The organism is Sinobaca sp. H24 (assembly GCF_023845525.1).
On sequence record NZ_JALBWT010000009.1, the window covers coordinates 1 to 56540 of the forward strand.

A 56540-nucleotide genomic window follows, 5' to 3' on the forward strand; every position below is an offset into this window, starting at 1 on the left:
CCGGACCATGGTGGATATAGCCGAGTCCGATCTGTTTGTATACACGGGAGCAGGGATGGAAGGCTTTGCAGGAGCGATTAATGATTCTATTGAAAACGAAGAAGTAACAAGCCTGGAAGTAACGAGTGGAATGGACCTGGCGTCTTATGAACACGACCATAGTCATGCAGAAGAAGAAAGCCACAGCGAAGATGAACATGACCATGAGGAAGAACACGGGCACGATGAAGAAGAGCATGCTCACGAAGAAGAAGATCATGAAGATCACGGAGACCAGGATCCTCACGTATGGCTCGATCCTGCTCTTACGAAAGAAGCAGCGGAAGCTATAAAAAACGAACTGGCTGCGAAAAATCCGGAACAGGAAGCTGTTTTTCAGGAAAACTTTGAAGCTTTATCCGAAGAGCTGGACAGTCTGGACAGCGATTTTGCTGAAATGGCATCCAGTTCTGAAAAAGACTCTTTTCTGGTCTCTCACGCAGGCTATGGATACTGGGAGGAAAGATATGATATCCACCAGATAGGTATAACCGGTCTTTCCCCTTCCAATGAGCCATCTCAACGGCAGATTCAGGATATTATAGCTCTCGCGGAAGAAAATAATTTAAATTACGTCATGGTGGAGCAGAATATTCCTTCTACTACAGCTGACGTCGTTCAGGAAGAAACGGGCGCGGAGGCTTTGGAACTGCATAACCTGGAATCTCTGTCTGAAGAGGAAGTGGAAAGCGGGGAAGACTACTTCAGTTTAATGGAGCAGAACGTAAGTAATCTAGAGCAGGCATTGAACAATTAGAAGATGAGTGCAGATCCTTGTTACTTTTTTCTTTATTTATGTACAATAGGAATGTACACTAGTTATAAAGAAGAAAGGGTGCTTACAAATGGATTTTAATTATTTTATAAATGATGTCGTACAAACGGCAAGAAAAGAAATGGAAGAAGCCGGATACGAGCCTTTAACAACCACTGATGATGTAGATACTACATTAACGGATAATGGAACAACGCTTGTAATGGTTAACTCTGTATGTGGATGTGCCGGAGGCATTGCCCGTCCCGCTGCAGCCTATATGAGAAACTACGAAAAGCAGCCTGATCGTTTTGTTACTGTATTTGCAGGACAGGATAAAGAGGCAACTGAAAAAGCAAGATCTTATTTCACGGGCTATGCGCCTTCTTCCCCGTCATTTGCACTATTAAAAGACGGAGAAATTGTACGTATGGTGGAACGCCACGAAAATTGAAGGTCATGAACCAATTGAAGTAGTACAGAGCTCGAGAAAGCATTCGACGAATACTGCTGATAATGCAGCCGGAGAGATTCTTATCTCTCCGGTTTTTTACTGCAGATATTTTTTATTGACTATAACAGACTTAATTATGGTATAATTTCACCTGTTATTCATACATAAAAGGCGGCGGGTAAACATGGAAGAAATGTACAATCAGGTACAGGAATATTTGAATATGGATGATGAAATTCCATTTAAAGAATTCCGGACATACTACCAAAACGTAATTTCACATTTTGATGAGAAGTCAGAACAGTTTTCTGAAGATGAACTATGGAAAGGTCTCTTGTAGCAGAGAGCATTATGTCCAACGCAGAAAATCGTGCTAAAGAAGAAAGAAACAGCTCACAGGCAAAGAAATACCGCAAAATGGCGGATCGTACGACGATGTACGCCCAGCACTTCACCAAACGTATTAACCAGCTTGGATATGGCGAAGAAGCATTCGTGAACGGTTTGAGGCTATGCTTGAAGAGGGTTCCAAAAAAGAAGACAGCTAATTATTCAAAAGGCGTTGACATCAGCCGTTTATTTTATTAAAATAATAAATGCTGCTTCTTCATGCGCCTATGGTGAAAGGGATATCACGCGAGATTCCGGTTCTCGTATTCCAGGTTCGAATCCTGGTAGGCGCGCCAATACATAGTAATAATCGAGCTCCTTTCAAAGGGAGCTCGTTTTTTTATTTCTACAGCGGAAAGAATGGAAAATGGGCTGAATGTTGGAAAGTATTTGCGTTATAATAAAACCGAGCGGTATAAATGAAGCTTGAAAGGGAACTGCATATGGCCAGATTCACGATAGGGTACAGAACCGTTAAGACAGCTCTAGGCGCAGCGGTGTCCATCTTTCTGGCACAGCTGCTGCAGCTGGACTTTTACGTTTCTGCCGGCATTATTACGATTTTATGTATATCGATTACAAAGCGGGATTCATTGAAAATATCCGGTGAGCGTATTGTAGCCTGCCTGATCGGACTTCTCTATGCTACGTTAATTTTTGAATTTATTGGCTATCACGCTGTTTCGATAGCTATTTTATTTTTATTGTTTATTCCTACTGCAGTGAGCGTAGGAGCAAAAAAAGGGATAGTTACGTCAGCAGTTCTGATACTTCACGTCTATACTGTAGGGGAAGCCAGTGCGGCTCTGTGGGTTAATGAACTTGCGCTGCTTGGAATAGGAATAGGCGTAGCTCTGATCATGAACCTGTATATGCCAAACGCGGAGCGGGATCTTCTTTGGGATCAGGTGAAGGTGGAAGACTGCTTTCGAACGATATGGAAAGAGTATGCAAAGTATTTAAAGGAAGGCGACTCGTCCTGGGATGGGAAAGAGATTACAACCGCCTCAACGCTGCTAAGCGATGGAAAAAGCAAAGCGCTCCGAAATATCGATAACCATTACCTGCGTTACGACGATTATTTTTATCATTATTTTGCAATGAGGGAAAAGCAGTTCGATGTACTTGAAAGCATTCTTCCTTTTATTTCAAGTCTTGGAGATACTGTTATACAAGGGGAAAAGATGGCTGAATTCATGGAGGAATTAAGTGAAGCAGTCAGTCCGGGAAATACGGCAGGATACTTTTAATACGCCTGGATGAACTGCGGGAGGAAATTAAGGAAATGCCGCTCCCGGAGACGAGAGAAGAATTTGAAGTACGTTCAAGCCTTTTTTACATTCTTCATGAACTGGATGAATATTTGACCATTAAAAAAATGTTCAAGCCGGACCCAAAGCGCACACATAATGTTTCCGGCAAGCGTCTGACAAGGGATTTAAACAAAAAAATAAAACCCGGATATATAATACCGGGTTTTATCTGGCATCCAAGTTTAAAAAAAGGCTGCGGCTCCTGTAAACAGGCTGCCGACTACTAATGTTATAATCATTATATAAATAATTATTTTTTGGAAGTTTTTAGGCACGTTTCACCCTCCTGACTCATATATACTTTCCCGACTTCAGGCACAATTCATATTTGCCATCATACCACAGAAAAGAGGTCGAATTCCAGTCCTCTTCAATAGGAAAGGGAGTCTGATTATGTTAAAGCAGCCGCCTCATAAATTAGATCATATCGGTATTGCCGTCCGCTCTATTGATAAGAGTCTGCCATTTTACACTGATGTACTGGGACTGGAATTACTGGGCACAGAAGTGGTGGAGTCGCAGCACGTTAAAGTAGCCTTTCTTTCTATCGGCGAATCGAAAATAGAGCTTTTGGAACCGCTTGGAACAAATGGACCTATTTATACCTTTCTTGAAAAAAAAGGAGAGGGCATTCATCATGTGGCCTTCGGTGTAAAGAACGTAGAAGAGAGGCTCAAAGAAATAAGAATGGAAGGCATCAGGACCCTGCAGGACCATGCATCCTCCGGAGCAGGAGGAGCGCTCGTTGCGTTTCTTCATCCCGGAGACAGCGGACGGGTGCTGGTGGAACTATGCGTAAATCAAATAAAGAGGATGGATAACAGTTATGGTAAATGAACAGCGGATCGTCGACGAATTTATAGAACTAGTAAAAGTAGACTCTGAAACAAAAAATGAAAAAGAAATATCTCTCGTACTGAAAGAAAAATTCACAGCGCTTGGCTGTGAGGTACAGGAAGACGATGCGGCTTCCACGACGGAACATGCCGCAGGAAACCTGATCGTTACGTTAAAAGGTTCAAAACAAACAGGCCCCGTTCTATACTTTACTTCTCATATGGATACCGTTTACCGGGAAAAGGCATCAAACCATTCATGGAAGAAGGCTACATTAAGACGGACGGAACGACTATTCTCGGGGCAGATGACAAAGCAGGTATTGCAGCTATGCTCGAAGCGATCCGCCAGTTAAAAGAGCAGAATATTAACCATGCGGATATTCAATTTATTATTACCGTAGGAGAAGAATCCGGACTTATAGGTGCCAAGGCGCTGGACACAAGCTTGTTAAAAGCAGATTACGGATACGCGCTCGACAGCGATGGAGATGTAGGTAACATTATCGTCGCTGCACCAACGCAGGCAAAAATCAAGGCAGTAATCAAAGGCAAAACAGCCCATGCCGGAGTGGCTCCGAAAAAGGGATTTCTGCTATTACGGTTGCCTCCAAGGCGGTTTCCAAGATGCCGCTGGGACGAATCGACAAAGAAACTACAGCAAATATCGGCCGGTTTGAAGGCGGCTCCCAGACCCATGTATGCGACGAAGTCCATATTCTGGCAGAAGCACGTTCGCTTGTAAGAGACAAGCTTGATAAGCAGGTAGCAGAATGAAAAAAGGCTTTGAAGAGGCAGCTTTAGAAATGGGAGCCGAAGCCGAAGTGGAAATCGATATTATGTATCCGGGATACAAGCTCTCTGAAGAAGATAAGGTTGTCCAAACGGCCCAGCAGGCCATTAAAAAGGCAGGCAGGACTCCAGAGCTTTTAACGAGCGGTGGAGGCAGTGATGGCAACATTATAAGCGGCTATGGTATTCCTACAGTCAATGCTGTTGGCTACGAAGAAATCCACACGACCAATGAAAAAATGCCTGTAAGCGAACTGGTAAAGATTACAGAAGTTGTGCTTGCCATTGTAGAACACAGCGCTTCTGAATAATTTTTCCTATCTAATCAGCAGTCCGGGTTAACGAAATAGAAATCAAGCCGATAGTAAAGTACAATAACCAAGGGAATGGTGTATATGGATATAACCGGACTTCAAAAGCAGAGTAAATGGGGGGCAGAAGGATTACGGCCCGCTGCCGATCCTTCGGCAAAACCAGCAAAAGCTTTTTCTGATATGCTGCAGACCTCTGCAAAAGGCTATCATACAGAAAAACTCGAAAACGTAAAACAGGCACTTCAAAAGCAGGGAGAATATTTGTCGGAGCATCGGACATTGGGCGCTCTTCAGAAATATAAAGATCTTGTCAGGCAGTTCTTGAAAGAAACAGTAGAAACCGGTTTTGAATTTACAGAGGAACATGAATTCTCCAATAGACGCTCATTAAAACTATGGAAACCGGCAGAAGAATTGGAAGAAAGCATGCTTGATCTGTCAAAAGCCGTTTTTGATAAAGAGAAAACACGTCTTGATGTGCTGGAACAGGCTGGCGTTGTTAAAGGGCTGCTTGTGCATCTATACGCCTGAATGCATGCGGTTGGAAACAAAAACAAAGACAATAATAACTATTCAAGCCGGATGCTCTCTGAAGCACCGGCTGTTATTGTATAAAAAATCTTGCTAAAATACTGTCAAGGAGGGACTTTCATGAAGACTCATGTGCTATTTGTCTGTCTTGGCAACATCTGCCGGTCTCCAATGGCTGAAGCCGTATTCCGTCATTATGCGGAAGAGGCAGGGCTTGAACATGCCCTCGATATAGAATCCTGTGGACTTGGAGACTGGCACATCGGCCGATCTCCTCATGAGAAAACGCTGCAAGTATTAAAGGATAACAATATCGATACGACAGGACTTCAGGCTTCTTTATTTAATAAAGAAAAAATAACGAAAGAAACATATATTATCGTTATGGATGAAGCCAATGAACAAAGCGTACGCTCTATTCTTTCAGCGGATTCTGCCAAAGCAGTCTCACGGCTGCTCGAATTCCACCCGGACGCCCCTGATAATATTAATGTACCGGATCCTTATTTCTCAGGTGATTTTTCAGGGGTCTATGATATGATAGAACAAAGCTGTAAGCCATTGCTAAACTGGGTGAGAAAGAGAGAGGGTCTATGAAGTCAAAAATAGAGCAGGCTGTCCAGACAATTGATAGCGGTCTTTCCATCATAGGTATAGAACCTGTAAGCGGAGGAAGTATCAGTACGGCTTATCGTGTACGGACGTCTGAGGGAGACTTTTTTGTTAAATGGCATGAAGAGGCACCGCAGGATTTTTTTAAGCAGGAAGCCGCCGGACTTGATTTTATAAGAGGCACGGAAGGCCTGTATATTCCTAAAGTGCATACGTGGAGCAAGAAATACATTGTGATGGAATTCGTATCAGGAGAAAAAAACAGAGAAGCTGAGGAGCTGCTTGGTGCGGGCATCGCAGCACTTCATTCACAGACCGGCAGTTTTTTACGGTCTGGAAGAAGATAACTTCATCGGTGAACTGCCTCAGGTGAACGGCTGGGAAGAGGACTGGCTCCTTTTCTTCAGGGAAAAACGTTTAAAGCCTCAGCTTGATCTGGCCAGATCAATGGGAAGGCTGACGCTCCAAAGAGAGCGCAACGCATATGATATTATGAGCCGGCTGTCGGAATGGATTCCTTCAAAAGGTGCACCGGTTAAAGTGCATGGCGACTTGTGGGGCGGCAATTGGATCGGCGGCCCCGGCGGTATACCGTGCGTCATGGATCCTGCCGTTTTTTATGGAGACAGGGAATTTGATATTGCTTTTACATATTTATTTGGCGGATTTTCCGACGCTTTTTACGATTCCTACGAATCCATCTACCCTTTTTCCAAGGAATTTGAAGAACGTAAACCGCTTTATCAGCTGTATTATCTGCTTGTGCATCTAAATATTTCGGTGAAAGCTATGGTGCTTCGGTAGACAAGGTACTGCAGCACTATTCCAAAGTAAATAAATAATAAGGCTGAAGAAGCTCTTCAGCCGCCTGACAGCCCTGAAAAAAGGGCTGTTTTTTAATATTGCGATGCCTTTTGAAAAGCGCTGCGGCAGGTTTATTCCTTTTAAGAGGAGGGAAGATTCTCTAGTAGAGGCATCAGAATCGAAATGAATGGTCCGGCCTACAACAGTAAAGAGGTGAAGTCATGCTCAACGAATGGAAAAGACTATGGCAGGCAAAAAAGTGGATGCAGAAAAACGAAACGTTTTTAGAGACGTGGCATGCCCATATCGGTCATGCCCTTCATTTATTTGACTATTTTGAAAAATCGGCAAAGCCGGAAGACGTGGTGGAATCCTATCACCTGGACAGCGTACTGCTTTCCAGATGGATTGAAGTTGGTCTCTCGTTAGGACATCTGGAGAAAAAACGAGGCGGTAAAATAAAAACAGAAGCTTCCATCTATAAATACTTATCAAAGGAAAGCCCGGATTCAGTGGGAGTTATTTTAAAAGAAATGATGGAGCTTCATGTTCCAACGCTTCTTGCGTACAAAGATTTAATGCGCGGATATGATAAAGTAACGTATTTAGAGAAAGATTATGGCAAACAGTAGCAGAAACATCGGCTCTTTTGGAAACGCTGGCATTCCCAAAAGTGATGAAAATAATTAAGAAGAGAAAAATAAAATCCATTATTGATTATTGGCTGTGGATACGCCGGCTACTTGCGCAGAATTCATGAACAGAAGCCGGATATTCGGCTGACAGGAGTAGAGATGCACAGTGAGCTGTATGAAACGGCTAAAAAATCGGTGTGAAGGCACCTCCATTACATCACCATGAAAACTTTGATAACTATGTGCACATGAAAGCCCGCCAGGATATGGTGATGATGAATAACCTTCTATACTATTTCTCCCCGGGAAAACGCCAGGACGTTTTTGATCATGCTGCCAGAATACTTGCAAAAAAAGGTACGCTGCTTATTATGTCGCCGCTGCATGATTCCAAACATGGAAAAGCGTTTTCCACCGCATTCAACAGTTTTATGTCGGCTCATGAAAATTTACATCCGCTCCCCAGTGAAAAGGAAATCCGCGCCATTGGAAAGCTTAGCGGCCTGAAGCTTGTATCGGTTGAACCTGTGCTGAAAGAAGGCGGATGGTATCTGCTTGAACTTCAAAAAAAGAATAACCGCGATGGTTCCTGTTTCTTTAACAGGAGCTTTCTTTTTATAAACAGATGCTCCGATGGAGAGCATCCGACAATCGTTTCTGCTTGTATAAAAAAGGCAAACTAAGGTATATTTAGTTGTACAAATATTGGACAGAACATAAGCCTCGTTCATACACTATCCACCAAACGATAAAATTTAAACAGAACAGCACAGAGAGAGGGGCAACGCAATATGGCGGCCAAACACATCATTGTAATAGGGGGAGGCCCCGGAGGCCTTGCAGCAGGTATGCTGCTGCAATCCAAGGGTTTTCAGGTCAGCGTTTTTGAAAAACAGCCATACGTAGGCGGAAGAACGTCAAGAATAGAAAAGGACGGCTATGTATTTGACCGTGGGCCAACCTTTCTGAACATGCCGCATATTCTCGAAGAAGCCTTCCAGGAAAGCCGGAGAGACCTTCATGATTATGTTACTTTGAAAAAGATAGAGCCAATGTATGAACTTGTTTTTAATGACCTGTCGTTTTTTCCTACTACCGATAAGCAGGAAATGTATGATCGTATAAAAAAACATTTCCCTGGTGATGAAGATGGCTATTATGCGTTTATGGAAGGCACAAAAAAAAGATTTGATAAGCTGATGCCTATTCTTCAGAACACGCACGGCCAATGGAGGGATTATTTGCGTCTTCGAACGCTGAAAGCGGTGCCTCAGCTTGCTTTAGGTAAATCGCTGTACGACGTGCTCTCTGATTATTTCACGGATGAACGTTTAAAGCTGACGTTTACGTTCCAGTCCAAATACTTAGGTATGTCTCCGTGGAACTGTCCGGGTGCATTCAGTATACTATCGTACATGGAATACGAATACGGAGTGTTTCATCCGCTCGGAGGAATGAATCAGCTCTCTGAGGCGATGGCGGAAGCCATACGCGAAGATGGAGGAGCTGTCAGAACAGGAACCGGAGTTAAACGCGTTTTAGTGGAGGACGGCCGTGCGGTTGGAGTGGAACTGGATTCCGGCGAACAGGTGGCAGCCGATGAAGTGATTATCAATGCCGACTTTGCCCATGCGGCCTCTACTCTGTTTGAAAAAGGCGAATTAAAAAAATGGAATCAGAAAAAACTGGACAGCATGGAATATTCCTGTTCTGCATTTATGATTTATCTTGGACTCGATACTATCTATGATACCCAGCATCACACCATTGTATTTGCTGATGACTATAAACAAAATGTAGAAGAAATCACAGGCACAAAGCTGCTTTCCAAAGATCCGTCCATTTATGTTCAGAATGGATCGGTAACGGATGATTCGCTCGCTCCAGAAGGACAGTCGGCTCTTTATATCCTTGTTCCGGTTCCAAACAATCTGAGCAAGATTGACTGGGAAAAGGAAAAGCAGCGGTTTCGGGATCTTGCGTTAGACATTTTGGAAAAGCGGACAGCGTTTAAAGGAGTTAGAGATCATATTGTTACAGAAATGATCACGACACCAAAAGATTGGGAAGAAGATTATTTTGTTTATAATGGGGCTACCTTTAACTTAGCTCATTCGCTCGATCAAATGATGTACTTTCGTCCTCATAATAAATTTGAGGACATTGAAAACTGCTGGCTGGTAGGCGGCGGCACACATCCCGGAAGCGGACTGCCGACTATCATTCAGTCTGCCCGTATTACGGCCGGCGAAATCAAGAGCAGGCAAAGACAGGGGAGAACAGCTGAATGAAAACAATAATCGCCGGCGGAGGTATCGGAGGGCTGGTAACAGCCTTATACCTGTCCCATTATCAGGAAGACGTGTTATTATTAGAGAAAAAATCATTGCTTGGCGGAAGAATTAGATTTGTAGAAGAAGCCGGCTTCAAGATAGATGAAGGTCCGACGATTGTGCTTCTCCCGGAAGTGATTTTATCGATTTTGGAAGAGGCGGGAGTAGATAGAAAAAGATTCCGATGAAACGTCTTGATCCTCTTTATACAATGCACTTTCGAAACGGTCCTTCTTTTACAAAGTGGAGCGATACAGAAAAACAGCTTGAGGAAATTACCCGCTGCTTTCCTGGAGAAGAGGAGCATTATTTACAGTTTATGCAGGATATGAAAGGCCGTTTCGAATCAGGAAAGCGGCTTTTCTGGAAAACAGCTTTTACAAGAAACACACATTTTTTACGAAAAAAAACATAAGCTCGCTGCTGAAAATGAAAGCCTACCAAAACGTAAAAAAGCAATCGCAGCAATATTTTGATCATCCTATGCTGCAGCAGGCTTTTCAATTTCAAACGCTTTACATCGGAGGCCATCCATCCCACTCTCCCGCTCTCTACTCGTTAGTCACATTCAGCGAACACTTTCATGGAGTGTGGTACATCGAAGGGGGGTATGCGAGTTTGATTGAGATCCTTGAGAAAGAACTTAGGGAGCGCGGCGTCGATATAAGACTGAATGAGGAAGTACTGCAGGTGGATTATACCGAAGACCGCCAGTTTGAGTCCGTGCTCACCCCATCAGGTCGTGTGAAGGCGGATCAACTTATCTTGAACGGTGATTTCCCTAAAGCTAAACAGTTGATAACGAAGCAGAAGGAAACATCATATGAAGCTTCATCGGGTTGCCTGCTGATCTATTTGGGAATAGATAAAGTATATAAAGAGGAAGGCATTCACCAGTTCTTTATGGGAGAAAACCTGGATGAACATATGGAAGATGTTTTCAAACGCAGACAGCTTCATAAAGACCCTTCTATTTATGTATTTAATCCTACAGTGATGGACGAGTCTCTCGCTCCCTCCGGACAGAGCGTACTCTATATGTTGATTCCTGTTCCATCGGGTACAGACAGCTCTTTTTGGGAGAATAAAGAAGAATATACCGATAGAATGATCGAATTGGTAGAAGCCCGCGGCTATCCGGACTTGAGCAGTCACATTATCTGGAAAAAAATCCGTACACCTGATCAGGCGGAAGCGGATGGTTTATATGAGGGCGGGAGCTTCGGAATACAGCCTACACTCGGCCAGTCAGCTGTATTCCGCCCTCAATTGAAACCTTTTAAAGCGGATAATATTTTCGCCGTAGGAGCATCCGTTCATCCGGGCGGAGGCGTTCCCATTGTGATGCAGGGAGCCCGCCTGCTGGCCCAGCATTTAAAGCCTGTATAAAAATTAGTATTGGAAAAGCTAAAGGAGGAACAGTGATGATACCTCTGGAGAAAGCATATTCTGACTGCCACCAGATTATCTTAAAAAACAGCAAAACATTTGCCAAAGCCTTTGATCTGCTGCCGGAAAAGAAACGGCAGGCAGTCTGGGCGGTCTATGCTTTCTGCCGAACGGCGGATGATATCGTAGACGAAGGAACCAATAAAGAGAGAGAATGGGCGTCTTTTCGGGAAGAGCTGATCCAATTTTTTGAAGGGAACTGGGATCGGAATTCTTCTTTATGGACGGCACTGGATGACGTCTTCACTCATTTCCCCATGGAAAGATATCCCTTTCTAGATATGCTGGAAGGTCAGCACTGGGACTTAGTGAAAACACGGTATCAAACCCTCGAGGAAGTGGAAACCTATGGATATTATGTGGCAGGGACCGTGGGGTTAATGCTGCTGCCTATTTTATCGCCGCAGGGATTTGATCATTTAAAACAGGGAGCTGTATCGTTAGGAACGGCTATGCAGCTTACGAATATTCTTCGGGACATCGGCGAGGATCTTTATTTAAACCGGATATATTTTCCCGAGGACATTATGAAAAAGCACGGATATTCTCCGGAGCAGCTGGAAAATAAAGAAAAAACACCTTCTTTTATTCAAGCTTGGGAAGAAGTAGCGGTTCGGGCAGAAGATTTATATAAAGAAGGACTTATTTCTATAGAGGAGTATCCTGAAGACGCCAGGTTTCCGGTTAAAGCTTCCGCCTATATGTACTGGGCTATTCTTCATGCGGCCCGTAAAAATGATTATAATGTGTTTCAACAGCGGATGGTTGTCTCCAACGATGACAAAAAAAATATACTAAAAACGATCTCCGGCTGACTGCCAGGAGATCGTTTATTTACTTTCAGGAATAATCCAGCAGAATCCCGTCTTTTTTTAAAATAGTTCTGGCTGTTTCGCGGCCGCTGAGCACGACCATAGGTGAGCCGCCTCCCGGATGGTGGAACCTCCTGTGAAGGATAGGCGGGAAATATCCGCTGATTCGTTATATGGTCTTAAAAAGGCATCACGACGTCTGTTGGAGGCAGCCCCGTAGATAGATCCCCTGAACGCGTAATAATCTTGAGCCAGGTTAGTCGGGGTTATTATTTTTTCATGAACAAGGTGAGGACGGATGAAGATACCCTTTTCTTCCAGAAGGTCATAAATAGTATCTCTGTATGCCGCCTGCTCGGAGGCGGTAAGAACGCCTCCCGGCAGGGAAGGAGCGTTGATAAGGATGAATAAATTATCTCCATCCGGTGATATAGAAGAATCTGTATAAGACGAGTTGCTTATATAAATCGTCGGTTCCGCTGCATATTGATTATGTGCAAACAGCTCCTGGAATTCCTTTTTATAATCAGAGCTGAAAAATACCTGATGGTGCTTGAGCTGAGGAAGTCTTGTGTCCAGTGCTGCCATAATAACAAAGGCAGATATGGAGGCTTCCGTACTTTCTGCTCTGCGATTAGTGAAGCGGGGACGGAGGCTTTCCTCAACTAACGAGGGAAACTGCGTAAGCAGATCTCCGTTCAGCACAATATGATCGGCCGTTTCTGTATCTTTATCAGTCCGTATACCAACGGCACGCCGCTGCTCCACGAGTATTTCTGTCACTTCCGTATTTTTATAAAAACGCACGCCGAGATCTAAAGCCGCCTTTTCCAGCCCGTCTGCGATAGCTGCGTTTCCGCCTTTCGTATAGTACACTCCGTCCGCCCATTCCAGATAGCTGATTAAAGAGAAAGTAGCAGGGGTGCTGTACGGGGAAGATCCAATGTAGGTAGCATAACGGTCAAACATCTGCTGCAGGCGCTGATCATCAAATGTCGATGCATGAAAACGGTGCATAGTCTGCAGCGGCTTTACTTTCAGAAGAGCGCTGAATAATTCAGGGGAAAGGTAATCAAGAGGAGAACGAAACGTTCTCGGAAAAAAAGAAGCAGAGGCAGTATGAAATAAACGGCTGGTACGCTTCATGTATTTTTTAAATTGTTTCGCATCTTTCTTCCCGGCAAAGCGGCTGATAGCATCGGCTGCGCTGTCCAGACTGTCCTCAGAATCAAGCATGCTTCCATTTGAAAAATGATGGCGTGTATGTTTAGACAGCCGCTGAAACTGGAAATAGTCGGAGGGGGTCAAACCGGCGAGCTCAAAGCACTTGGTTGAATACCCAGGGCATTGTAATAGTGTTCGGTCAAAGTCGAAAGTGTGGGTACCAAGCGTAAGGGAGTGCAGTTTTCCGCCGACCGTGCTGTTTTTTCATAAACGGAAACATTATGGCCGCGCGAGGCAAGCAGGACAGCGCATGATAAACCGCCAAGCCCGGCACCAATAATAATAGATTTTGTCATTGGTAGGTTCTTCCTTTCCATGTGTAGCCTTTTTGTCGTACGGTAAGGTAGATAGAGTAGAAAAGCACAGCAAGAAGAGCCGCTGCAGAAAAAGGCATAAACAGGCAGAGCCATTTCTTCTGGCGGAATACAATATCAGTGTATAGTTTCATAAAGACGATAAGCAGGTAAGGCAGACAAAACAGCCAGCTGGCCGCTGCAGCCCCATAGATGAAAAGAGGCAGAGGAACAATAAAGAATACGGTGTAAAACAAAGTCAGCAGGACGGCGAGAAGAAAAGACCTGCCGATGCCGGGAAATATATTTTTACCGAATCCTCTCCAGACGTCACGGTTTGATTCGTACATATAGCAGGTAACATGTTCGGTAATATTCAAAAGAAGGCTTCGAAATCCGTTTGCCTTAAATAGGCGCGTAAGAGCGACATCATCTACAATAGCATCTTTAACAGAGGCATGGCCGCCTGCCTGTTCATAAGCCTGCCGTTCTACAAAGATGAAGGCCCCGTGAGCCGCGGTGAAAATAGGGCGTGAGGTATAATTTGCGGGCAGGAGCGGAAGATGCAGTGCAATAACAAAATGCTGCATAGGCACAAGCAGGGCGGCCAGTGCACCGATACGGGGAACTTTGGAAACCCCGTAAGCAGCTTAGCCTGTCTAGAATGAGCGGTTTCCTGAAACACATTAATAGTGTCCGGTGTGACCCGGACGTCTGCATCAATAAAACATAAGAAGTCAGTGTCCGCTTTTTCGGCAAGCTGATGACAGGCATAATTCTTGCCTGTCCATCCGGCCGGCAGGGGCCTGCCGGTTAATACATCAGCTTCCTTCCATTCCGCCGTCTTCTTCCTGAGGATAGATAATGTGCTGTCTTCTGAGCTGTCATCTAAAAAAAGAAAGCGGACGTGCGGGGCATTTATTTGTTTTAAATTATGAAGAAGCGCTTCAGCATTCTTTTCTTTCATTTCTCATGGGACGAGCACACTCACCGTACCGGCAGCTTTCGTATTCGTAAAGCCAGAGGGGCGCGGCATAAACAATAGAGAAGATTAGCCAAAGTGAAAAGCAGAGCAGTAAGGCGCTGTACAAAAATAATCATAAACATCATCTCCTTACTGGTCAGAACGTCGGAATATTTTCTGGAAGGACTCACTTACAGTAGCTTTGCCTTTTAGCAGCGTTTCAAAGAATCCAGCCGTTTTCCTCTATAACATCTTCAGCGAGCTGATCAAGCTGCTCTGTAAGCCGGGTTTCCAAATACGTGGTGATACTTGAGTATGAGGAGCCGGCCGTGCTGCTGGTCAAGTATATCGGTTGTCCGGTTTCAATAAATAAATAGGGTGTCTGCTTGTGAAAATAGCTGTAGTAAAGCGATACCGGTATAACGGGAACGTCCTCACGGCCGGAGACGATCCTTGATATACCGGAAGAAAACCGCAGCGGTCTTTTTTCAAGATGCTCCTCCTGGCCCTGCGGGAAAATCCATACAGCATTATTGCTGTGCAGTTTGTCTTTGGCATACTGCAGGGACTTCAGCATTTTTCTTCCGCTGGAACGGTCTATGGAAAAGGCGCCGAGTTTCCGGAAAAAGGGGAACTGCCTGAGCCCTTCTTCATCAATCATAGCAAAGGCGTCTTTTTTTAAATGAGCGTGATTTATGTAATGCAGGACGAGTCCATCCCACCAGTTGCTGTGGTTGGCATAAAATAATACCGGACCGGAAGGCACAGGGGCGGTCTCTCTGTACAATAGTTGATAAAAGTGTTTTTTTAACAGTCGTCTGTTATAGTAGAAAAATAAAAAATCCAGAACGCTGTTTTTTGATGATTCCTGCATAGCGTAGCGCTCCTTTTTCAGCTGACCTATGCCCACTATAAGATAGAAGGCGCTGATAATATGTTGGAAAAGAAATGGATCCTGCTTGTCTGTCTCAGCGGCTTAGCCGCTTTCATTATTTTAGCACAGGATGTGGCTGGTGGAACATCTACAGCCTGGGAAAAGCCAATCATTGAGGCTGTGCGAAGCTGGACGAATACATTTACTACAGAAATATTTAAATTTATAACGTCGCTTGCGAGTGTTATTTTTACAACGATTGTAACGACACTTCTTACCCTGTTGTTCTGGGTTCAGAAAAAATGGAAAAAAGGCTGGATTGCCGCTGTGGCAGTAGGTGGAAGCGGAGCGGTAAACTATGGTTTGAAAAATCTTTTCTCCAGAGAGAGACCTGCTGTTAACCAGCTGATTGAAGCCGATGGATTCAGCTTCCCAAGCGGACATGCAATGAACGCGCTTGTCATGTACGGAATGATTGTAATCATTACAGTGCTCATTGTGAAAAATGCAGCTTTGAAAATAGCGGTCGCCGCGGCGGCAGTTGTACTTATCCTGTTGATCGGACTGAGCAGGATTTACCTGGGAGTGCACTATCCGGGAGATGTGATGGGAGGTTTTATCGTCGCATCGATGTGGCTTCTGATTACCGGGTCATGGTATATTAAAACAGACCTTGAAGAATCCCTGTCTAAAAGCAGATTGAGAACAAAACATTAAGGGTATAACGGAAGAAGAGTATTCACAATATGAAGATGAGGTGGAAATATGTTTAAAAAACTATTTGGATCAAAAAGTGAACCGAAAGAAGTAATGATTAAGTCGCCGGCTACGGGAAAGTTTGTTGATTTAAAAGACGTTCCGGATCCAACCTTTTCAGAAAAAATGATGGGAGAGGGATTTGCAGTAGAGCCATCTGAAGGCAGAATCGTTTCTCCTGTTAAAGGAAAGGTCTCACAAGTGTTCCCTACAAAGCATGCAGTCGGTATTAAATCAGACGAAGGTCTAGACGTGTTAATTCATATCGGCCTTGAAACTGTTGCTTTAAATGGAGAAGGCTTCACGACCCATGTATCAGAAGGAGATAAAGTAAACCCGGGCGATCTGCTGGTGGAATTTACGCTTGCTGATATTAAAGAGAAAGCTAAGAGCCTGATTACACCTGTCGTATTTACTGAAGGAGAACAGATTCAGGATATTACTGCTCATGCACAGACAGAAGTAACTGCTGGTGAGACTGATATGGCTACGGTGACGGTGAAAGGTTAGAAAATTACAGGGTTCTGTTCACTAAATATAAACGAAAAAGAGACAGCGCTCCGATCAGCGGCTGTCTCTTTATTATGATTTCTGAAATACAAAAGTTCATTTATTGTTTTATACATCAATGACAGTGCCGGCATCAAGAAATCCGATAACTAATGCAGCCAGCACAAAACAATAAACAGCGAAATAAATCAGGCGGCCTTTGTTTAAAAAGTCAATCAGCCAGATGATACCAATATAGGATGTAATAAAAGAAGCAATTAACGCCACTGCAATTGGCCCATAGCCGATGATGCCAAGCTGGCCGGAAGTCAGGTCACCGATAGCAAGCACAGATGACCCGGCAATAACGGGAATAGATAATAAAAAAGAATACCGCACGGCTGTTTCCCGGCTTAATCCAGCGTATAACCCTGCAATGAGAGTAGAAACCTGAACGTGAAAATCCCCGGCAGAACAGCAAGTGTCTGAGCAAGACCTACTACGATAGAATCAAGTATGGTCATTTCTTTTTCCGTACGGGTGCCTATACGGTGGAAGCGTTCAATAAGAATGAGGAAAATACCAGTCAGTGTCAGGGACCCTGCGATAACAAATGGCGTTTTAATCCCATCGCCTACAGCGCCTTCAAGGATAATACCTAACGCCCCGGTAATGAAAGTGGCAATGATAATAAATAGGATAAAAAGAAATTCCGGCCTGTCTTCTGTATTCCGCTTAAGTAAAAAACGAAAGAAGACCTGTATAAGATGAATAATATCTTTTCGGAAAAAACAAGATGACAGCCGCTACAGATCCTAAGTGAAGGATAATCTCAAAAGACAACCCGGGAAATGTATAGCCAAAAAGCATTTGCGCGATAACAATATGTGCTGTACTTGATATAGGAAGAAATTCAGCAATACCTTGAACTATTCCAAATATCAATGCTTCGATAATAGTCACTATGTTCACTCCTTTTTCTTTACCAAATGCTATTTTAGCAAAACGACGAAACAATAGAAAAGGGTGTTTTAGCCTCCTACTTTGCTGAATCACAAAAATGACAAACACAAATACATCTAAACTATGTATGATAGAGAAAGAATGAGCAGGCAGGTGAGGGAATGAATAAGAAAAGGTTACCCTTATAATTATTGGATTGGCAGCAGCTGCTGTTTTGTATATTATTATCAGCGGCAGTGCCAGGCAGGTAGGATCAGAGCCGGGAGACCGCGCTCCGGATTTTTCGCTTCCTTCCTATAGTACCGGTGAAGATACTGCGCTGAGTGACTACCATGGGAACCTGATTGTCCTTAATATGTGGGCTTCCTGGTGTGAGCCATGTGTTAGAGAACTCCCGGCGCTCTTAGACATCCATGAAAATTACAGGGAAGAGGATGTCAAGGTAATTTACCATGAACATGAATTCCTACGAACGGACACAGGAAGAAGCAGAAGCGTTCGCAGAAGAATTCAATCTATCCCAGTCTCCTTCCGCCATTGACATAGATGGAGATATGGCAGATGCGTATCAGCTTCAATACCTTCCGACGACAGTCATTATCGATGAAGACGGTATAATTATTGAAAAAATAGCCGGAGAAGTTACATATGAACGCATGGAACAGGTTATCGAGGAAAATATCTGAGGAGGAACAAAATGGATTTTACAGAAAAGACTATTTCAGGAGAAAGAATTTACAGCGGTAAGGTCATTAATGTAGATGTAGAAGAAGTCGGCCTGCCGAATGGGAAAACAAGTAAAAGAGAACTTGTACGCCATCCCGGGGCTGTAGCAGTTATCGCTGTGACAGATGATCATAATATTGTGATGGTACGTCAGTATCGAAAAGCACTTGAAAAAGAGATACTGGAAATTCCTGCAGGGAAAATGGAAGAGGGGGAAGAGCCGCATATTACTGCAGGCCGAGAACTCGAAGAAGAAACCGGGTATAAACCACTCAGCCTGAAAAAAATTGCTTCTTTTTATACTGCTCCAGGCTTCTGCGATGAACTGGTCCATCTGTATGAAGCAGACATTGATAAGCCGGGCACCCCGTTTACAGATGAAGATGAATTTGTACAGGTAGAAGAAATTTCGCTCGAAGAAGCGGAAGACGCTATCGAGAAGAATCTTATACACGATGCGAAGACAATGTATGCTGTTCAATATTTGAAGCTGAGAATCAACAAGGAATAGTTGATTCTCACTTAATAATTATTATAAAGTGGTATTATTATCATTATTAATTGACACTCCTCTTTAGCATTATTATAATGTGAATATAGATTGATTGAGAAGGAGGAGGATAAAGTGGAACAGCGTATTGATCGATAAAAAATCAGCTACATTCCAAAAGCTATAAGTTAACTCCTCAACGGGAAGCAACGGTTCGTGTACTGCTTGAAAATGAGGAAGATCACCTAAGTGCAAAGATGTATACTTACTCGTAAAAGAAAAGCGCCGGAAATCGGTCTTGCTACCGTATACCGCACCCTTGAGCTTTTAAATGAACTGGAAATTGTCGATAAAATAAATTTTGGAGACGGTGTCTCCCGTTATGATCTTCGAAAAGAAGGAGCTGCCCATTTCCATCATCATCTTGTCTGTATTGAATGCGGAACGGTAGATGAGATCCAGGATGACCTGCTTGGAGATGTAGAAAAGATTGTAGAAAAAGACTGGAACTTCAAAATTAAAGATCACCGCCTGACGTTTCATGGTGTTTGCCACCGCTGCCAAAACACAGGAGAGGAATCAGATACAGAAAAGAAACCGAAAAAGAAAAATCAGGTGAAAGTCCGTTAAACCTTTTCAGAAATGAGAAGGTTTTTTATTTTGTCTTATTGTTAGAAAAGTAGAACTTTTTAGAAGTTGGAATCGATGAGGAGATAAGGATGATGACGCTTTATTGCTTATGTTATGATATGCCTGTACGATTTGTAAATGGAAGGAGGGCGGCTCTGAGGTGAAGATGGATATCATGGATTTCCTGCATTACTGCCGGGTGGAAAAGGGACTGTCACAAAACACTGTTCAATCCTATCAAAGAGATTTAAAGCACTACATAGCAAGCGTGGAAAAAGCTGGCGTCTCCAAAACAGCCGATGTGGAAAGGCTTCATATTCTGGACTATCTCCATGAAAAAAAAGAAGAGGGACGTACGACTGCTACGTTGTCAAGGTATCTATCAACGATTCGTGCGTTTCATCAATTTGCTCTAAGAGATGGAAAAGCTAAGAAAGACCCATCTGAACTTATTGAAACGCCCCGAAAAAAGCAGAAAGCTTCCCTCTGTCCTTACGTCACAGGAAGTAGACCGTCTTCTGGAGGCTTCTAAAGGAACGACTGCTTTTTCACGAAGAAAATGCCATGCTGGAGCTGATGTATGCAACGGGTCTTCGTGTAACGGAGCTGTGTGAGCTCAAAAGCGGAGATATTCATTTAGAGATGGGATTTGTGCAGTGTCTGGGAAAAAAAACAAAGAGCGGATCGTCCCTCTTGGAAAAGTCGCGGCAGAAGCAGTAGAGACTTATGCAGGAAATGGACGTTTGGAGCTGATGAAGCAAAAACGGCATGATACTTTGTTTGTAAATCATCACGGAAATCCGCTTTCGAGACAAGGATTTTGGAAGATACTAAAGGGAGCTGCGGAAAAGGCCGGCATTGAAAAAGCCCCTCACCCCGCATACGCTCAGGCACTCTTTTGCTACACACCTTCTTGAAAATGGAGCTGATTTGAGAGCCGTTCAGGAAATGCTCGGTCACACCGATATTTCGACAACTCAAATATATACACATGTATCAACCCATAAACTTAAGGATGTATATTTACATTATCATCCAAGGGCATAACGAAAAAAAGGAGACTAACGATGAATGATTATCCGTTCAAGCGAATGTTTGTTGTTGTTATGGATTCAGTAGGAATAGGAGAAGCACCCGATGCCGGAGAGTTTGGCGATCAAGGTGCCGACACGCTCGGTCATATAGCAGAAAAGATGAATGGCCTGCATGTACCTAATCTTGAAAAACTAGGATTGGGAATGATCAAAGAAGCACAGGGGATTTCAACAGTGTCCTCTCCAGCCGCATCCTACGGCATTATGGAAGAAGCATCTCAGAGCAAGGACACGATGACTGGTCACTGGGAAATGATGGGACTTTATATCGGTGAGCCGTTCCAGACATTTCCAGAAGGGTTCCCCCTGATTTAATCGGAAAGCTTGAAGAAGCCACAGGACGGAAAGTAATTGGCAATAAAGTAGCATCAGGTACAGAAATAATAGAAGAGCTTGGCGAAGCGCATGTGAACAGCGGCGATTTAATTGTATATACTTCTGCCGATTCGGTTCTGCAGATCGCGGCCCACGAAGATATCGTACCGCTCGAAGAGCTGTATGATATCTGCGAAAAGGCCCGGAAAATGACCTATGATCCGCCTTATATGTTAGGAAGAATCATCGCGCGGCCTTTTACCGGAGCAGCCGGTGCATTTGAACGCACTTCCAACCGGCACGATTACGCATTAAAGCCATTCGGACAGACTGTGCTGAACTATTTGAAGGACAGCAGTCTGGATAGTCTGGCAGTTGGAAAGATCAGCGATATTTTTGATAATGAAGGTATTACCGATTCCCTGCGCACCACCTCAAACATGGATGGAATGGATAAATTGATGCAGACGATGCATCGTGATTTTACAGGTCTAAGCTTTTTAAATCTTGTTGACTTTGACGCAAAATTCGGGCACCGTCGTGATCCGATTGGATATGGCAAAGCAATAGAAGAGTTTGATCAAAGACTGCCGGAAGTAATGGAGAGTATGAAGGAAAACGATATTCTTATTATTACGGCAGATCATGGCAATGATCCGGTCCATCCGGGTACAGATCATACAAGAGAGATTGTGCCGCTTCTTGCCTATTCGCCCTCTATAAAGACCGGACGGGATCTCGGAACAAGAAAGACATTTGCTGATATTGGGGCCACAATCGCTGAAAATTTCAATGTACCGATGCCGGAATACGGCAGCAGCTTTTTATCAACTTTAAACAAGAATGGAGACAAATAATGAGCATAATAGATAACGTTCAAAAAGCAAGCAGTGCCATTCAATCCTTTACAACGATTCAGCCTGAAATTGGTTTGATTTTAGGGTCCGGCCTTGGTATTCTCGCGGACGAAATAGAAGAGGCTGTAGTTATTCCTTATGAAAAAATACCAGGCTTTCCTGTTTCCACCGTTGAAGGTCATGCAGGTGAACTTGTTATTGGAAAGCTCGAAGGAGTTGCAGTTGCAGCGATGAAGGGCCGCTTTCATTATTACGAAGGCTATTCCATGCAGGAAGTTACTTTTCCAGTGCGCGTCATGCATTCGCTTGGTATAAAAGCGCTGTTTGTAACGAATGCTGCCGGCGGCATTAATGAATCGTTTAAGGCCGGCAATTTGATGAGGATCAAAGACCACATTAATCAAATGGGGGCAAACCCGTTAATCGGTAAAAATGAAGAATCGTTCGGCACCCGTTTTCCGGATATGTCCAACGCTTATTCTGAAAAACTTGCCCATATTGCCAATAAAGCCGCGAAAGAACTCGAAATTGATTTACAAGAAGGGGTGTATGCGGCGAACACGGGACCGTGTTATGAAACCCCTGCAGAAATAAAAATGCTGCGGATTCTTGGGGCTGATGCCGTAGGTATGTCCACCGTTCCCGAAGTTATTGCAGCCGCTCATTCCTCTATACAGGTACTCGGAATTTCCTGCATTTCCAACATGGCCGCCGGTATCCTGGACCAGCCTCTCAGCCACGATGAAGTGATGGAAACGACGACAGCGGTACGTGCTGAATTTTTATCATTGATGAAAAATATCGTAAAATGGACGGGGGAAGAGCTGTAAATGGGTATATCTGCAGTGGAAATAAAAGAAGCGGCTGATTTTATTCAGTCCAGGATAAACAGAGCTCCTGCTGTCGCTTTGATTCTGGGATCAGGTCTTGGGGACCTGGCAGAAGAAATTGAAGAACCGGTCCACATTCCTTACAACGAGATTCCGCACTTTCCAGTATCCACAGTGGAAGGGCATGCAGGGCGCCTGGTTATTGGGAAGTTTCAGGGAAAAGAAGTGATTGCTATGCAGGGACGCTTTCATTACTATGAAGGGTATTCGATGCAGGAAGTAACCTTTCCAGTTCGTGTTATGAAAAGCCTTGGAGCAGAGAACCTAATTGTAACCAATGCGTGCGGAGGCATGAATAAAAGCTATCAGCCCGGCGATTTAATGGTGATCGAAGACCATTTAAATATGACAAACGACAATCCGCTTATTGGAGAAAACCTGGAGGCATTCGGCCCCCGCTTTCCTGATATGAGTACAGCATATAATAAAGAATTTCAGGAGCTTGCCCATCGCTGCGCTGAAAAAGATGGTTTAACACTGCAGCAGGGAGTATATGCAGGTATTACAGGACCTTATTTCATGTCTGCAGCAGAATTGATTATGCTTCGCCGTCTCGGCGGAGATGTAGTAGGCATGTCCACGGTGCCGGAAGTTATCGTGGCCCAGCACAGTGGAATGAATGTGCTCGGCATTTCCTGCGTTACAGACATGGCAGTTGGAGAAGATCTGCAGGGAGTAACCCATCAGGAAGTGATGGAAACTGCGGCGCGGACAAAGCCTAAATTTATTTCATTAGTAAAAAAGATTATAAAAGATATGCCGGCATAGAAAGACTCTAAATGAAACGAGGCAGATACAATGAGAATGGTAGATATCATTACAGACAAACGGGACGGAAAAGAACTCCCTCAGGAAGCAATTGAATGGTTTATTAACGAATATACAAAAGGAACGGTGCCTGATTACCAGGCAGCTGCCTTTGCAATGGCTGTATATTTTAAAGGGATGACCCAGTCGGAGGCTGCCGCGTTGACGTTTGCGATGGCGGCTTCCGGAGACCAGCTTGACCTCACTGCAGTCGAAGGAGTCAAAGTCGACAAACATTCGACCGGAGGGGTGGGGGACAAAACGACCTTGATTCTGGGTCCTATTGTAGCTGCGCTTGGCATTCCGGTAGCAAAAATGTCCGGCCGCGGTCTCGGGCATACCGGAGGAACAATTGATAAGCTGGAAGCTTTTACAGGATTTCAGACAGAAATCAGCCAGGACGAGTTTATTAAGCTCGTAAATGAAAATAAAATTGCGCTTGCCGGACAGAGCGGAAATCTAACTCCGGCTGATAAGAAGCTCTATTCGCTGCGGGACGTAACAGGAACAGTGAATTCTATTCCGTTAATTGCAAGTTCGGTCATGAGCAAGAAAATTGCCGCCGGAGCCGATGCTATTGTACTTGATGTGAAAACAGGCAGCGGTGCGTTCATGGAAAGCGTTGAAGAAGCAAGAGAGCTCGCCGGCGCGATGGTTGATATAGGGAAATCCCTGGATCGGAAAACAATGGCTGTTATATCCGATATGAATCAGCCGCTGGGCCGCTTCGTTGGAAATGCGCTTGAGGTAAAAGAAGCCATAGATACACTAAACGGCAAAGGACCGAAAGATCTTCATGATTTAAGCGTTACGCTTGCAGCTCATATGGTAGTACTGGCTGATAAAGCCTCTAATTTGGAAGAGGCCGTAAAGCTCGTGGAGCAGGTTATTGAAAACGGAGAAGCATTGAAAAAAATGAAGCAGTTTATTGAAGCGCAGGGCGGGGACGCCTCTTCAGTGGATGATTCAAGCCTGCTGCTTAATGCTGCACATTTAATAGAAGTCACTTCAGAAAAAGATGGGTATGTCAGCGGCATGAAAGCTTCAGAAATTGGACGTGCAGCAATGACTCTGGGAGCTGGACGGGCAACAAAAGACGATGAAATTGATTATGCTGTGGGAATTGAACTTCGTAAAAAGATTGGAGACCGCGTGCAGGCAGGCGATGTGCTTGCTGTGCTGCATGCCAATCAGACAGAAGCTGCCGAGGCTGCTGCCATTGTTAGAGAGGCCTATGAATATTCCGAGTCAGAAGTTATACCCGAACCGCTTATCCACGATACGATCGTATAAAATAGTGCCTGAAAACAGCCGCGAGAGTTTTTCTTTGTACTCCTGCAAATAGATGCTACAATATAAATCACTGAATGGGAGTAGGGGGAAAAGCGATGTATTTACACGGCACCAGCCAAATAAACAAAAAGGCCACCTGGAAATAGGCGGCGTGGATACGATGGATATTACAAAAGAATATGGGACGCCGGTTTTTGTTTACGATGTCGAACTGATACGACGCAGAGCAAGAGGCTTCAAAAAAGCATTTGAAGCAGAAGGCGTGCAGTATCAAGTAGCTTATGCAAGCAAAGCCTTCAGCTGTATTGCTATGGTTCAGCTTGCTGATGAGCTTGGATTAAGTCTGGACGTAGTATCAGGCGGGGAAATGCTTACAGCCAAACGGGCAGGATTTCCGATGGAGCGTGTACACCTTCATGGAAATAATAAATCCCTTGAAGAAATTCAAATGGCACTGGATCTGGATGTCGGGTGTTTTGTTGTAGATAATTTTCATGAACTCGATATGCTCAAAGAGCAGACCGAAAAAATGAAAAAGTCTCCGCATGTGCTGATCCGCACAACTCCTGGAATCGAAGCTCATACACATGAATATATTTCAACGGGACAGGAAGATTCCAAGTTTGGTTTTGACTTAACGAGCGGACAGGCTGACGAAGCAATTAAACGACTGAAAGATCATCCTTACCTGCAGCTAAAAGGTATTCACTGCCATATCGGCTCGCAGATTTTTGATACTCATGGATTTTCGATGGCCATTGAGAAGCTCTTCAGCCAGATTATCCGCTGGAAGGAAGAACTGGACTTTGAGCCGGAAGTGCTGAATGCAGGCGGAGGTTTTGGCATACGTTATGTTGAAGGAGACGAACCGCTGCTGCCTGAGGAGTATGTGACCTCTCTAATTCATACAGTGCAGGAGCAGAGCTCGCTGCACGGCCTGGATATGCCGGAAATCTGGATTGAACCCGGCCGGGCGATGACCGGGGACGCTGGAACAACTCTTTATAAAATAGGATCCCAGAAAAACATTCCAGGGGTGCGCCGGTATGCGGCAGTCGATGGAGGAATGACCGATAATATACGCCCCGCCCTCTATCATGCAGAATATGAAGGGGTACTTGCGAACCGTGCAAATGACAAAGCAGAAGATACATTTGCCATAGCCGGAAAATGCTGTGAGTCAGGAGATATGCTGATTTGGGATCTGCCGCTTCCGGAACTTGCCGAAGATGACGTGCTGGCTGTTTTCTGCACAGGTGCTTATGGGTATGCCATGGCTAATAATTATAACCGGTTTTCAAGGCCGCCGGTCGTGTTTGCAGAAAATGGAACGACCCAGCTTGTTATAAGAAAAGAAACGTACGAAGATTTATTAAAAAATGATTTGCCTCTCCGCTCTGCAGAGAGGGTATAATAGAACAGCCGGTTTTAATCAGCCGGGCTTTACATTTTAAAAAAGGTGGTTGATTGTAATGAAAAAAGGAAGCATTAAGTTTGAAAATGGAGAAGAAATTCAAATTGAATTCTTTGACCAGGATGCACCAGGAACAGTAGAAAATTTCGAAACACTTGCGAATAAAGGGTTTTACAACGGATTGAACTTTCACCGTGTCATTCCTGGATTTGTAGCTCAGGGCGGAGACCCAAGCGGCAATGGAACAGGCGGACCGGGTTATACTATTAAGTGTGAAACAGAAGGAAATCCTAATAAGCACGGTAAAGGCTATTTATCTATGGCACATGCCGGCAAAGATACAGGCGGAAGCCAGTTCTTTATTCTTTTTGAACCGCAGCCACACCTGGACGGCGTTCATACTGTTTTTGGTAAAGTAACAGAAGGTCTTGATACTGTTGATAGAATTAAGCAGGGAGACGTTATGCAGGAAGTGAAAGTCTGGAGCGAATAAACAGGCTTAAAAAACCGGCGGAATGCCGGTTTTTTTACATAATAGTACCGTCAGGCATTTTTAGTTGACGTTTCTCATTTGGTTATCATATGATAAGGTATATACTTTTTAGAAAATAACATTGGTATCTGCCGTGCGGCAGTTCCTTCGGGGTCGGGTGAAAGTCCCAACCGGCGGTGATAAAGAGTGCGCTCTTTTTAGTCCGTGACCCGTAATGCTTAGGCAGAGCGGTGGATTCGGTGAAATTCCGAAGCCGACAGTAAAGTCTGGATGGGAGAAGGAAACCATGTTTAAATAGGCTGCCTGCTGTGGATACACACGTAAAGCAGCAGCGGCCTTTTGCACCTGTTGACAGGGCTTATTTAAACGTGATTAATTACTCCCCCGAAGGAAAGTCCTTCGGGGGTTTTTATATGCCTCGAAGTCTGTTGAACGAGTCAGCGGGAAGGGCTGTAATAACAATGAATGATGAAACCTATATGAAGCTTGCACTGGATCTGGCCGCTTCTGCTGACGGACAAACATCCCCAACCCGTTAGTTGGAGCAGTATTAGTAAAGAATCATCAAATCGTCGGCATGGGCGCTCATCTGAAAGCAGGAACGCCTCACGCAGAGGTGCATGCAGTCCGTATGGCAGGCAAGGAGGCAGAAGGCGCTGTAGCCTATGTAACATTAGAGCCGTGCAGCCATTATGGGAAAACGCCCCCCTGCGCTGACCTGCTGATTGAAAACGGAATCCGAAGAGTCTTTATAGCCTCTGTTGATCCAAATCCTCAAGTAAAAGGCAGGGGAATTGAGAAACTGAGAGCGGCCGGCATTTCTGTTGATATCGGTGTACTGAAAGAAAAGGCAGATAGCATCAACCGTTTTTTCTTTCACTATATGAAAACAAAAACTCCTTATGTGACGCTTAAAGCTGCAGCAACGCTTGATGGTAAAACGGCTACGTATGCAGGAAGCAGTAAATGGATTACTGGGGAAAATGCAAGAAAAGACGTTCACTTAAACCGTATGAAGCATGACGCAATATTAGTCGGTGCAGGAACAGCAGCTGCAGACGACCCCTCTCTAAATGTTCGACTCGAGCAAGCGTTCAGACAGCCGGTACGTATTGTGCTGGATACGTCGCTGCGGACGCTTTCAACTGCGAAAATGCTTCAGGATAATGGCGCCCCTGTCTGGATCGTCTGCACAAGCCAGGCCGAAGAAAAGAAAAAGCAGGAACTAAAAGCGGCAGGAGCAGAAATAATCGAGCTTGCAGACGACACCATTTCTATTTCGGTTCTTCTTAAAAAGCTCGGTGAAAAAAACATCCAGTCCTTGTATGTGGAGGGCGGTTCTACTGTGCATGGCAGCTTTTTGGAAGCAGCTGCATTTCAGGAACTTCATTACTATATAGCGCCTAAGCTGGTGGGCGGAAAAGACGCGTTTCCAGTGTTTGGAGGACAGGGAATGGAGCTGATGGAAAACGCAGCGCAGCTTGTCATTAAATCAACGGAAACATTGGGAGAAGATATTAAGATGACGGCTTTTCCAAAGGAAGGATGAATGCTATGTTTACAGGGATTATAGAAGAAAAAGCTATTATCGCTCATATGAATGATCATGAGACCCATATGGAGCTGAAAATAAAAGCTGAAAAAATTATGCAGGATATGAAAGAAGGCGACAGTATTTCCATCAACGGGGTCTGCCTCACTGTCACTGCTTTTGACGAAAGCATGTTTCAGGTGGATGTTATGCCTGAAACAATGAAAAGCACCAGCCTTCAGGCTCTTCAGGAAAAAAGCCCCGTGAATGTAGAAAGAGCGATGGCGGCCAATAATCGATTCGGAGGTCATTTCGTAAGCGGCCATGTGGACGCTGCAGGAAGAATTGCATCCATCGAGCCGCTGGCAAACGCGGTTTATATTCATATTGAAGTACCGGAGCAGCTGATGCCGTATATGATGCTGAAAGGATCTGTGACGCTTGACGGTATTAGTCTTACGTTATTTGGAGTGGACGATGAAGCATCTACTATTACGGTTTCGATTATCCCCCACACCTGGGAAGAAACAAACTTGTCTGCCAAGCAGATCAATGATCCTATCAATGTAGAATGCGATGTATTAATGAAGTACACGGAACGCCTGCTTGAAACAAAATACAAAAAGGCGTAAAACTCCAATAGGAAGAAGGCAGGTGCATCATGGAAAATGAATCCATGTTTCATACAATTGAAGAAGCTATTTATGAATTAATGCAGGGAAAAGCAGTCATCGTATGTGATGATGAAGACAGAGAAAATGAAGGCGACTTTGTAGCGCTCTCTGATAGAGTCACGCCGGAAACGATTAACTTTATGATTACCCACGGGCGCGGGCTGGTCTGTACGCCTATAACCGAACAAAGAGCTAGAGAACTCGAACTTGTTCCTATGGTAGATCACAACACAGATCCTCACGGTACTGCTTTTACAGTAAGTGTGGACCATAAGAGTGCATCAACCGGTATTTCTGCAAAAGAGCGGGCGGATACCATTCTGTCGCTTGTTGATAAAAAAACCCGGCCGCTTGACCTGAAGCGTCCCGGCCACGTGTTCCCTTTGATTGCTAAAGAAGGCGGTGTTCTCCGCAGAGCAGGGCATACGGAAGCGGCGGTTGATCTGGCACGACTTTCCGGCGCCGAGCCATCGGGGGTCATTTGTGAGATCATTAAAGAAGATGGAGAAATGGCCCGCGTACCCGAACTTATGGAAATAGCTGAAAAGCATGAAGTGAAAATGATTACAATTAAGGACCTTATTAAATACCGTCATAAAAAAGATAAGCTTGTTATAAGAGAAACAGAAGTGAAGCTTCCGACAGAATTTGGAGAATTTACGGCTTTTGGTTATACATCCGTGATTGACCAAAAAGAGAGTATCGCCCTTGTGAAAGGAAATATTCTTCCGGATGAACCTGTACTGGTGCGAGTGCATTCAGAATGTCTAACCGGGGATGTGTTCGGTTCCCACCGCTGTGACTGCGGTCCGCAGCTTCATGCGGCCCTGCATCAGATTGAACAGGAAGGAAGCGGTATTCTGCTTTATATGCGTCAGGAAGGAAGAGGTATTGGTCTGATTAATAAGCTGAAAGCCTATGAACTTCAAGAGCAGGGATATGATACAGTAGAAGCTAACGAAAAGCTTGGATTTGCACCCGATCTCCGGGAATATGGCATCGGCGCTCAGATTCTCAGGGATCTGGGAGTGAAAAAGATGAACCTGCTTACTAATAATCCAAGGAAAATTACCGGGCTGAAGGGCTATGATTTAGAAGTAATCGACCGCGTACCTATTCAGCTGCCATTTAACAAGGATAACGAAAAATATTTGCGAACCAAGCAGGGAAAAATGGGACACATGCTTCATTTCTAAAAAATTTATTACAGAATAAGGGAGTTTTCAGACATGGGAGAACATTTCGAAGGATCTATGACAGGTCAGGACTTAAAAATAGCAGTAGTAACAGGACGCTTTAACGATTTTATTACCGGACGCCTGCTTGAAGGAGCCGTTGGTACATTGAAGCGCCACGGTGTTAAAGAGGAAAACATTGATACGGTTTGGGTGCCGGGCGCATTTGAAATTCCTTATGCCTCAAAAAAACTCGCCCAGTCGAAAAAATATGATGCGATTATTACATTGGGTACTGTTATCCGAGGGGCGACTCCTCATTTCGATTATGTCTGCTCGGAAGCTGCTAAAGGAGTATCACAAGTAGCAATGAATTATGATGTTCCTGTTATCTTCGGCGTGTTAACGACAAATACAATTGAAGAAGCGATAGAGCGTGCTGGTACTAAAGCCGGTAATAAAGGCGCAGATGCAGCGCTGGCGGCAATTGAAATGGCGAATCTTGATAAACTAATTTAAATCATGTACAATATCGATAAATCACGTAACATGGCGGCAGCAACCGCCATGTTTTCGTGTTGTTTCAGGGCATTATTCTGCTGAGAAGTTAATGTCTTCCATTTTTCTAAAGTTATGAGGGGTATATGTATATGTTTATGAAATTCAAACCTGCACAACGGAAAATTGCAATGGGGCTGCTGTCATATACGCCGGATGAAAAGCAGATTAAAATTCTGCTTGAAACGGTACAGAAGTATGAAACAGAAAGCAGCTGGGAGCTTTTTTTATGGAAAGAAAAGGAAGATATCGTAGGCGTTATCGGTTTTGTAAATGAAGATGAAAACACAGTCAGGCTGCAGCATTTATGTGTGAACCCATCTTACCGGGGAGAAGGCCTGGGGAAAAGAATGGTAGAGGAAATGCAGGAGCGTCTTCAAAAAAATATCGTTCCTTCTGAGACTGTAAAAGGTTTTTTTGATGCCTGCCGTCCGGAAGAAATTCAAAGTACGTAAAAAAGCGTCCGCTTCGTAACAGGCGGACGCTTTCTTCATGGAAAAGAGAACTAAAATGAATAGCGGCTTGAAGAAAGCTGTCTAAGCAGTTTCTGTTCTTCGCGCTCTTTAATAACATCGGAACGGTCCCGACGTGTATGGCGGTCAATTAATTCTTTATCTTCCAAGTTGCTTTTCATCTGCCAGACAAGCTGACGGCTGCTGCATTCCTGTATGCAGTGCTGAACGAGGCCGGCATCCGTCAGCGGGATATTTAAATCCGAGTACGGGCTGTTTGATGAAAGCTGATCGAGCTGTATATAAATGCGGTTCAGCAGCTCATTTGTATCAATGGAAAGCTCCTGCAGGGAAGACGAGTGCTCGGCAATGATGCCGGAAGAGCGCAAAAGGACTTTCTCTGCTCCCGCTAAATTACCGCGGCGGTGATGATAGAGCCCAACGGCAAGCTGAATCAGGCCGACCCAGTGCTTATCGCGCATTCCTGCTTCTTTTTCTTTCCAGTGTTCTTCTAATAGTTCATGACATTCAAAGTAATCACGATAGCCGTGAAATTGAATGAGGAATTGAATATAGCTGTCAGAGTAAACAGGAGGCATAGCATGCCCTCACTTTCGTCGGGTATTTTCTTTGACAAAGTTCTGGAACGCAGCATAAGGCAATACTTTTACCACAAGTGCTTTTCATTAATCTACTCCAAAGCGTCAAACGTCATAAATTCGCCTATCGTTAAGCGGCAGGCGGGTATGATATAATTTATATGTGTGAAAGCGAGCAGAGGGGAAAAGAAATGAAGAAATACAGTGTAAAAATAGATGCATTCGAAGGGCCGCTCGATCTGCTGCTGCATTTAATTCAACAATCCGAAGTAGACATTTACAATATTTCTGTTTCGGCTGTTACAGCACAGTATCTCGATTATGTCCGTACGATGCAGGAGCTTCAGCTTGATGTAGCAAGCGAATATTTAGTGATGGCCGCCTCCCTGCTGGAGATTAAAAGCAGCATGCTTCTTCCGGCACCAATTTTTGCAGGAGAAGAAGAGGAAGACATGGATTATGATCCCCGGGAAGAGCTGATTTATCGTTTATCCGAGTATAAAAAATATAAAGCGGCGGCAGGTTATTTAAAAGAGCATGAAGCCGAGGCCGGAACGTATTATACAAAGCCATTTTCCGAATCATGGCAGAATTATAAAGACACTAAAGAAGATACGGCGCTGCCTGATAATGTAACTATTTATGATATGATCGATGCCCTGCAGAGACTGCAGACACGCGTAGCATTCAACAAGCCTTCTTCAGCAGTGATTAAGCCTGAATCCTACTCCGTGGAAGAGATGATTGGTTCTATTGAAAGCACTTTAGCATCACGGCAGGGGAGCTGTTTATTCGCGGATTTTTTCCGGGAAGCAGACAAACCGAAAGTGGTCGTTACTTTTCTGGCTATGCTGGAAATGATGAAGCAGCAAAAAATTATTTGTACACAAAATGGCAATTTCTCTGATATAGAGGTACATACCGCTGGAGGAACAATGTATGATCAATAAGGAAGAACAAAAGGCAGTTCTCGAATCCCTGCTTTATGTAAGCGGGGAGCAGGGAGTAGAGATAGAAGAAGCAGCAGCCCTGCTGGAGATAAGCGAGGAAGAGTGCGCTGTTCTGCTCGAGGAAATGAAGCAGTACAGGGATGAAACAAAAGGCGGGCTTTGTCTCAAGCAGGCAGGCACTACTTATCATATGGCGACAAAAGATGAGTTTGCTCCGTATATAGAACAATATGTCATAACCCCGGACCGGCCCAAACTTTCGCAGGCTGCTTTGGAAACCCTGGCAATTATAGCTTATAACGAACCTATTACGAAATCGGAAATTGATGAGATACGAAGTGTAAGCTCAGGCAGCTCCCTTCAGACATTGGTTGCAAAGGCCCTGATAGCAGAGGCAGGACGAGCAGATAAGATAGGACGTCCAATTCTCTATCGTACGTCTAAACGTTTTTTGGAATACTTTGAGCTTACCTCGCTGAAGGAGCTCCCGGATATTGATCAGTTCACTGAAGAAAAATCAGAAGAGCCGGATCAATTTTTCAGCCGGATTGGTACATGGGAAGAAGACGAAAGATAAGGAGCTTCAGGCCTGAAAAAAGGTTGTGGTTCCCCGGCATGATGCGTATGATATAGAGGATGAGGTGAAGCAGATGGAAAGATTGCAAAAAGTAATAGCAAGTGCAGGAATCACGTCCAGAAGAAAAGCAGAGAAGCTGATGGAAGAGGGCCGTGTGACTGTGAATGGTGAGGTAGTAAAAGAATTAGGAACAAAAGTAACGGTTGGAAATGACGTGGTAGAAGTAGATGGTGTTCCTTTGGATAAGGAGCAGCCAATTTATTTTCTTCTATATAAGCCTAAATCGATTATTTCAGCTGTAAGTGATGATAAAGGCCGTAAAGTCGTTAACGATTTTCTGCCGGATGTAGAGCAGCGTATTTTTCCAGTAGGACGCCTCGATTATGAGACGTCGGGAGCGCTTCTTTTAACAAATGATGGTGACTTTGCCCATTTGATGATGCATCCCCGTAATAAAATTGTAAAAACATATATTGCGAAAGTAGAAGGCAGACCATCAAAAGAAAACCTGAAAAAACTCGAGCGCGGCATTCATCTAGAAGACGGAAAAACAGCACCTGCTAAAGTGAATGTGAAGTCATCCAATAAATCAGGAAACTCTTCTATTATTGAAATTTCTATTCATGAAGGAAAAAACCAGCAGGTTAGACGGATGTTTGAACATATCGGCCATAAAGTAATAAAGCTGAAGCGTGAAAGTTACGCATTTCTAACGCTGCATGGTTTAGAGCCCGGCGATTCAAGAGAGTTAAAACCAATTGAAATAAAAAAACTGCGTGATCTTGCTGAGAAAGAATAAAAAAAGGCTTTCTGTTTCATTACATAAGCAGAAAGCCTGCTTTATCAAATAAGTAAAGAAACAGATGCCCGGCAGGGTAAGCTAATGGGGTGTTTCAATGGCTAAAGTGATTTGTGAATGCGGTTACTCAAATCCAGAAGGAACCGATCTTTGTGAAGCGTGCGGAAAACCATTAAACGAAAAAGCAAAGAAGCAGACGCTCGTAGATATGAGATATGAGGGAGTTGCACGTCGTTCCCAAACGTACAATAAGTCGATTATCGATAAAATCTGGAACTTTTTTTCTTCGGTAAAAGTAGGCATATGGATTATTGTACTAACTTTACTGGCATCTTCACTGGGGACAATTTTTCCGCAGGAAATGTACATTCCCAATAACGTATCAGCAGCTGATCATTATCAGGAAGAGTACGGGGTGCTCGGACAAATTTATTACACGCTCGGATTACATAATATGTACAGCTCCTGGTGGTATATGGCGTTAATTGCCTCTTTGGGAATTTCGTTAATTATTGCAAGCCTTGACCGGGTCGTTCCGCTGTACCGGGTATTAAAGCATCAAAAAGTTACCAGAAATGAAGGCTTTCTGCGCAGGCAGCGAATGTTCGGTGAAATGGCGGTGCCGGCTGATGAAAACCAGTTGGAAGCGGCGAAGGAAGTTTTGAAAAAAAAAAGTTTACGATTCGGGAAGAAGGAGATAACCTGGTTGCAGAAAAAGGGCGTTTCTCAAGATGGGGTCCATACGTCAACCACGTCGGACTGATTATATTTTTAACCGGCGCGATGCTGCGCTTTTTTCCGGGAATGTATGTAGATGAAGTAGTCTGGGTGCGTGAAGGAGAAACGGAAGTTGTGCCGGGGACGGACGGCGAATATTTTGTTGAAAACGAACAGTTCTTCCTGGAAATGTATGACGAAGAAGATGAGACCTTTGCTACCGCTCTCGAGAGAGCTGGAGGAAATATTGTCGAAACCTTCCAAACGGATGCGATCGTCTATGAACGGGAAGAAGGCGGGACAATCGGTGAAGAACCGGAACTCGAAGAAGTAACCCAGGATGAAATCCGGGTAAATGAACCGCTTTCTTTTGACGGATTCAGCCTATACCAGGTGGACTACAAATTAAATGAATTAAATGTGATGATTCTCGAAATGGTAAATAGAGAAACCGGAGAAAGCGCAGGTGAACTTCGGATCGATTTGTTTAACCCTGAAAATGAATATGATTTAGGAGACGGATACCGTGTCGTGATTGACTCTTATTTTCCTAATTTCGAATTTAACGAAGAGGGAGAACCTGCTACGATATCAAGTATTCCAGATAATCCCGCTTTTATCTTTCAAATGTTTTCACCAGAACACCCGGAAGAGGGAGAGTACAGCTTTGTAGGTATCCAGAGAAATGAGGATGTATTTGGGGAAAACGACTATGAAATGAGTTTTCAGAATGTGGAAACAAAAACGTAACCGGACTGACGGTTCGAAAAGATAACACGCTCCCCTTTATTGCAGTGGGAGGCATCATATTCATGATTGGTTTAACTCAAGGATCCTACTGGTCCCACCGAAGAATATGGCTGAAGAAAGAAAATGGCAGCCTTCTGTATGCAGGCCATGCCAATAAGCACTGGCAGACGCTTAAGCGTGATTTTGACGCATTGGATGAAGAAGCCGGTATTTCTCCTCCTGTAGACCAGGTAGCTGAAAAAGAACAAGAGGAAGAACGGAAAAAACAACAAGAAGGGGGAAGCTAGCGATGGAGCAGCTCAGCGGAAATCTATTATTGACGGCTTTTTTCCTTTATCTACTCGCAACAATTCTTTTTGCCGTCTCCGTAACCGGAAGAAAATGGCGGGACAAATTCGGCGATATGAAAGGAAATAAATGGGGGACGCTCGGATTTTTAGCAGCTTTAGGCGGTTTTTTGTTTTCAATCGGCTATTTTATAACACGCTGGATGGCTTCCGGGCATGCTCCTGTCAGCAATATGTTTGAATATACGACATTTCTCGGAATAGCGATAGGATTTGCCTTTTTGATTTTGTACTCCATCTACAAATCCAATGTTCTTGGAATGTTTGCAATGCCGATTATTATGCTGATCATTGCCTATGCATCGATTTTTCCAACAGAAGTAGAGCCTTTAATTCCTGCTCTGCAGAGCTATTGGCTGCAGATACATGTAACAACTACGGCGCTTGGACAGGGAATACTAGCCATTGGTTTTGTCGCCGGCTTGATTTATTTAATCCGGACGGTTGATTTCAAAAGAGGCGGAAAAAAAGTATTCTGGCTGGAATTTATTATGTTCAGCATGCTTACTGTAGTAGCCTTTGTGATTATACGCTATGCATTTAATTTGTTTGGCTATCAGACGGTTTTCCAATACACAGATGAAAATGGGCTGCAGGCAGAAATGATATACGAGCTTCCACCGATTCTTGGACCAAATAACGGTGAGCTTATTCAACAGGGAAGCTGGGAACCTCTTTTCCTTCTGCCGGAATGGATAAGAAGCGATGATGCTAATACGCTCGTATGGACGTTTGCGGCAGCGGTTGTTTTATATTTCATCGTCCGGCTTGTGCTTCGTAAACCGTTAAGTCAATTTTTACAGCCGCTTATCCGCGCGTAAGCCCGGATAAGATTGACGAGTTGAGTTATAGAGCCATAGCGATAGGGTTTCCTATATTCACACTGGGAGGACTTATTTTTGCTATGATATGGGCACAGATAGCCTGGACTCGTTTCTGGGGATGGGATCCTAAAGAAGTATGGGCATTAATTACCTTTTTGTTTTATGCCGCCTATCTGCACCTTCGTTTAACCCGCGGATGGCATGGAGAACGTTCGGCATGGCTGTGTGTGATTTTTTGCGATTATTATGTTCAACCTCGTTTTTGTTAATTTAGTTATTGCCGGTCTTCATTCCTATGCATAACATTACCTCAAAGACTGAACCTTCACGGGGGAAGTCTTTTTTTACAATCTATGGAAGAATGGCTTCGATAAGTGGCAGGAGATGAGAGAATAGGGCAATCATGCTAAATAAGCAGGAGAGTATGAGTAATAGGCAATAAGGAGGCAGCTTTATATGGCACAGGAAACAAGAGTATTGGTTGTAGATGATGAAGACCGCATCCGCCGTCTTCTGAAAATGTATTTAGAAAAAGAAGAATTTATTGTAGTCGAAGCTGAGAACGGGGAAGAAGCGCTTGAAACGGCGTTAAATGAAGAATTTGATGTAATCCTTCTGGACTTGATGCTTCCCGGTATGGACGGAGAAGAAGTCTGTCAGGAGCTCAGGAAACAAAAGCAACGCCGGTTTTATGCTGACTGCTAAAGGAGAAGAAGCCAATCGTGTACAGGGCTTTGAAATAGGTGCGGACGATTATATTGTGAAACCTTTTAGTCCAAGAGAAGTTATTCTTCGGATAAAAGCACTGCTGCGCAGATCCTCGGCAACCAAATTTCTGCAGACGGAAACAGAAGCGAAAAATGTACTGTCTTTCCTCATCTGACGATTGATAACGATGCGCACCGTGTTACGGTGAATGACAAAGCGGTAGGGCTTACACCAAAAGAGTATGAACTGCTTCTCTACCTTGCCCAGTCGCCGGACAAAGTCTTTTCCAGAGAGCAGCTGTTAAAAGACGTATGGAACTATGACTTCTTCGGTGACCTGCGCACGGTGGATACACACGTGAAACGACTGCGTGAAAAATTGAGCCGTATCTCCGAGGAAGCGGCAAACATGATTTCCACTGTGTGGGGAGTAGGTTATAAATTCGAGGCAGCGAAAGACTAATGCTGTGGCGGAGCGTAGTTGGAAAACTATGGCTGACTATTCTTTTGTTAGTGCTTGTCGTTCTTCTTATTCTAACGTTTCTTTTGCTGCAGTTTTTGAGCAGTACCATATTTCCGAAGCAGAGGAGCAGTTGACCAATCATGCGAATGTAATGGTCAGCATCCTCGAAGAACAGGACGAAGAAACAACAAGACCGCTGATTGAACGGATGGCTGCTTCCTATAACACGCAGGTAGTTATTATTACAGAGGACGAGGCCTGGTATCCGGAGATAAATCATTCTAATAACATATTTCTTCCGGTGGAGCGGTTTTATGAAGACAATCGTTTATCCGGTGTCATTAATGAGCGTGAAGATGTAACGATGCACGGAGACTTTTTTGGAAGCGGCGAAGAAGATGATGATGAAATCTTTGTCGTTGGCGTTCCATTCGTATCAAACGACGGCGAAGAAAGCTCATTGTTTTTATATCAATCGCTGAATGTGATTGAAGATACGACAGGCGAAACCCAGCAGATTATTTTTTGTCAGCGGGAATTGCTATCATATTAACAACTGTTTTTACCTTTTTTTTATCTACAAGAATTACCGCTCCGCTGCGGAAAATGAGGCAGCTTGCTCTGGATGTTGTTAAAGGGGATTTCGAGACCAAAGTACCAGTCATCTCCAATGATGAGATCGGACAGCTTGGTAATGCGTTCAATCGGATGAGACGGAAATTAAATCAAAATATTACCGAACTCAATCAGGAGAAAGAGCAGCTCAGCCGTATCCTTCTGAGCATGGCGGATGGAGTCATCACTATTGACCGCAAAGGCGCTATTGTTCTGACTAATCCGCCTGCTGACGGTTTCTGCTGGCACTTGAATATCAAAATGAGCAGGAGGGCAAAACAACTCCTCTGCCTAAAGAAATGAAAAAAATATTTCAACAGGTGGTCGGCATGGAACAGGAGCAGCTTTCCGAAATAGATGTACAGGGCCGCAGCTATGCTGTACTAATGACGCCATTATATGATGAAGCGTTTGTCAGAGGTGCTGTAGCGGTGATACGGGACATGACGGAAGAAAGACAGCATGATAAGCTTCGTAAAGACTTTATCGCGAATGTCTCCCATGAACTCAGAACACCGATATCTATGCTGCAGGGCTACAGCGAGGCCATCGTAGACGGCATTGCAGCAACAGAAGAAGAGAAAAAGAGATAGGCCAGATTATTTATGAAGAGTCACTGAGGATGGGGCGTCTTGTTAATGAAACTGCTGGACCTGGCCCGTATGGAAGCAGGATATCTTCACCTGGAAAAGAATGGATGGACGTTAAAGCTTTAACGGAAAAAATGGAAAAGAAATTTCAAGGGCTTTCCTCAGAAGCAGAGCTGACGCTGGAGTCTTCTGTAAAAGGAGATGAACCATTTATTCTGGCGGATGCTGATCGAATAGAGCAGGTGTTAACAAACCTCGTGCATAATGCGATCCGGCATACTGAAGCCGGGGGCGCGTTCTTTGGAAATGTCGAACAGCTCCGACGGTTTATCCGCCGCTGTCGTTGACAATGGCACGGGAATACCTGATGAAGATCTGCCATTTATTTTTGAAAGGTTTTATAAAGCGGATAAAGCGCGGACGCGGAGCAAGGGAGGTACCGGACTTGGTCTGGCTATCGCCAAGAATATCGTAGAAGCACATGGTGGATACATTGCTGCGCAGAGCAGAATGAATGAGGGAACGACCTTTCGTTTTTATATCCCTTCTGATAATGAAAAAATGAAGAATGGTAGGAGGGGAAAAAATGAAAGCCTGGTTTGAGGAGCATTTTCAAGAGGATTATTTAAAAGTATATGACCATCGGGATGAAACAAAAGCGGCTGGAGAACTTCAGTCGCTGATGTCTTACATGCCTATGGAAAAAGGAATGAAGGCTGTCGATTTATGCTGTGGAAATGGAAGACACGCCAGGTGGCTCGGCAGAAAGGGAATTGATGTCACAGGAATTGACCTCTCCCCGGCGCTCTTAAAGAAGGCCATTGATCTTACAAATGATCTTCCTGTTCAGTACAGACGCGCCGATATCCGGACTGTTGATATTAAACAGGAATTCGAGGCCGCATTTAACGTGTTTACAAGCTTCGGTTATTTTCTTGAAGATGAAGAAAATGAACTTGTTTTTCAAAAAGCATCTGATGCGCTGCTTCCCGGCGGATGGTTTTTATTTGATTATTTAAACCCTTCGTATGTCCGTGAAAATCTTATTGCACACGATGAAACGGAAAAAGACGGTATGATCGTCATTCAGGAAAGACATGCCGGCAGGGATTATGTCGAAAAGAAGATTACAATTAAAGAAGATGGAGCAGAAAGACGATATGTAGAGCGGGTTAAGCTTTATGAGGAAGAACAGCTGCGTCGCATGCTCGAACGATATCAGCTTGAACCTGTACATTTCTTCGGGGATTATAATGCGGCTGCATACGATTACAGCAGATCTCCCCGGCAGATTTTTATTTGCCGGAAAAAAGGATAAGTGATTTGCTCGATAATTGCTGTGCATCGAACACTGATAATGTATACTAAAGAAGATTGTCCTAATAAATAGAATATACTATATATGGTCGGAAAGAATATTCTTTCCGTTAAAAGGGAAACCGGTGAAATGCCGGTACGGTCCCGCCACTGTAAGTGCAGCTTTCAAAGAAGCAGTCCACTGTTCTGTAAGAACGGGAAGGATCTTTGAATTGGGCATAAGTCAGGATACCTGCCATATATGTAATCGGTGCTGCACTCTCGGGGATAAGAGGATGCCGGATATAAAGCGTTTTGGCTGCGTGCGGCCGCTGCGTATGTCCGCTCTTTCCATTTCAGGGAAGAGCTTTTCTTATTATCTTACATAGAGCTCAATGAAAAGTACTGGCATTCTGGATTTGCAGGATATACCAACTTAGGGGGAAATGATATGAAAAAAGCGCTATTGTTAACAATGACGGTTGGAATGGCAGCAGGGCTTGCTGCCTGCGGCGGTGAAACAGAAGAAGGACAAGAACAGGAAAACGCTGAAGAAGAAAACACGAGCAGGCGGAAGGATATCCTGTAACCGTGACCGACGGCATGGGAGAAGAAGTAACGATTGAAGAAGAACCTGAAATATTGTCAGTCTGCTGCCAAGTAATACAGAAATCGCATTTGCTCTCGGACTGGAAGATCAGATCGTTGGCGTGACTGATTTTGATACGTATCCGGAAGAAGCTCAGGAAAAACAGAGTGTAGGCGGACTCGATTTTGATGTAGAAACAGTTCTCTCTCTCGAGCCGGATCTTATTTTGACCGATTCTTCTGCTGCACAGAATTCTGAAGAGGGGTTGAATCAGCTTGAAGAAGCGGGGGCAGAGATTCTTATCGTAAATGATGCTACGTCATTTGAAGAGACATACGATACGATCGATATGATTGGTCAGGCTACCGGAACAGAGGAAGAAGCTTCCACTATAGTGGAAACGATGCAGGAAGACGTGGCCTCTATTGAAGAAACAGCCTCTGAAATTTCTGAGGAAGACCGCAAAACCGTCTGGGTGGAAGTAGATGCGCCGCCGCCTGATATCTATACTACGGACAAAATACGTTTATGGATGAAATGCTTGATATCATTCAGGCTGATAATGCGGCTGCCGAAGAAGAGGGCTGGGTTCCTTATACAGAAGAGATGCTGTGGCCTCAACCCGGATGTTATCGTTACAACATACGGATTTAGAGTGGAAAATTCTACGGAGAACATCTTAAACCGCGATGGCTGGTCTGATGTGCCTGCAGTAGAAAATGAAGAAGTTTATGATTTAGAGAGCGATCTGGTAAGCCGCCCGGGACCACGTTTAACAGATGGTCTGCAGCATATGGCAGAAGTGGTGTATCCGGATGTCTTTACTGAAGAGCAGTAAGCCGGCTGCTTATATTGCAGCTCTGGCATTTTTAGCAGCGAGTATTGTAGTAGGGGTTTCTGTTGGAAGTGTGCAGGTGCCATTTGCAACAAGTGCAGAAATTATCGGGCGTACCGCGCTCGGCCTCGACTTCCCGCCTCATCTGGATACAACGTTTGTTAATATTATTAAAGAAATAAGGCTGCCTAGAGTTTTGTTAGCGGTTCTTGTAGGGGCAGGGCTTGCAATCGCAGGCGCTGCCTTTCAAGGATTATTAAAAAACCCATTGGCGGACCCTTATACTCTAGGTGTATCTTCAGGTTCTTCTCTTGGGGCGGTAACAGTTATATTTTTAGGTCTTTCGATTCCTGGACTCGGTCGGTTTACCCTGCCGGCTGTCAGCGTTTTGTTTGGAATGATTACGCTCTTGCTTCTGCTTGGGTTTGTTAAAGCGATTGAGCGCAGCCTTTCCACAGAAACGATTATTTTAGCAGGCATCATTTTTAGTTCATTTTTAGGTTCGTTAATATCATTGATGATTGCTTTAACAGGAGATGAGCTCAGACAGATTATCAGCTGGCTTATGGGAAGTGTGGCGATGAGAGGGTGGGAATACGTAGGATTGATTCTGCCTTTCTTTATCGTAGGCTGCCTGATTTTATTATGGAATGCGAAAGAGCTGAATGCGCTTGTTTTTGGAGAAGAAACGGCAAAGACGCTGGGAGTGAATACAAAAGTCCGGCGAATGGCGATATTAGCTGCCGCTTCTATTATTACCGGTTCGGCAGTGGCAGTATCTGGAACTATTGGATTTGTTGGGCTCGTTGTACCTCATTTAACCCGATTGATCTGGGGCCCGGATCACAGGCATTTGCTGCCGCTTTCGATGCTTATCGGCGGAGGGTTTCTGGCACTGACAGATCTGCTGGCCCGTACGATTATTGCACCGACGGAGCTTCCGATTGGTGTTATTACGGCAGTAGCAGGGGCTCCGGTTTTTGGACTGCTGCTTTTCCAACAGCGGCGTCTGTCAAGACAAATTGGAAAAAGGAGGTAGACAGATGCTGTTTGACGTTCATCAGCTCACGGCTGGATACGGTGGAGAAGATGTTATTAAAGACATTTCCTTAACGGTACAAGAGCATGAAATTTTTGGTATTATCGGTCCGAACGGCAGTGGAAAGTCAACCCTTCTTAAATGTATGTACCGCGGACTTGAAACGGATTCCGGATCTATTGAAATAGACGGTCGTGCGCTTTTGACCTATTCCAATAAAGATCTTGCTAAAAAAATTGCCGTTCTTCCCCAGCACACGGAAACAACTTTTTCCTATACGGCCAGGCAGGTCGTGGAACTTGGCCGCTATCCGCATCAAAGCGGCTGGTTCAACAACACTAAAATAGAAGACAAGAGAATCGTGGACAAGGCAATGCAGGAAACAAGAGTAGAATCCTTTGCAGATCTTCCAATGGAAACACTAAGCGGAGGTGAAAAACAGCGGGTGCTTTTAGCCCGTGCTCTTGCGCAGGAGCCCCAGATTCTCCTTCTGGATGAGCCGACAAATCATTTGGATATTTCTCATCAAATGAATCTGCTTAATACACTTAGGGAATGGACCAGCGCGGGCAAAATAACCGTCGTAGCTATACTGCATGATTTGAATATGGCAGCGATGTTTTGTGACCGCCTGATGCTTCTTGATGAAGGCAGGGATGCAGGAACGGGTAAACCAGGAACTGTGCTGAAAAAAGATAAAATTGAGGAGGTTTACGCGGCTTCGGTTAACCGAAAAAGCCCATCCTGCTGTTCCTAGTCCGCTAATTACGTTAACACCAAACGCTGCAAAGGATAAAGAGGAAGCCGCTATCGACCGGATGGAGATCCAGCGAAGCCGGGATTTTGTGAAGATATCATCTGAAGACTACTGGAAAACGTTCTCCTCTTCAATTATCGGGGAAGGTTTTGGCTGGCACAAAGTATTCGTGAACCGCCATGTGTCGCTTGATTATAATATCGATGATGCAAAACAGGAATATATTGATTATATGAAAACACATCAGATTGACCCGGACGAAGCAGTGGGCATGATGACGGCGGCCAGGCTGGAAAACGGCAGAGAAACGAGAAGAATGGTTGAAGGAGCCGATGTCTGGGTGATGGCTACGGCAGGAGTGTCCAACGCCCTCGATGCTTCACGGGCATACGAGCAGCATATGCAAATGGAAATAGGCACAATAAATATTTGGATATTCGTCGATGGACGTCTTCCGGAAGCTGCGTTTGCCCAGGTTATGATGACAGCAACCGAAGCAAAAACAAGGGCGCTGATGGATAGAAATGTTAAAGACCAGGTGACGGGTACAATGGCGACGGGAACTTCAACAGACAGCTTGATGGTAGCGGCGACGCAGAGAGGAATGCATCATCCTTATGGCGGAACAGCAACGGTTTTAGGAAGACATGTCGCAAAAGCCGTGTACGATAGTGTATATAATGCATTGGAAAAATAGGAATGAATAGAAAGAGGCTTTAACATCATGGTATTAATCTTTCACCTGACTGCAGTAACCGCTGCATACGTTCTTGACCAGCTGTTTGGTGATCCTCATAAAAGATGGCACCCGGTTATTCTTATGGGAAATATTCTTCAATATGTGGACGACCAGGGAAACAAAGGATCCGAGCGCGCCAAAAAGATAAAAGGAATTGTGCTCATTTACACAGCAGCATTCATCTTAACCGGATCAGCGTTTGCTCTGATCAGCCTGTTCTATATCTTTAATCCGGCAGCGGGTATTGCGGTGGAGGCCATCATTATCTGGCTGATGATCGGCGGCCGAAGCATGAAGAGCTCAGCTGCAGCTATTCACGAGGAACTGGCCGGCGGAAATTTGGAAAAAGCCAGGCTGTTAACGTCTTATATCGTATCCAGGGATACCTCGACTATGACTGAAGAACAGATTTCCCGTTCCGTAGTGGAAAGTACCGGGGAAAATACTTCGGATAGTGTCACAGCGCCGCTTTTTTATGCACTGCTCGGAGGCGCACCTCTGGCTGTCTTCTACCGTTTTTTCAATACAGCGGATGCGATGATAGGCTATAAAACAAAAAAACATCTATCATTTGGATTTGGAGCCGCAAAGACAGATGACCTGCTGAATTGGCTGCCCGCGCGCCTGACCGCTTTTCTTATGGGATTCAGCTCGTTATGGCTGAAGAGGCAGACGCTCCTGAAAACATGGAAAGACACGGCAGAGCATGCCCGCCTGCATGAAAGTCCAAACGCAGGTTTTGGAGAATCAGCGATGTCGGCTGTATTGTTTACAAAATTGGGAGGACCTGCTGTATACCACGGTACAGTAAGAGACCGCCCGTATCTGGGAGTGGGAACGCTTCCACTGCGCAAAGAAAGAATTAAGGAAAGTATGATTGTATGGGACATGACGATTGTGCTATTTCTGGCAGCGGCGTGGATAGGAGGAGGGATTTATCTTGGATTGGCCTGAGCATGGTGCAATGCCTGATGCTTTTATGAAAAAAATAGAACAGTCTGCATCTGCTGACATAAAAGATTTTAGCGTGAATACCAACCCCCTGGGAGCTCCTCATGACCTGCTTGAAGAAATACCGCGATGGACAGCTGATATTCAGCGCTATCCAGATTATCATTATACAGAACTGATACAACGTCTGGCAGACTGGAACGAGGTGGAGGAAGCCTCCATTCATCCTGGCAACGGTGCTTCTGAATTAATTTATATTACTGCTTCGTTATTTGCAGGGCAGAAAGCTGTGATTATTGAACCGACCTTTTCCGAATATAGGAAGGCTTTGGAAGCCTACGGCTGCAAAGTGCATAGTTTTTTGACAACCGCAGAAGACAATTGGGAAATCGATCCTGCCGCTTTTAACCAATCACTGGACGGAGTATACTCTGTCTGGCTCTGTAACCCAAACAATCCAACAGGTACTATCCAAAGCAGAGAAACGATGGCTGCGATCATTGCAGCATGCGAGGAACGAGGTATATATCTTATTATAGATGAAGCCTTTTTCGACTTTCAGATCGTACCGATAACCTACAGTAAGATGGTCCAATTAAGTCCCTGCATTATTATTCTGCGTTCCATGACCAAAATGTATGCCGTCCCGGGAATCCGTGCTGGATATGCGATAGCCCCGCCGGACTTCGTAAAAAAAATGCGGGAACGGACACCTTCATGGAATATCGGGTCTACTGCTGAAAAAGCGATGCGGTTTGCTGCCGGCTTGGACTCCTTCAGGAAGCTAACAGCTCAATTTGTGGCAGCGGAACGTTCACGGCTGCTGCCATTATTAAAAAAAGCGGGTTATTATGTAAGTTCAAGCACGGTGAACTACTATTTAATAGGTGGTACCGGGGAACGCTCTATGCTGCCGGTATTAAAACGAGCCGCCGCACGAGGGTTTATGCTCCGTCATACATATTCCTTCCGGGGAATGGATGGCTGCTACATCCGGATCGCTGTTAAAGAAAAAGACGACAATAACCGGTTGTTGGATATGCTGAAGGAAGAGCCGCCGCGATGTTAATTTTTATCGAAGGTGGTGCGAAAAGCGGAAAAACATCACTTGCCGAGAAGGTCATTCAAGAAAGAACCGATGGCCGCCCCGTGTATATAGCTACAGCAGCTCCGCAGGATACAGAGATGGAAAAGCGTATCAGAGATCATCGACTGGTAAGAAACAACGCGCGCGTACCGTGGGTTACGATTGAACAGCCATTTGATCTTAAGAATAGTCTGGAGCAGATAAATACTGGGGATCATGTGCTGCTGGACTGTTTGACGACCTGGCTCAGCAACGAAATGTTTACATCAGAGAGCTGGAACAGACGGGAAGGGCCGGCTCGTATGCTGGAAGCAGTCATTGCGCTGGAGAAAAAAAGTGCAACACTCATAATTGTCAGCAGTGATATAAGCCATCAGCCTGCTGTTTATCCAGATATGATACATTTTCTAAAAATTCAGGGATGGCTGTCCTGCCGGATTGTTGAAAAAGCAGACCTGGCTGGAATCGTTAATTACGGAATCCTCCGTCTAATGAAAGGAGAATGGTAATGAAAGGATTAATTGTCTGGGGCACCACTTCTGATGCCGGGAAAAGTTATATTGTTACGGCTCTCTGCCGGGCGCTGGCCAACCGCGGGTTTTCTGTCGCTCCCTTTAAAGGGCAGAACATGTCCAATAATTCGTATATTACGGCAGAAAGTCTGGAGATTGGACGATCCCAGGGATTACAGGCCGAAGCATGCAGAACGGAAGCAACAGTAGATATGAATCCGGTACTGCTGAAACCAAGAAGTGACAGAAAGGCAGAAGTGATCATACGCGGTATTTCTTCGGGGAGCCCGCAGGCTGCTGATTATCGAACAAAATTTATCCCTATGGCCAAAGAAGCTATTCAAACCTCACTTAGACGACTGGAAAAAGATTATAATTTCATCATTATGGAAGGCGCAGGCAGTCCGGCTGAAATTAATTTAATGGACTCAGATTTAGCTAATTTATATACAGCAGAAACCGCAGAGGTTCCTGCTGTTTTAGTTGCAGACATAGAAAGAGGAGGCGTGTTTGCTCAGCTGTTCGGTACACAGCAGCTTTTGCCGCCTGGTCATCAGGAGAGACTGGCGGGAGTCATTGTCAATCGTTTCCGCGGCGATCCGGCTTTGTTTACAGACGGAGTGAACTGGATAGAAGAAAATGTATCTCCTAGGCGTGCTTCCCAAGCTCGATATTGAAATGGAACGGGAGGATTCACTTTCTTTAAACCGTCTGACCAGGGAAATATCGGAAACACGTACTATTGATTTGGCTGTGATTGCCCTCCCTTATATTTCGAACTATACCGACATTGAGCCCTTTACAGCAGAGCCGGATGTCTCCATTCGTTTCGTTTACGCTGACGGCGATTTTGGTGAACCGGACGCCGTCATTATTCCAGGTACAAGAAGTACCATTCTCGATCTGCGATATATGGAAAAAACAGGAACAGCTGACTTGTTAACAAACTATATTACCAATGGAGGCAGAGCGGTCGGTATCTGCGGCGGTCTGCAGATGCTGGGACAGGAATTATTGGATGAAGACGGTCATGATAGCGGCACTTCCGGAACGAAGGCGCAGGGACTTGGCATTCTTCCTGTCGTTACATCGTTTGAAGCAGAAAAAACAACCAGACGCTGGACAGGTATAGAGGGAGACAATGAACGGATTGACGGATATGAAATTCATACAGGCCGTTCTACTATTACATACTCGGCAGAGGCCGTACCGCTTTTCTATTCTGATAGAGGCGGGGATCCGGAGGGAATTGTAAGCGTCGGAGGCCGGGTAACAGGCACATATCTTCATCATGTGTTTCACAACGATGAGTGGCGGAGTCGATGGCTCAATCAGGTGAGAAAGCAGAAAGGACTTCCAGAGCTTGAGGTCGTTTATTACGAAAAAGAAAAGGACAAGCGTCTTGATGAGCTTGCTGCTGCTTTTGAGGCTCATGTCAGCGTAGATGATTTAATTGAGTTAATGGAGAATCACAGCAGATGATTAAACAAGTAAAGAATTTTTATGAAGGACTGCTGCTGGCTGTAGGATTTCTAACCATTTTTCCGGTGCCCCGTTCCATAGACTGGACCCCGTCAGCGATGCGCCGCGCACTGCTCTGCTTTCCTCTGTGCGGGGTATTTGCCGCCGTCATCGCTGCTGCTGTGGGAACTGGCCTGCTCAGTACAGGTCTTCCCATATACGCTGCAGGCTTTATGGTTCTCGCTTGCTTTATCATTTTATCCGGCGGGCTGCATCTTGATGGGTGGATGGACGTAAGTGATGCTGTTCTTTCCTGGAAGCCGCGGGAGGAAAAACTGACTGTGATGAAAGATCCTTTAGTTGGATCCGGAGCTGTATGGACAACTATTTTGCTGCTGGCCGGAAAATTCACAGCAATTCTGGTCATGCTGGACACCTCCTTATCGATGTTTTACGCCGCTTTATTTGCTGTTCCGGTGCTGTCCCGGGCTGGAATGGGAGTTATTGTCAGCCGTGGAGTGCTGTTATCGGCGACGGGGCTTGCAGCCTCTTTCCAAAAGAAAAGAGAATCATCTGATATGTACCAGCTCGCCGGTCTTACTCTCGTAGCGCTGCTGCCTGCTTTTTATTTTTCTGTTACTTTCACATTAAGCCTGGCAGTAATTACTATTTTTTGCACAGCAGGGCTGTACCGCTTTTTTGTACGCAAACTTGGAGGCATAAACGGGGACACGGCGGGAGCTTTCTCTTGAGGGGACAGAAGTCCTGCTTTGGTGGACTGCTGCTGTTATGGCGGCGATCCTATAAAAGAGGAGGTAAAGAAGTGGATGTGATTTTAGGCGGCACAGCGAACGGAAAAAAAGAATGGGTCCAGCAGAACTATCAAAAAGAGACTAGATGGGCGTGGTGTTCTTTTTACAAGATGGACATTTTAGACTGCACTCTCCCAGAAGAGCAAAATGGGCTGTTAGTGATTGAAGCGTTTGATGAAGCGGTAAAACGATATTTAGATGATCCGGAAACCTTATATTCCTGGTATAAAACCCTGATAAAATGGGAAAATGAATATAAGGCGCGAAAGCTGATTGTGATTGGAACAGATCTAAACAAAGGGATTGTACCAGTCGAAAAAAAAGACAGACAGCTCCGTGATGCGGTAGGATTATGGTATCAACGATTAACGAAAGAAGCAGCGCAGGTGTACGAGGTATGGTACGGCCAGTCTGCAAAATGGAAAGGATGAGATAAAATGAAACTGTATACGAGAAGCGGAGACAAAGGAACAACGGGTATTATCGGAGGACGCCGTGATAAAGATCATGTGCGTGTAGAAGCCTATGGTACATGTGACGAACTGAATTCATTCGTTGGCCGCGCCATTGCACTGCTCGATGATGAATTGTTCCCGGATATGAAAAGTGAGCTGGTAAAGATTCAGCATGAATTGTTCGACTGCGGAAGCGACCTGGCCAATGTAAAAGAAGATGCCGAGTTCAAAGTAACGCCGGAAATGGTTACCGCTCTTGAAGAACATATTGACGAATACATTCCACAGGCCCCGGAGCTTCAGCGTTTTATTTTACCCGGCGGTTCTATTGCAGCGGCAGAAATGCATGTTTTGCGCACGGTAACAAGAAGAGCAGAGCGGCTTACGGCTTCACTAATGAAAGAGGAGCCTATTAACGAGCACGTATTTAAATATCTGAACCGTCTCTCTGACTATTTCTTTGCTGCAGCACGGGTAGTAAATGCGAGGGAAAAAGTGGCGGATATTGAATATGAAAGAAGCGCGATCGTATTTAAAGGATCCCGCAAGAAAAAATAGCAGGCGGAACGGCCGGCTTATTTTTAACAAAATAAAAAGCAGAGGCTGCGGGCCTCTGCTTTTTAGATTATCGAGAAAACGTTTTGTTAGTAGATTTATGCAATCTATTGGAAAGAGAATAGAATAAAAAAGAAACAGGGAGAGACTCCGCAGACCAGCCGTCGGTGAAGAAAAAGAGGTCGTCTTTTTTCCTCTTTAGCTTAGGCATGGCCTGCAGAAAGTGATCCCTGTACATACTGTTGTATAGTATTTCTTATACTTCTATTTTGTCAGCCATGATGATTTCTTCAATAGATGTTAAATCATCCAGTACATTTTGATTAGGCTCTTTATCCACGGCAAGCATCATAATAGCCTCTCCACCCTCCTGGCGGCGGCCTACCTGCATGGTAGCAATATTTACGTTGTGCTTACCGAGAAGCTGTCCCATTTTTCCAATAACACCGGGACGGTCGGTATGCTGAATATAAATTAAGTGACCGGTTGGATAAAAATCAACGTTAAAATCGTTAATACGGACAATGCGGGGGCCGTATGCTTTAACGTACGTTCCGTAAATGGCGAATTTTTTTCCTTCCCCTTTTACTGTCGCTTTAATCAGGTTGGAGTACCCGGACTCATCGGAGCGGTGCTTTTCACCGTAAGTGATGCCTCTTTCCTTGGCAATGATCGTAGCATTTACATCATTGACGGGAGCATCCACCCTGGAGCTGAGAAAGCCGGCAATAAGTGATCTTGTCAGGACACTTGTTTCAAGTTCGGTTACTTCGCCGCTGTAATGCACGTCGATGTCCTGAACAGGCGTTTTCATGCTTTGGGAAAGGATATTTCCCATTTTTCTTGTCAGCTCGTAGTATGGCTGAAGCGTGTCAAAGATCTCTTTGGACATAGTCGGCAGGTTGATGGAATTTAATGCCGGCATGCCGTTTAGAAACTGCAGTACTTCTTCTGAAACCTGTGAGGCAACATTGAGCTGGGCTTCTTTCGTGCTGGCTGCAATATGTGGCGTAGCGACAACCTGATCAAATGCGAGCAATGGATTTTCATTAGCCGGTTCTTCTTCAAACACGTCAAGAGCTGCGCCGGCTACATGGCCGCTTTCCAGGTTGTTGTAAAGAGCTTTTTCGTCAATAATACCGCCGCGTGCACAGTTAATAAGAAATACGCCGGGTTTTGTTTTTTTAATATTTTCTTCTCCAAGAAGCCCCTTTGTATCTTTTGTAAGAGGGGTGTGGACGGTAAGAATATCAGATGTGCGGAGGATAGCATCCAGATCAGCAAGCTCGACTCCCATTTTTTCAGCGCGTTCTTTCGTAAGAAACGGGTCGTAAACGAGCACATTAATATCAAAACTGTGGGCACGTTTGGACAGTTCTGAACCAATACGTCCAAATCCGATAATACCAAGCGTTTTTCCTCTGAGCTCAGAGCCTTGAAATGCTTTTCTGTCCCACTTTTTGTTTTTTATAGAAGCATTTGCCTGGGGAATTTTCCGGGCAAGTGCAATGATCATTGCAAAGGTATGTTCTGCTGTAGAAATAGTGTTGCCGTCTGGTGCATTTACAACGACAATACCGCGCTTAGTAGCTTCTTCAATTTCGATGTTGTCGACACCAACACCTGCACGGGCTACAATTTTTAAATTCGTCATCTGATCCATTAATTCTGCTGTTACGGTCGTGCTGCTGCGGACCAGCAAAGCGTCATAGCTGTCTAGATCTGAAGTGTCTTCGATTGTCTGCTGTACGCAGTCCACCTGATTGTTTTCCAATAAAGGCGCCAGTCCTTCACTGCTCATCGCATCAGAAACAAGAATACGATAATGTCCTTTGTCAGATGATGTCTGCTGATGTTCCGTTGTAGATTGTTGTATCATAGTGCTCTCCACTCTCCCTCAATCTATTTTCTCTAAATATATATAGAAAGCTTCCGCCCGCACGAAATCATCGTGAGAGGCAGAAGCTTTCGTGATACTACCCTCATTGCAGGAGTCAGGTGTTCTCTTCAAAAGGACATTTGTCTTTTAGATGATTGCAATGTATCACACCTTCACAGAGGTGTCAATTTCGCCTAAAAGGAATAAAAACGGGATAAATGGAAAAATCCCTGCTTATTAACAGGGATTCAACAATTTATTCGAATTTAAGCGCATCGCCATCAAAGGTCTCATCCGCGATTTTAATAGAATCGGTCGGACAGCCTTCAAACGCGTCAAGCATATCTTCTTCGAGGTCTTCAGGGACTGCTGTAATACCTTTATTGTCGTCAAGGATTACTTCTGCCAGACCTTCATCATCATAGTCATAAATATCCGGAGCAGCAGCACCACAGGCGCCGCAGGCGATACATGTATCTTTATCAATTGTAAACTTAGCCAATAACCTCCTACTTCATTTAATCAGGTAAACATATTAACAGGGCTCTTTAAGAGAACCCAAAGTCTATTTCATATTGTATTCTTTCATGGTAAACTTTTCAACAGTTAAAGACGTTAATTTTCTGAAATCCCACAAGGGTATCATGCGGTAACAAGGGGGAAACCTGCGATGGAATGGAATTTCCGGCGGCGTCTCATTTTGCACGTGCTACTAAAACTGGAAGGCGATAGAACGCCAGGTGCAGTTTATCACATATTAACAGGCAAGAAAAGCTCCCAGTCCATCCAGGACATGAAATGGTATGAATTGACTGAATGGTACGGCGCCTTTCCAAAACTTACTATGGAAGACTTTCAAAACGATATTTCCCTTCTGCAGAATAATCATCTTCTGCTGGAGTCCGCCGATTTTATTAAAACAGCCAATCAGGCAAAAGAGATAGATCAAGCATTTTGGTCTGTTTATTCGAAGCCTGTATTGTATAATCAATGGAAATATGGTGCGGCAGCCGATATTTTCTGGAACCGGCTGGCCCTTCTCGTGCAGTGTTTATCTTTTCACTGGCGGATTCGGGACATTTTATTCCCGTAACTAGAGAAAAAGCCGTTTTACGCTGGCTCAAACAGATATGGCCCTCGGGTAAGCAGGCAAAGGCAAAGCTCGCGGATGGACTATTCCATGAGCTCGAAAAACTGCTGAGTGGACTCGAACCACAGGAGGCTGCTATTGCAGCAAATAAGCTGGGCGGTTATGCCAGGACGGGGCTGACTTTTTCACAGATAGCTAAAGCATTAAAGCAGGAAGAAGAAGAAGTGATTTATAGATTTAATGGAATTCTTCACTATATAATAGAAGTACTTCAGCAAAATGTTTCTTCTTTTCCACTTCTGACAAGTATACTTCCAACTGTTGACTCCTCAGTCCGCCTGACAAAAACAGCAGCAGAAACAAAGCGGCTTCTCGATGAAGGCTGGTCTTTTGATAAGATCAGTCAGCTTAGGCGTTTAAAACGAAGCACAATTGAAGACCATATTATTGAAATTGCTTCGGAAAGCAGATCTTTTCCCCTGTATGATTACGTACCGGTTGAAAGCGCAGAGAAAATAAAGACGGTTTCCGACAGCCGGCGGACGAGGAAAATGAAAGAACTAAAAGAGCAGCTGCCTGAGACCGTTACTTATTTTCATATACGATTAACGCTTGCTTATTATGGAGGAAAGACAGATGAATCTTCAGCATGAATTAAAAACATACTTTGGCTATACGTCGTTTCGAAACAGTCAGGAAACAATTATCCGCTCCCTGCTTCAAAAAAAAGACGTACTCGCCGTTATGGCAACAGGCTCAGGTAAATCTATTTGTTATCAGCTGCCGGCTTATCTTCAGCCCGGACTTACCGTTGTTATTTCGCCGCTTCTCTCCTTAATGGAAAACCAAATGCAGGAAATGCAGCAAAAGCAAATGAAACAGGTGGATATGTACAACAGTTTCTTAACCTACTCCGAAAAAGAAGATGTGCTGAGAAAGCTGCCTGAGTTAAAGATATTGTTTATTTCACCGGAAAGTCTGCAGCTCGATAAAGTCAAGCGTGCGCTTGGTTCTGCAGAGGTATCCCTGCTGGCGGTTGATGAAGCACATTGTATTTCTCAATGGGGCCATGAATTTAGAACAGACTACTTGAAAATTAAAGAAACACGTCAAGAAATCGGGAATCCACCGGTACTTGCCGTTACTGCGACAGCAGCCCCCGGTGTACAAGAAGACATCATCGGCCAGCTGGAAATGAAAGAACCGCTTGTCGTAAAGGAATCAACAAACCGTCCGAACATTTCCATTCATGTGAAAAAAACCCTATCTGATGAAGAGAAAAACAATGAACTCCTGCAGGCGGTAAATCGATCACCGGATCCCGGTATGATTTACTTTTCCAGCCGGACTGCAGCAGAAAAAACAAGTGAATATATTACCACGCATACGAACAAACGTGTATCTGCATATCATGGAGGAATGCTTCAGCAGGATCGAATTCTTGTCCAGCAGCAGTTTCTTCGGGATGAGCTGGACGTTGTATGCTGTACGAATGCATTTGGCATGGGAATAAACAAACCAGACGTCCGGTATATTATTCATTATCATTATCCTAAGGATCTTGAATCCTATGTTCAGGAAATTGGACGAGCTGGAAGAGATGGAAAAAAAAGCAGCGCTATTTTATTATATAAAGAGGACGATATTTATCTGCCGCGCTTTTTTATTGAGATGGAGTTCCCTGCAGAAGAAGAAATAGACCGGCTCGTGTCCCGCATTCTTGCTGACCCGGAAGCACCGGAAAGCCGCTGGGAAGAACTTGCCCGATATAGCGGGTGGGAAGAAAATCATCTGCGCTTTTTTCTCCATTATTACAGGGAATGGAAGAAGAACCCCGATAGTTCACTGCCGAACAAAAATAAAAGAGGTAAAGGAGCGGCGCACCATCTGGAAGCAGCGGAAGCTGCTCAGCATGGAGAAGTGGCTTCAGGAAGAAGCATGCCGGCGCAGGGCCCTGCTGGACTATTTTGGGGAAATACTAAAGGAAAAGCCGGAGCAGTGCTGTGATTTATGCGGAGCCGACTGGGTGGTTCCTGCTCTGAATCAAGGCAGAAAAAAAGATGAAATATTTGAAATTTCCTGGAAAAAAAGGCTGGAAGAACTGTTGACAGCTTCTACATCCAGGAGTGAAAAAGGGGAGAAGGACTAATGATGGAAGAGAGGCCTGGTAAACGCACAGAGAAAAAAAGATTGGAACGAGAGGAAGAAGAAAGAAAAAAAGAGGCTCAGAAAAAGCAGGCGGAAGAAGAAAAGCGCAGAAAGAAAAGACAAAAGAAACAAGAAAAAGACCGTTTGAAACGAGAGTGGAAACAACAAGAAAAAAACAGCCAGGATCAAGCCATGGAGTCTGAAGAGGAACCGGTTCGAAGAATGGCTGTACGCCGGCAGGAAAAGGAAGAAAATGCGCCTGTCACGATGACTCATCTGTTGTTTATTATTTTTCTTGGTATTGTTCTTCTTATTGTAGTAAGCGCAGCAATTATCTTTAAGTCTGAAGAACTTCAGGTTCACCAGGGATTTCTGTCAGCGATGCGCTGCGGTCCTGATCTGTCAGAGGTGAAGATAGTATAAGGCCGACAAAACAGATAATCACACCCACGGCCATCAAAATAAATGGAATGAGAAGCGACATTTTTTTAGCCAGAAAAAAAAGCAGCAGTACAAAACCTGCACCAAACATTATTGTGCCTATAAGAAATACAGCAAAATCCATAATAGATCTCCTTTCTATTCATGCGTATATTCAGTATAACGAAAAATAGAGACGTAAAGGGTTTCTGCAGTAAATCGACACAATCCGTTCATGAGTTGGAGCAGTTAGCACTAGTTTATGATAGTGACTTAGAGGGAATAAATAAAAAACTATCAGATAAAAGGACGATATAATGAAATCGATAACCGCGGTTTTTTCAGCAGCAGCCGGTTTATTGCTGTATATGATTTTTGCAGCCCACCGGGCAGTTGTAAGGAAAGATTTTTTTTTATAAAAGAGCTTCCTGAACACTTTGCAGGAAAAACCATCTTTTTTATTTCTGACATACATAGAAGAAAAATATCCAGGTCTTTAAGCAGGCAGATAAACAAAAAAGCAGATATGATTATAATAGGCGGGGATATTAGAGAAAAAGGCGTGCCTTTTGCAAGAACCGCATATAACCTGCGTCAGCTGCAATGCGGAGCACCGACTTTGTTTGTATGGGGCAATCATGATAAAGAAGAACGAACTTTAGAACTGAAACGTCTTTTAACCTCTTATCATATAGAAATTCTTGCCGGGAACACATATTGCTGGAAGCTTCTGGACCAGGAGCTGCGTATTGCCGGGTTTGACGAAACAACCCGCGGAGCAGACAGCAGCTGGACAAAAGCAGAAATATTGGTTTCACATTATCCGGTTACGGCTTTAGAGGCCTCGACCCGGGGTGAAGCTCATTTTATGCTCACCGGCCATTCTCATGGAGGACAGATTCGTTTAGGTCCATGGGACTGCGCACTCCGGAGGTTGGAAACAGGCC

Annotated in this window: 58 protein-coding genes, 1 tRNA gene, 14 pseudogenes and 2 riboswitches (1 of these 75 running past the window's edge); of the genes and pseudogenes, 61 read left to right on the plus strand and 12 right to left on the minus strand. The window is 44.4% G+C overall.

The annotated features are described in order from the left end of the window. The 6 genes and pseudogenes from MMY81_RS13235 to MMY81_RS13260 all read left to right on the plus strand — a co-directional run. Positions 1-796: metal ABC transporter solute-binding protein, Zn/Mn family (locus tag MMY81_RS13235; protein ID WP_252313287.1), on the plus strand; the 796-nt coding region annotated here is incomplete at its 5' end. An 88-nt stretch (positions 797-884) separates the two neighbouring features. After that, positions 885-1307: pseudogene (locus tag MMY81_RS13240) on the plus strand (BrxA/BrxB family bacilliredoxin). Positions 1308-1431: 124 nt separating this feature from the next. After that, positions 1432-1587 carry a hypothetical protein gene (locus tag MMY81_RS13245; RefSeq protein WP_252313288.1) on the plus strand — a complete coding sequence of 52 codons (156 nt, stop codon included), beginning with the start codon at positions 1432-1434 and terminating at the stop codon, positions 1585-1587. 11 nt (positions 1588-1598) lie between these two features. Continuing rightward, on the plus strand, positions 1599-1835 hold the full coding sequence (locus tag MMY81_RS13250; RefSeq protein WP_252313289.1) for a hypothetical protein: 237 nt from the start codon (positions 1599-1601) through the stop codon (positions 1833-1835). Positions 1836-1858: 23 nt separating this feature from the next. Further along, positions 1859-1933: transfer RNA gene (locus MMY81_RS13255), tRNA-Arg, on the plus strand. Positions 1934-2080: 147 nt separating this feature from the next. Beyond that, positions 2081-2955 (plus strand): annotated as a pseudogene (locus MMY81_RS13260) (aromatic acid exporter family protein); the annotation flags it as partial. Between the two features lie 177 nt (positions 2956-3132). Here MMY81_RS13260 and MMY81_RS35235 read toward each other — a convergent pair. Beyond that, positions 3133-3189: a hypothetical protein gene (locus MMY81_RS35235; RefSeq protein ID WP_253075838.1), complete on the minus strand. Its 57-nt coding sequence runs from the start codon at positions 3187-3189 to the stop codon at positions 3133-3135. Positions 3190-3343: 154 nt separating this feature from the next. Here MMY81_RS35235 and mce point away from each other — a divergent pair, with 154 nt between their 5' ends. The 11 genes and pseudogenes from mce (at position 3344) to MMY81_RS13310 (ending at position 12071) form a co-directional block, all read left to right on the plus strand. Further along, positions 3344-3787 carry a methylmalonyl-CoA epimerase gene (gene mce, locus MMY81_RS13265; RefSeq protein WP_252313290.1) on the plus strand — a complete coding sequence of 148 codons (444 nt, stop codon included), beginning with the start codon at positions 3344-3346 and terminating at the stop codon, positions 3785-3787. Then, positions 3777-4889 (plus strand): annotated as a pseudogene (locus MMY81_RS13270) (M20/M25/M40 family metallo-hydrolase). Before mce ends, MMY81_RS13270 begins: the two are co-directional and overlap by 11 nt. A gap of 84 nt (positions 4890-4973) precedes the next feature. Beyond that, a complete protein-coding gene (locus MMY81_RS13275) occupies positions 4974-5423 on the plus strand; it encodes a YaaR family protein (protein WP_252313291.1) in 450 nt (149 codons plus the stop codon). A gap of 120 nt (positions 5424-5543) precedes the next feature. Further along, on the plus strand, positions 5544-6020 hold the full coding sequence (locus MMY81_RS13280; RefSeq protein WP_252313292.1) for a low molecular weight protein-tyrosine-phosphatase: 477 nt from the start codon (positions 5544-5546) through the stop codon (positions 6018-6020). After that, positions 6017-6839: pseudogene (locus MMY81_RS13285) on the plus strand (fructosamine kinase family protein). Before MMY81_RS13280 ends, MMY81_RS13285 begins: the two are co-directional and overlap by 4 nt. A gap of 221 nt (positions 6840-7060) precedes the next feature. Further along, positions 7061-7471, plus strand: a complete 411-nt coding sequence (locus tag MMY81_RS13290; protein ID WP_252313293.1) for a hypothetical protein — start codon at positions 7061-7063, stop codon at positions 7469-7471. A gap of 251 nt (positions 7472-7722) precedes the next feature. Further along, positions 7723-8157 (plus strand): hypothetical protein, encoded by a 435-nt coding sequence (locus MMY81_RS13295; protein WP_252313294.1) that lies wholly within the window; start codon positions 7723-7725, stop codon positions 8155-8157. A gap of 108 nt (positions 8158-8265) precedes the next feature. Further along, on the plus strand, positions 8266-9765 hold the full coding sequence (locus MMY81_RS13300) for a phytoene desaturase family protein (RefSeq protein WP_252313295.1): 1500 nt from the start codon (positions 8266-8268) through the stop codon (positions 9763-9765). Then, positions 9762-9995, plus strand: a complete 234-nt coding sequence (locus MMY81_RS34035) for an NAD(P)-binding protein (protein WP_308215320.1) — start codon at positions 9762-9764, stop codon at positions 9993-9995. Before MMY81_RS13300 ends, MMY81_RS34035 begins: the two co-directional genes overlap by 4 nt. Before the next feature lie 175 nt (positions 9996-10170). After that, positions 10171-11196 (plus strand): phytoene desaturase family protein, encoded by a 1026-nt coding sequence (locus tag MMY81_RS13305; protein ID WP_308215323.1) that lies wholly within the window; start codon positions 10171-10173, stop codon positions 11194-11196. A 35-nt stretch (positions 11197-11231) separates the two neighbouring features. Beyond that, the gene (locus MMY81_RS13310) at positions 11232-12071 is read left to right on the plus strand and encodes a phytoene/squalene synthase family protein (protein WP_252313296.1); all 840 of its coding nucleotides are present in this window, start codon (positions 11232-11234) and stop codon (positions 12069-12071) included. Between the two features lie 57 nt (positions 12072-12128). Here the strand turns inward: MMY81_RS13310 and MMY81_RS13315 are convergent, their stop codons facing one another. The 5 genes from MMY81_RS13315 to MMY81_RS13330 all read right to left on the minus strand — a co-directional run bounded on the left by MMY81_RS13315 (position 12129) and on the right by MMY81_RS13330 (position 15423). Continuing rightward, a complete protein-coding gene (locus MMY81_RS13315) occupies positions 12129-13472 on the minus strand; it encodes a phytoene desaturase family protein (protein WP_252313415.1) in 1344 nt (447 codons plus the stop codon). Further along, a complete protein-coding gene (locus MMY81_RS13320) occupies positions 13373-13588 on the minus strand; it encodes an NAD(P)-binding protein (RefSeq protein ID WP_252313297.1) in 216 nt (71 codons plus the stop codon). The genes MMY81_RS13315 and MMY81_RS13320 overlap by 100 nt, the downstream gene beginning before the upstream one ends. Continuing rightward, positions 13585-14175: a glycosyltransferase family 2 protein gene (locus tag MMY81_RS13325; RefSeq protein ID WP_252313416.1), complete on the minus strand. Its 591-nt coding sequence runs from the start codon at positions 14173-14175 to the stop codon at positions 13585-13587. Before MMY81_RS13325 ends, MMY81_RS13320 begins: the two co-directional genes overlap by 4 nt. After that, entirely contained in the window at positions 14076-14552 is a 477-nt protein-coding gene (locus MMY81_RS35240; protein ID WP_374561848.1) for a glycosyltransferase family 2 protein, read from the minus strand. Before MMY81_RS35240 ends, MMY81_RS13325 begins: the two co-directional genes overlap by 100 nt. A gap of 217 nt (positions 14553-14769) precedes the next feature. Continuing rightward, the gene (locus MMY81_RS13330; protein ID WP_252313298.1) at positions 14770-15423 is read right to left on the minus strand and encodes a lysophospholipid acyltransferase family protein; all 654 of its coding nucleotides are present in this window, start codon (positions 15421-15423) and stop codon (positions 14770-14772) included. A gap of 60 nt (positions 15424-15483) precedes the next feature. Here MMY81_RS13330 and MMY81_RS13335 point away from each other — a divergent pair, with 60 nt between their 5' ends. Beyond that, entirely contained in the window at positions 15484-16140 is a 657-nt protein-coding gene (locus MMY81_RS13335; protein ID WP_252313299.1) for a phosphatase PAP2 family protein, read from the plus strand. 48 nt (positions 16141-16188) lie between these two features. Then, a complete protein-coding gene (locus MMY81_RS13340; RefSeq protein WP_252313300.1) occupies positions 16189-16689 on the plus strand; it encodes a PTS sugar transporter subunit IIA in 501 nt (166 codons plus the stop codon). Between the two features lie 108 nt (positions 16690-16797). On the opposite strand, the gene MMY81_RS33370 is transcribed toward MMY81_RS13340, so the two are convergent. The 3 genes from MMY81_RS33370 to MMY81_RS33380 are packed head-to-tail and all read right to left on the minus strand — an operon-like array spanning position 16798 to position 17631. Next, positions 16798-17067: an undecaprenyl-diphosphate phosphatase gene (locus MMY81_RS33370; protein ID WP_374561851.1), complete on the minus strand. Its 270-nt coding sequence runs from the start codon at positions 17065-17067 to the stop codon at positions 16798-16800. A gap of 14 nt (positions 17068-17081) precedes the next feature. After that, positions 17082-17471, minus strand: coding sequence for an undecaprenyl-diphosphate phosphatase (locus MMY81_RS33375; RefSeq protein ID WP_256497897.1), 390 nt, complete (start codon positions 17469-17471; stop codon positions 17082-17084). Then, positions 17404-17631, minus strand: a complete 228-nt coding sequence (locus MMY81_RS33380; RefSeq protein ID WP_308215321.1) for an undecaprenyl-diphosphate phosphatase — start codon at positions 17629-17631, stop codon at positions 17404-17406. The genes MMY81_RS33375 and MMY81_RS33380 overlap by 68 nt, the downstream gene beginning before the upstream one ends. A gap of 214 nt (positions 17632-17845) precedes the next feature. On the opposite strand from MMY81_RS33380, the gene MMY81_RS35245 reads away from it, so the two are divergent. From MMY81_RS35245 to MMY81_RS13420, 16 genes and pseudogenes are all read left to right on the plus strand, one after another. Beyond that, positions 17846-18172, plus strand: coding sequence for a peroxiredoxin family protein (locus MMY81_RS35245; RefSeq protein WP_374561854.1), 327 nt, complete (start codon positions 17846-17848; stop codon positions 18170-18172). Further along, positions 18084-18317: a hypothetical protein gene (locus MMY81_RS13350; RefSeq protein ID WP_252313301.1), complete on the plus strand. Its 234-nt coding sequence runs from the start codon at positions 18084-18086 to the stop codon at positions 18315-18317. Before MMY81_RS35245 ends, MMY81_RS13350 begins: the two co-directional genes overlap by 89 nt. Positions 18318-18328: 11 nt before the next feature. After that, complete coding sequence (locus tag MMY81_RS13355; RefSeq protein ID WP_252313302.1) at positions 18329-18868, plus strand: NUDIX hydrolase; 540 nt, start codon at positions 18329-18331, stop codon at positions 18866-18868. 114 nt (positions 18869-18982) lie between these two features. After that, positions 18983-19477: pseudogene (gene fur / locus MMY81_RS13360) on the plus strand (ferric iron uptake transcriptional regulator). Between the two features lie 160 nt (positions 19478-19637). Next, positions 19638-20524, plus strand: a pseudogene (xerD, locus tag MMY81_RS13365) (site-specific tyrosine recombinase XerD). 20 nt (positions 20525-20544) lie between these two features. Continuing rightward, positions 20545-21743: pseudogene (gene deoB / locus MMY81_RS13370) on the plus strand (phosphopentomutase). Beyond that, the gene (locus MMY81_RS13375; protein ID WP_252313303.1) at positions 21743-22573 is read left to right on the plus strand and encodes a purine-nucleoside phosphorylase; all 831 of its coding nucleotides are present in this window, start codon (positions 21743-21745) and stop codon (positions 22571-22573) included. The pseudogene deoB and the gene MMY81_RS13375 overlap by 1 nt, the downstream one beginning before the upstream one ends. Further along, positions 22574-23401 carry a purine-nucleoside phosphorylase gene (locus MMY81_RS13380; RefSeq protein WP_252313304.1) on the plus strand — a complete coding sequence of 276 codons (828 nt, stop codon included), beginning with the start codon at positions 22574-22576 and terminating at the stop codon, positions 23399-23401. 30 nt (positions 23402-23431) lie between these two features. After that, positions 23432-24733: a pyrimidine-nucleoside phosphorylase gene (locus tag MMY81_RS13385; RefSeq protein ID WP_252313305.1), complete on the plus strand. Its 1302-nt coding sequence runs from the start codon at positions 23432-23434 to the stop codon at positions 24731-24733. 95 nt (positions 24734-24828) lie between these two features. Further along, positions 24829-26147, plus strand: a pseudogene (lysA, locus tag MMY81_RS13390) (diaminopimelate decarboxylase). A 58-nt stretch (positions 26148-26205) separates the two neighbouring features. Then, the gene (locus tag MMY81_RS13395; RefSeq protein WP_120193303.1) at positions 26206-26640 is read left to right on the plus strand and encodes a peptidylprolyl isomerase; all 435 of its coding nucleotides are present in this window, start codon (positions 26206-26208) and stop codon (positions 26638-26640) included. Positions 26641-26779: 139 nt separating this feature from the next. Then, a riboswitch (FMN riboswitch) is annotated at positions 26780-26926 on the plus strand. Positions 26927-27101: 175 nt separating this feature from the next. Continuing rightward, positions 27102-28189: pseudogene (ribD, locus tag MMY81_RS13400) on the plus strand (bifunctional diaminohydroxyphosphoribosylaminopyrimidine deaminase/5-amino-6-(5-phosphoribosylamino)uracil reductase RibD). A gap of 5 nt (positions 28190-28194) precedes the next feature. Beyond that, complete coding sequence (ribE, locus tag MMY81_RS13405) at positions 28195-28803, plus strand: riboflavin synthase (RefSeq protein WP_252313306.1); 609 nt, start codon at positions 28195-28197, stop codon at positions 28801-28803. A gap of 44 nt (positions 28804-28847) precedes the next feature. Continuing rightward, a complete protein-coding gene (locus tag MMY81_RS13410; RefSeq protein WP_252313417.1) occupies positions 28848-30041 on the plus strand; it encodes a bifunctional 3,4-dihydroxy-2-butanone-4-phosphate synthase/GTP cyclohydrolase II in 1194 nt (397 codons plus the stop codon). A gap of 33 nt (positions 30042-30074) precedes the next feature. After that, on the plus strand, positions 30075-30539 hold the full coding sequence (gene ribH, locus MMY81_RS13415; protein WP_252313307.1) for a 6,7-dimethyl-8-ribityllumazine synthase: 465 nt from the start codon (positions 30075-30077) through the stop codon (positions 30537-30539). A 137-nt stretch (positions 30540-30676) separates the two neighbouring features. Continuing rightward, positions 30677-31033: a GNAT family N-acetyltransferase gene (locus tag MMY81_RS13420; RefSeq protein ID WP_252313308.1), complete on the plus strand. Its 357-nt coding sequence runs from the start codon at positions 30677-30679 to the stop codon at positions 31031-31033. Between the two features lie 50 nt (positions 31034-31083). On the opposite strand, the gene MMY81_RS13425 is transcribed toward MMY81_RS13420, so the two are convergent. Then, complete coding sequence (locus MMY81_RS13425; protein ID WP_252313309.1) at positions 31084-31629, minus strand: DUF309 domain-containing protein; 546 nt, start codon at positions 31627-31629, stop codon at positions 31084-31086. Between the two features lie 191 nt (positions 31630-31820). On the opposite strand from MMY81_RS13425, the gene MMY81_RS13430 reads away from it, so the two are divergent. The 20 genes and pseudogenes from MMY81_RS13430 to MMY81_RS13530 all read left to right on the plus strand — a co-directional run bounded on the left by MMY81_RS13430 (position 31821) and on the right by MMY81_RS13530 (position 50059). Then, entirely contained in the window at positions 31821-32579 is a 759-nt protein-coding gene (locus tag MMY81_RS13430; protein ID WP_252313310.1) for a segregation/condensation protein A, read from the plus strand. Continuing rightward, a complete protein-coding gene (gene scpB / locus MMY81_RS13435; RefSeq protein ID WP_252313311.1) occupies positions 32569-33156 on the plus strand; it encodes an SMC-Scp complex subunit ScpB in 588 nt (195 codons plus the stop codon). The genes MMY81_RS13430 and scpB overlap by 11 nt, the downstream gene beginning before the upstream one ends. A gap of 73 nt (positions 33157-33229) precedes the next feature. After that, positions 33230-33955, plus strand: a complete 726-nt coding sequence (locus MMY81_RS13440) for a pseudouridine synthase (RefSeq protein ID WP_252313312.1) — start codon at positions 33230-33232, stop codon at positions 33953-33955. Between the two features lie 97 nt (positions 33956-34052). Further along, positions 34053-35709 (plus strand): annotated as a pseudogene (gene resB, locus MMY81_RS13445) (cytochrome c biogenesis protein ResB). Positions 35710-35711: 2 nt separating this feature from the next. Continuing rightward, a pseudogene (gene ccsB, locus MMY81_RS13450) lies at positions 35712-36896 on the plus strand (c-type cytochrome biogenesis protein CcsB). A gap of 153 nt (positions 36897-37049) precedes the next feature. Further along, positions 37050-37763, plus strand: a pseudogene (locus tag MMY81_RS13455) (response regulator transcription factor). Next, positions 37763-39571: pseudogene (locus tag MMY81_RS13460) on the plus strand (ATP-binding protein). Before MMY81_RS13455 ends, MMY81_RS13460 begins: the two co-directional pseudogenes overlap by 1 nt. After that, positions 39555-40286, plus strand: a complete 732-nt coding sequence (locus MMY81_RS13465; RefSeq protein WP_252313313.1) for a class I SAM-dependent methyltransferase — start codon at positions 39555-39557, stop codon at positions 40284-40286. The pseudogene MMY81_RS13460 and the gene MMY81_RS13465 overlap by 17 nt, the downstream one beginning before the upstream one ends. Before the next feature lie 68 nt (positions 40287-40354). Further along, positions 40355-40539, plus strand: a riboswitch (cobalamin riboswitch). A gap of 176 nt (positions 40540-40715) precedes the next feature. Then, a pseudogene (locus MMY81_RS13475) lies at positions 40716-41691 on the plus strand (ABC transporter substrate-binding protein). Beyond that, positions 41669-42727 (plus strand): FecCD family ABC transporter permease, encoded by a 1059-nt coding sequence (locus MMY81_RS13480; protein WP_252313315.1) that lies wholly within the window; start codon positions 41669-41671, stop codon positions 42725-42727. Before MMY81_RS13475 ends, MMY81_RS13480 begins: the two are co-directional and overlap by 23 nt. A gap of 4 nt (positions 42728-42731) precedes the next feature. Continuing rightward, the gene (locus MMY81_RS13485) at positions 42732-43484 is read left to right on the plus strand and encodes an ABC transporter ATP-binding protein (RefSeq protein ID WP_252313316.1); all 753 of its coding nucleotides are present in this window, start codon (positions 42732-42734) and stop codon (positions 43482-43484) included. Between the two features lie 88 nt (positions 43485-43572). Continuing rightward, on the plus strand, positions 43573-44181 hold the full coding sequence (locus MMY81_RS13490; protein ID WP_252313317.1) for an adenosylcobinamide amidohydrolase: 609 nt from the start codon (positions 43573-43575) through the stop codon (positions 44179-44181). 27 nt (positions 44182-44208) lie between these two features. Beyond that, complete coding sequence (gene cbiB / locus MMY81_RS13495; protein ID WP_252313318.1) at positions 44209-45177, plus strand: adenosylcobinamide-phosphate synthase CbiB; 969 nt, start codon at positions 44209-44211, stop codon at positions 45175-45177. After that, the gene (locus MMY81_RS13500) at positions 45164-46243 is read left to right on the plus strand and encodes a pyridoxal phosphate-dependent aminotransferase (RefSeq protein WP_252313319.1); all 1080 of its coding nucleotides are present in this window, start codon (positions 45164-45166) and stop codon (positions 46241-46243) included. The genes cbiB and MMY81_RS13500 overlap by 14 nt, the downstream gene beginning before the upstream one ends. Further along, a complete protein-coding gene (locus tag MMY81_RS13505) occupies positions 46237-46770 on the plus strand; it encodes a bifunctional adenosylcobinamide kinase/adenosylcobinamide-phosphate guanylyltransferase (RefSeq protein ID WP_252313320.1) in 534 nt (177 codons plus the stop codon). Before MMY81_RS13500 ends, MMY81_RS13505 begins: the two co-directional genes overlap by 7 nt. Continuing rightward, complete coding sequence (locus tag MMY81_RS13510) at positions 46770-47450, plus strand: cobyric acid synthase (RefSeq protein WP_252313321.1); 681 nt, start codon at positions 46770-46772, stop codon at positions 47448-47450. Before MMY81_RS13505 ends, MMY81_RS13510 begins: the two co-directional genes overlap by 1 nt. Further along, a complete protein-coding gene (locus MMY81_RS13515; protein ID WP_252313322.1) occupies positions 47413-48255 on the plus strand; it encodes a cobyric acid synthase in 843 nt (280 codons plus the stop codon). Before MMY81_RS13510 ends, MMY81_RS13515 begins: the two co-directional genes overlap by 38 nt. Continuing rightward, entirely contained in the window at positions 48252-48986 is a 735-nt protein-coding gene (locus tag MMY81_RS13520) for an adenosylcobinamide-GDP ribazoletransferase (protein WP_252313323.1), read from the plus strand. Before MMY81_RS13515 ends, MMY81_RS13520 begins: the two co-directional genes overlap by 4 nt. Positions 48987-49057: 71 nt before the next feature. Next, on the plus strand, positions 49058-49477 hold the full coding sequence (locus MMY81_RS13525) for a bifunctional adenosylcobinamide kinase/adenosylcobinamide-phosphate guanylyltransferase (RefSeq protein WP_252313324.1): 420 nt from the start codon (positions 49058-49060) through the stop codon (positions 49475-49477). A 6-nt stretch (positions 49478-49483) separates the two neighbouring features. Beyond that, a complete protein-coding gene (locus MMY81_RS13530; RefSeq protein WP_252313325.1) occupies positions 49484-50059 on the plus strand; it encodes a cob(I)yrinic acid a,c-diamide adenosyltransferase in 576 nt (191 codons plus the stop codon). 253 nt (positions 50060-50312) lie between these two features. Here the strand turns inward: MMY81_RS13530 and serA are convergent, their stop codons facing one another. After that, positions 50313-51935, minus strand: a complete 1623-nt coding sequence (serA, locus tag MMY81_RS13535; protein WP_252313326.1) for a phosphoglycerate dehydrogenase — start codon at positions 51933-51935, stop codon at positions 50313-50315. A gap of 256 nt (positions 51936-52191) precedes the next feature. Continuing rightward, complete coding sequence (locus MMY81_RS13540) at positions 52192-52437, minus strand: ferredoxin (protein ID WP_252313327.1); 246 nt, start codon at positions 52435-52437, stop codon at positions 52192-52194. Between the two features lie 168 nt (positions 52438-52605). Between MMY81_RS13540 and MMY81_RS13545 the strand changes: the two genes are divergently transcribed. From MMY81_RS13545 to MMY81_RS13565, 6 genes are all read left to right on the plus strand, one after another. After that, positions 52606-53028, plus strand: a complete 423-nt coding sequence (locus tag MMY81_RS13545) for a YpbB family protein (RefSeq protein ID WP_252313328.1) — start codon at positions 52606-52608, stop codon at positions 53026-53028. Then, complete coding sequence (locus MMY81_RS13550; protein ID WP_252313329.1) at positions 52983-53678, plus strand: helix-turn-helix domain-containing protein; 696 nt, start codon at positions 52983-52985, stop codon at positions 53676-53678. Before MMY81_RS13545 ends, MMY81_RS13550 begins: the two co-directional genes overlap by 46 nt. Next, positions 53662-55032 carry a RecQ family ATP-dependent DNA helicase gene (locus MMY81_RS13555; protein WP_252313330.1) on the plus strand — a complete coding sequence of 457 codons (1371 nt, stop codon included), beginning with the start codon at positions 53662-53664 and terminating at the stop codon, positions 55030-55032. The genes MMY81_RS13550 and MMY81_RS13555 overlap by 17 nt, the downstream gene beginning before the upstream one ends. Next, positions 54938-55174 carry a RecQ family zinc-binding domain-containing protein gene (locus MMY81_RS35250; RefSeq protein WP_374561866.1) on the plus strand — a complete coding sequence of 79 codons (237 nt, stop codon included), beginning with the start codon at positions 54938-54940 and terminating at the stop codon, positions 55172-55174. Before MMY81_RS13555 ends, MMY81_RS35250 begins: the two co-directional genes overlap by 95 nt. Next, complete coding sequence (locus tag MMY81_RS13560) at positions 55174-55596, plus strand: hypothetical protein (protein ID WP_252313331.1); 423 nt, start codon at positions 55174-55176, stop codon at positions 55594-55596. Before MMY81_RS35250 ends, MMY81_RS13560 begins: the two co-directional genes overlap by 1 nt. Positions 55597-56053: 457 nt before the next feature. Next, positions 56054-56540 carry the 5' portion of a metallophosphoesterase family protein gene (locus tag MMY81_RS13565; RefSeq protein WP_308215325.1) on the plus strand. 116 nt of this gene lie beyond the right edge of the window, so the window shows 487 of its 603 coding nt (coding positions 1-487); the start codon lies at positions 56054-56056; its stop codon lies beyond the right edge, outside the window.

Excerpts from the sequence above, each read along its gene's own strand:
- MMY81_RS13245 (WP_252313288.1), top strand. The coding sequence starts at position 1,432 with ATGGAAGAAATGTACAATCAGGTACAGGAATATTTGAATATGGATGAT.
- MMY81_RS13250 (WP_252313289.1), top strand. The coding sequence starts at position 1,599 with ATGTCCAACGCAGAAAATCGTGCTAAAGAAGAAAGAAACAGCTCACAG.
- mce (WP_252313290.1), top strand. The coding sequence starts at position 3,344 with ATGTTAAAGCAGCCGCCTCATAAATTAGATCATATCGGTATTGCCGTC.
- MMY81_RS13275 (WP_252313291.1), top strand. The coding sequence starts at position 4,974 with ATGGATATAACCGGACTTCAAAAGCAGAGTAAATGGGGGGCAGAAGGA.
- MMY81_RS13280 (WP_252313292.1), top strand. The coding sequence starts at position 5,544 with ATGAAGACTCATGTGCTATTTGTCTGTCTTGGCAACATCTGCCGGTCT.
- MMY81_RS13290 (WP_252313293.1), top strand. The coding sequence starts at position 7,061 with ATGCTCAACGAATGGAAAAGACTATGGCAGGCAAAAAAGTGGATGCAG.
- MMY81_RS13295 (WP_252313294.1), top strand. The coding sequence starts at position 7,723 with ATGAAAGCCCGCCAGGATATGGTGATGATGAATAACCTTCTATACTAT.
- MMY81_RS13300 (WP_252313295.1), top strand. The coding sequence starts at position 8,266 with ATGGCGGCCAAACACATCATTGTAATAGGGGGAGGCCCCGGAGGCCTT.
- MMY81_RS34035 (WP_308215320.1), top strand. The coding sequence starts at position 9,762 with ATGAAAACAATAATCGCCGGCGGAGGTATCGGAGGGCTGGTAACAGCC.
- MMY81_RS13310 (WP_252313296.1), top strand. The coding sequence starts at position 11,232 with ATGATACCTCTGGAGAAAGCATATTCTGACTGCCACCAGATTATCTTA.
- MMY81_RS13320 (WP_252313297.1), bottom strand. The coding sequence starts at position 13,588 with ATGACAAAATCTATTATTATTGGTGCCGGGCTTGGCGGTTTATCATGC.
- MMY81_RS13325 (WP_252313416.1), bottom strand. The coding sequence starts at position 14,175 with ATGCAGCATTTTGTTATTGCACTGCATCTTCCGCTCCTGCCCGCAAAT.
- MMY81_RS35240 (WP_374561848.1), bottom strand. The coding sequence starts at position 14,552 with ATGAAAGAAAAGAATGCTGAAGCGCTTCTTCATAATTTAAAACAAATA.
- MMY81_RS13330 (WP_252313298.1), bottom strand. The coding sequence starts at position 15,423 with ATGCAGGAATCATCAAAAAACAGCGTTCTGGATTTTTTATTTTTCTAC.
- MMY81_RS13335 (WP_252313299.1), top strand. The coding sequence starts at position 15,484 with ATGTTGGAAAAGAAATGGATCCTGCTTGTCTGTCTCAGCGGCTTAGCC.
- MMY81_RS13340 (WP_252313300.1), top strand. The coding sequence starts at position 16,189 with ATGTTTAAAAAACTATTTGGATCAAAAAGTGAACCGAAAGAAGTAATG.
- MMY81_RS13350 (WP_252313301.1), top strand. The coding sequence starts at position 18,084 with ATGAACATGAATTCCTACGAACGGACACAGGAAGAAGCAGAAGCGTTC.
- MMY81_RS13355 (WP_252313302.1), top strand. The coding sequence starts at position 18,329 with ATGGATTTTACAGAAAAGACTATTTCAGGAGAAAGAATTTACAGCGGT.
- MMY81_RS13375 (WP_252313303.1), top strand. The coding sequence starts at position 21,743 with ATGAGCATAATAGATAACGTTCAAAAAGCAAGCAGTGCCATTCAATCC.
- MMY81_RS13380 (WP_252313304.1), top strand. The coding sequence starts at position 22,574 with ATGGGTATATCTGCAGTGGAAATAAAAGAAGCGGCTGATTTTATTCAG.
- MMY81_RS13385 (WP_252313305.1), top strand. The coding sequence starts at position 23,432 with ATGAGAATGGTAGATATCATTACAGACAAACGGGACGGAAAAGAACTC.
- MMY81_RS13395 (WP_120193303.1), top strand. The coding sequence starts at position 26,206 with ATGAAAAAAGGAAGCATTAAGTTTGAAAATGGAGAAGAAATTCAAATT.
- ribE (WP_252313306.1), top strand. The coding sequence starts at position 28,195 with ATGTTTACAGGGATTATAGAAGAAAAAGCTATTATCGCTCATATGAAT.
- MMY81_RS13410 (WP_252313417.1), top strand. The coding sequence starts at position 28,848 with ATGTTTCATACAATTGAAGAAGCTATTTATGAATTAATGCAGGGAAAA.
- ribH (WP_252313307.1), top strand. The coding sequence starts at position 30,075 with ATGGGAGAACATTTCGAAGGATCTATGACAGGTCAGGACTTAAAAATA.
- MMY81_RS13420 (WP_252313308.1), top strand. The coding sequence starts at position 30,677 with ATGAAATTCAAACCTGCACAACGGAAAATTGCAATGGGGCTGCTGTCA.
- MMY81_RS13425 (WP_252313309.1), bottom strand. The coding sequence starts at position 31,629 with ATGCCTCCTGTTTACTCTGACAGCTATATTCAATTCCTCATTCAATTT.
- MMY81_RS13430 (WP_252313310.1), top strand. The coding sequence starts at position 31,821 with ATGAAGAAATACAGTGTAAAAATAGATGCATTCGAAGGGCCGCTCGAT.
- scpB (WP_252313311.1), top strand. The coding sequence starts at position 32,569 with ATGATCAATAAGGAAGAACAAAAGGCAGTTCTCGAATCCCTGCTTTAT.
- MMY81_RS13440 (WP_252313312.1), top strand. The coding sequence starts at position 33,230 with ATGGAAAGATTGCAAAAAGTAATAGCAAGTGCAGGAATCACGTCCAGA.
- MMY81_RS13465 (WP_252313313.1), top strand. The coding sequence starts at position 39,555 with ATGAAAGCCTGGTTTGAGGAGCATTTTCAAGAGGATTATTTAAAAGTA.
- MMY81_RS13480 (WP_252313315.1), top strand. The coding sequence starts at position 41,669 with ATGTCTTTACTGAAGAGCAGTAAGCCGGCTGCTTATATTGCAGCTCTG.
- MMY81_RS13485 (WP_252313316.1), top strand. The coding sequence starts at position 42,732 with ATGCTGTTTGACGTTCATCAGCTCACGGCTGGATACGGTGGAGAAGAT.
- cbiB (WP_252313318.1), top strand. The coding sequence starts at position 44,209 with ATGGTATTAATCTTTCACCTGACTGCAGTAACCGCTGCATACGTTCTT.
- MMY81_RS13505 (WP_252313320.1), top strand. The coding sequence starts at position 46,237 with ATGTTAATTTTTATCGAAGGTGGTGCGAAAAGCGGAAAAACATCACTT.
- MMY81_RS13510 (WP_252313321.1), top strand. The coding sequence starts at position 46,770 with ATGAAAGGATTAATTGTCTGGGGCACCACTTCTGATGCCGGGAAAAGT.
- MMY81_RS13515 (WP_252313322.1), top strand. The coding sequence starts at position 47,413 with ATGTATCTCCTAGGCGTGCTTCCCAAGCTCGATATTGAAATGGAACGG.
- MMY81_RS13520 (WP_252313323.1), top strand. The coding sequence starts at position 48,252 with ATGATTAAACAAGTAAAGAATTTTTATGAAGGACTGCTGCTGGCTGTA.
- MMY81_RS13530 (WP_252313325.1), top strand. The coding sequence starts at position 49,484 with ATGAAACTGTATACGAGAAGCGGAGACAAAGGAACAACGGGTATTATC.
- serA (WP_252313326.1), bottom strand. The coding sequence starts at position 51,935 with ATGATACAACAATCTACAACGGAACATCAGCAGACATCATCTGACAAA.
- MMY81_RS13545 (WP_252313328.1), top strand. The coding sequence starts at position 52,606 with ATGGAATGGAATTTCCGGCGGCGTCTCATTTTGCACGTGCTACTAAAA.
- MMY81_RS13555 (WP_252313330.1), top strand. The coding sequence starts at position 53,662 with ATGAATCTTCAGCATGAATTAAAAACATACTTTGGCTATACGTCGTTT.
- MMY81_RS35250 (WP_374561866.1), top strand. The coding sequence starts at position 54,938 with ATGGAGAAGTGGCTTCAGGAAGAAGCATGCCGGCGCAGGGCCCTGCTG.
- MMY81_RS13560 (WP_252313331.1), top strand. The coding sequence starts at position 55,174 with ATGATGGAAGAGAGGCCTGGTAAACGCACAGAGAAAAAAAGATTGGAA.